A 56426-nucleotide genomic window follows, 5' to 3' on the forward strand; every position below is an offset into this window, starting at 1 on the left:
AGCCGGAGATGGGTATAAGAGGCAGGGGTCGTTCCTCAACGCGTTCGCGCTGCGCATCGGTGAGCGGCTGCGCGCGGCCACCGACGCGGCGGATCAGGCGGCGGCCGGGACGGCCGGGGCGGAGCGGCTGTTGCCGGTGCTCGCCGAGCGCGGCGAGGCGGTCCAGGAACGGCTGGAGACGCTCTTTCCCGGTGTCACGCGGCACCGGCTCAGCGTCCGCGACGCCGAGGGCTGGTCGTCCGGCACCTCGGCCGCGGACCGGGCGTCGCTGGACGTCGGCGGCGGGCGAAAGCCCCGACAGGTGCCAGGCCGGCGCTGACCTCCCGGCGTGGGACCGCCGCCCGGAAGGTTTTCTGCGATTTTCTTCGGTACGCGGTAGGGAACGGGGCGACGGCTCCGACCCTCCGGTGAGCCGCGCCCCGACCGGGGCGCGACCAGGACGCGAGGAGCATCGCCGTGAAGTACATGCTGCTGATCTGGAACCGGCCCGGCTTCACCGAGGAGCTTTCCGAGCAGGACCGCACCGCCCTGTTCGGCGAGGTCGACGAGATCATGAAGGAGCTGACCGAGACCGGCGAACTGGTCGGCGGCCAGGCGTTGGCCAACCCGTCGCAGACGCGGACGGTCCGGCTCGCCGGCGGTCACCCGGAGGTCGTCGACGGGCCGTTCATGGAGAGCAAGGAACAGTTCGCCGGCTACCTGGCCGTGGACTGCGACAGCCCGGAGCGGGCCGCCGAGATCGCCGCCCGCTGGCCGGACGTGCGCTTCGGCGGCGCGATGGAGGTCCGGCCGATCATGGACGAGTCCGGAGCGGAGATGTGACCGACGACCGGACGGTCGAGGACCTGCTGCGCACGTTCGCGCCGCAGGTCCTCGGCCTGCTGGTCCGCCGGCACGGCCAGTTCGACAGGTGTGAGGACGCGGTCCAGGAGGCGTTGCTGGCCGCCGCGACACAGTGGCCCGAGCAGGGCGTACCGGACAGCCCCCGCGCCTGGTTGCTCACCGTGGCCACCCGCCGGCTCACCGACGAGTGGCGCAGCGAGAGCGCCCGCCGGGACCGCGAGGTCGCGGTGGCGCTGCGCGAGCCGGCGTACGTCCAGGTGGCGCCGCCGGCCGACGCGGAGCCGGCAGTGGCGGACGCCGACGACACCCTGACCCTGCTGTTCCTCTGCTGCCATCCGGCGCTGGCCGGATCCGCGCAGGTGGCGCTCACGCTGCGGGCGGTCGGCGGGCTCAGCACCGCCCAGATCGCCCGGGCACACCTCGTGCCCGAGGCGACGATGAGCCAACGCATCCGCCGGGCGAAGCAGCGGATCGAGGCGGCCGGCGCCCGCTTCGACATGCCGGCGCCGGGTGAACGGGAGGAGCGGCTGCGGACGGTGCTGCGCGTCCTCTATCTGATCTTCAACGAGGGGTACACGGCCTCCAGCGGGCCGGATCTGCGCCGGGCCGACCTGACCCGCGAGGCGATCCGGCTGACCCGCGTCCTGCACGGGCTGCTGCCCGACGACGGCGAGGTGGCCGGGCTGCTGGCGTTGATGCTGCTCACCGACGCGCACCGGGCGGCCCGGGTGGGCGCGGACGGGGAACTGGTGCCGCTGGCCGAGCAGGACCGCACCCGGTGGGACACGGCCGAGATCGCCGAGGGCGTCGCGCTGATCACCGAGGCGTTGACCTGGACGCCGCCCGGCCCGTACCAGCTCCAGGCGGCCATCGCGGCCGTGCACGCCGAGGCGCCGACGGCGGCGCAGACGGACTGGCGGCAGATCGCCGCGCTCTACCGGCTGCTGGCCCGGATCGCCCCGAACCCGATGGTCACCCTCAACCAGGCGGTGGCGGTGGCCATGGTGGACGGGCCGCGAGACGGGCTCGCGCTGCTCGCGTCACTGGACGCGGACGAGCGTACGGCGGGGCACCACCGGCTCGCCGCCGTCCGGGCGCACCTGCTGGAGCTGGCCGGGGAGCCCGACGCGGCGCGGGCGGCGTACCTGGCGGCGGCACGCGGCACCACGAGCCGGCCCGAGCAGCGCTACCTGGAACGGAGAGCCGCCCGACTGGCGGGCCAACGATGAGTGACGGGAGTCGAAGGAGCATGGGGATGGCGAGCAGTCAGCTGTCGATCTCGCCGGACGGGTACGTGGCGGGTCCCGCGCTGATCGGCGCCGCGCGCACGTGTGCGCGTTCGCCCTGCTTGCCGACCAGGCTGAGGAACTCGACGGGGCCGGCGCTGGTGGCGCCGAACCAGTGCGGGGTGCGGGTGTCGAACTCGGCGGCCTCGCCGGGCCGGAGAAGGAGGTTGTGGTCGCCGAGGACCAGGCGCAGCGTGCCGTTGAGGACGAAGACCCAGTCGTAGCCCTCGTGGGTGCGCAGGTCGGGTTCGCGGTCGTCCGGCCCGGCCGGGAGCACGAACTTGTACGCCTGGATACCGCCGGGCCGGCGGGTCAGCGGCAGGATGGTCGATCCGTCGCTGGAGGCGATGGGGCGCAGGTTGATGCGGGGGTCGCCGGTGGGCGGCGCGCCGACGAGGTCGTCGAGCGTCACGCCGTGGACACGGGCGAGCGGGAGGAGCTGTTCGAGTGTGGGGCGTCGCAGGCCCGCTTCGAGGCGGGAGAGGGTGCTGGCGGAGATTCCGGTCTGCTCGGCGAGGTCGGTGAGGGTGAGGCCGTGGCGGAGCCGGAGGTGCTTCAGTCTCGGGCCGACCGCGTCGAGCGTGCGGTCCGAATGCTCGTCCATGCAGCCATTTTGCCATTCGGCAAGAAGCTTTGCGGATCGGGTCCGATGCCGGTCACAGTCGCTCGTGACACGCGAAGGAGCAGCCAGATGACCGAGCAGCACGATTTCGACAGGGACTACTGGGAGCGACACTGGCAGCAGGCGCAGCACGGCCACTCACGGGCCTCCGGGGCGGGTCGCCCGCACCGGTACCTGGCCGGTGAGACCGCCGGCCTGACGCCCGGCACGGCCCTGGACGCCGGGTGCGGCACCGGCGCGGAGGCCGTCTGGCTCGCCGGGCACGGCTGGCAGGTCACCGCTGTCGACATCGCGTCCGCCGCCCTCGCCGTCGCCGCCGAACGCGCGACGGCCGGCGGGGTGTCCGAGCGGGTGCGGTGGGTGGAGGCGGACCTGACGACCTGGGATCCGGGGACACGGTTCGACCTGGTGACGACGCACTACGCGCACCCGGCGATGCCGCAACTGGCCTTCTACGACCGCATCTCCACGTGGGTTTCGCCAGGCGGAACCCTGCTGATCGTCGGGCACCTGCACGCTCCGGGAGCCACCGGGCACGGGCACCACCCGCCCGCCGAGGCATCGGTCACCCTCGCGGCCATCACCGCCGTCCTGGACAGCGCCACCTGGGAGATCACCACCTCCGAGGAGCACCACCGCACGGTCACCGGCCCGGCGGGCCAGGAGAACACGCTGCACGACGTCGTCGTACGCGCCACGCGGCGGCGCTGAGCCCTCCGCTGCCGGCCGTCGGGCGGACCTGACCACCCGACGGCCGGCGGCGCGGTCACACGTCCGGGTCGACGGCCGGGCAGTCGGCGCCCCGGGCGGGCACCACCTGATCGATCACATAGGCATCGACGGCCCGCGCCACGCACGGGCTGGTGGAGTAGCTGCCGTGCCCCCACCCGCGGTATGTGAGCAGCACGCCGTGCCCGCCCAACTGTCGCGCCACGTTCGTGGCCCAGTTGTACCCGCTCGCCGGGTCGTGCACGGTGGCGGCGATCAGCAGCGGCACATCGGTGCGCACCCGCAGGCGGTGCTGCGGATTGGCGACCGGCGTCGGCGCGCCCAGGCAGGTCACCAGGGCGAACACCGCCGTCGGGTACCGCAGGTCGGGTGCGAGCCGGGCTATCCGGCGCAGGTGCCCGGCGTACTCCCGGTAGTCCCGGACGGGCAGGCTCCAGTCCTGGCAGAGGACCGCGAAGGGGTACGGCGCCACGGCGTCGCCCGCCGACGGGACGACGCCCCGCGCGGCGGTCGGGGCGTCCATCCTGCCCAGCCACTCGGCCAGCCCCGGCCACCGCCACGTGTCGTAGAACTCCTTGTGGGTGAGCCGGGTCAGCTCGAACGGGGTCAGCACGACTCCGGGCCGTTCCGGGTCGGTCAGGTCGCCGCGTTCGGCCCGGGCGCGCAGCCCGGCCCAGACCGCCCGGAAGTCCCGCCCGTGCAGGGCGCAGGCGGTGGACCGGTCGCACCAGGCGACGAACTCGTCGAACGCGTTCTGCGAGGTGACGGCCTGGGTGTCGAGGAAGGCGCGGGTGCCGAGGCTGTGGTCCATGGCGGCCTCCAGCACCACGGCCCGGACCCGGTCGGGGAACAGCTCCGCGTACCGCTCGCCGAGCAGGGTGCCGTACGAGCTGCCGTGGAAGGTCAGGCGCCGCTCGCCGAGCGCGGCGCGGACCGCGTCGAGGTCACGGGCGGCGCTTGTGGTGTCCACGTGGTCGTACAGCGGGCCGGTGCGGGCCCGGCAGCCGGCGCGCAGCAGTGCGTTCCCGGCCAGTGTGGCGTCGAACTGGGCCTGGTCGGTCAGCAGTTGCGGCTGCCGGGCGAGCAGGTCTCGGGAGCAGACCACCGGGTGACTGCCGCCGGTGCCGCGCGGGTCGAAGCTGACGATGTCGAACCGGCGGCGCAGGTCGGCGCTGAACCGGGAAATGCCGTTCACCACCCGGTCCACCCCGCTGTCGCCCGGCCCGCCGGGGCCGAACACCAGGGAACCCTGCCGGACAGCCGGATCGGCGACCCGGCGGGCCAACGCCAGGTCGAAGCGCTCACCCCGGGGGCGGTGCCAGTCCACCGGCAGCGACAGGGTGCCGCACTCCGCGGTGGCGTCGGTCGGGCAGGGTCGCCAGTCGATCGCGGGTCGGGCGGTGGCCGGGCTCGCCGGGGTCAGGCCGGCGGCCGTGAGTGCCAGGGTCACGGCCCAGCCCACTGCGGATTTGCGTACGCGCAGCATGAGGTGCTGTCCTCTCCTCGAAGGAGCGTTACCTGTGAAACTCGCCCACGGGCGAGGTGATGCCTTCTTCCACCCGGGTCGTCGAGTAGCCGCTCGACGACCCGGGGTCTTCGTCGGGCGGTGTCAGTCGACCTCGCGCAGGACGCGTTCGAGGCTGGTCATCCGGGTCTCCATCCCGCCCAGTCGGCCGTCCAGCGCCGCGAGCAGGCGGGCGTTCTCCGCCTGCGCCTGGGCGGCGGTCTCGGCGATCCGGCGGTACTCGTCCGAGCGGGACGACTCGAAACGGGCCCGCCGGGTCTTGGCGAGCTGGACGACGCTCACCGCGAACACGGTGATCAGCAGGGCGAAGATGCCTACCGCGCCGACCACCTCGGTCCAGTCGTGCTCGCTCATGCCGGTCATCGCGCCGCTCCCGACTGCTCGGCCGAGTCGGGCACGGTGAGCGTCTCGACCGCCGCCGCGATGACCTCGGGGGTGAGTGTGAGCACGAACGGCTGCACCTCGTAGTAGTTCATGGCCTTCCCGTCCTCCGACAACTCCAGGCGGGCGGTGACCAGCCCGGCCGCCGCCAGCTTCCGTAGGTGGACCTGCAACAGCGCGCGGCTGATGCCCAGTTGCCGGGCCAGCCCGCTGACGTAGGCACGCTCGCGGGCCAGCGCGGCGACGACCCGCATCCGGTGCGGGTTGGCCAGGGTGGCCAGCACCCGGACCAGATCGTCGCCGGTCGGCGGCGAAACGCTGCTCATAACCAGCCCTTGCACATGCCAACAGAAGTTAGCAGGTATCGACGCCCGGCGGTGAGGACCGATTGCGGAATCAGGGGAACCTCAGGGTCACGGAGAGGACCGGACACACAGCACGCCGGGCCGGTGAATGATCACCGGCCCGGCGTGCGGATTACGTCGTACGTCAGCTCTTGAAGGCGTCCTTGATCTTCTCGCCGGCCTGCTTGAGCTTGGCCGTCGACTGGTCAGCACGACCCTCGGCCTCGAGCTGCTCGTTGTCGGTGGCGCGACCGGCGCCTTCCTTCAGCTTGCCGGCCGCGTCCTCGCTGGCATTGTTGATCTTGTCGTCGATACCCATGTGCCAACCTCCATTGCGAGCGTCGCTACGACCTCAGCAGTACCCCCGCCACCGCCGGCCCAACCATTACCGCCGTCACAGATCACCGGCGGCGGAGCGGAACCGGCGCAGCCGCAGGCTGTTCGCCACCACGAAGACCGAGGACAGCGCCATCGTCGCCCCGGCGATCATCGGGTTGAGCAGCCCGGCGGCGGCCAACGGCAGGGCCGCCACGTTGTAGCCGAACGCCCAGAACAGGTTGCCCCGGATGATGCCGAGCGTGCGCCGGGACAGTCGGATCGCGTCCACCGCCGCGTCCAGGTCACCCCGGACCAGGGTGAGGTCCGACGCCTCGATCGCCACGTCGGTGCCGGTACCCATGGCCAGTCCGAGGTCGGCCCGGGCCAGCGCCGGAGCGTCGTTCACCCCGTCACCGACCATCGCCACCGACCGGCCCTCGGCCTGGAGCCGCTTGACCACGTCGACCTTGCCGGCCGGCAGCACCTCGGCGATCACCTCGTCGATGCCCACCTCGGCGGCGACCGCGCGGGCCACTGTGGTGTTGTCCCCGGTCAACAGGATCGGAGTGAGCCCCAGGGCGCGCAGCCGGGCCACGGCCGCCCGGCTGGTCGGCCGGACCACGTCGGCGACCGCGAGGACGCCCCGGGCGCTGCCGTCCCAGGCGGCGAGGATCGCCGTCCGGCCGGCAGCCTCGGCGTCGCTGACGGCCCACTCGACCTCCGGCGGTACGTCGATGCCACGCTCGCGCAGCAGCCGGGGTCGACCGACCAGCACGGCCCGCCCGTCGACCGTGCCGGTCACGCCCAGCCCTTCGAGGTTGGCGAAGTCGGTGACCGGGGGGAGGGTGCCCGCCTCGGCGGCGCCCGCCGCGACCGCGCGGGCGATCGGGTGCTCGGAGGCGGTCTCCACCGCCCCGGCGAGCCGGAGCAGCTCGGCGCGATCCTCGCCGCTGGCCGGCACCACGTCCACCAGGGTCATCCGGCCGGTGGTCACGGTGCCGGTCTTGTCCAGCACGACGGTGTCCACCCGCCGAGTCGACTCCAACACCTCCGGCCCGTTGATCAGGACGCCGAGCTGGGCGCCCCGACCGGTGCCGACGAGCAGCGCGGTCGGCGTGGCCAGGCCCAGCGCGCACGGGCAGGCGATGATCAGCACGGCCACGGCGGCGGTGAATGCGGCAGTCGGGCCGGCGCCCGTCCCGAGCCACCAGCCGAGGGTGCCCACGGCCAGGGTGATGACGATCGGCACGAACACACCGGAGATCCGGTCGGCCAGCCGCTGCACGGCCGCCTTGCCGCTCTGGGCCTGCTCCACCAGATCGGCCATCCGAGCGAGCTGGGTGTCGCCGCCGACCCGGGTGGCGGTGACCACCAGCCGTCCGCCCGCGTTGATCGTGGCGCCGACCACGCCGTCTCCCGGGCCGACCTCGACCGGCACCGACTCGCCGGTCACCATGCTGGCGTCGACGGCCGAGGTGCCCTCGTCGACCACCCCGTCGGTGGCGATCTTCTCCCCGGGCCGGACCACGAACCGGTCGCCCACGACGAGCTGGTCCACAGGTATCCGGGTCTCCACGCCGTCGCGCAGCACCGCCACGTCCTTGGCGCCGAGTTCGAGAAGGGCGCGCAGGGCGGCGCCGGCGGTCCGCTTGGAACGCGCCTCGAAGTAGCGGCCGGCCAGGATGAACACGGTCACCCCGGCGGCCGCCTCCAGGTAGATGTTGCCGGCGCCGTCGGTGCGGGTGATGTCGAAACGGAACGGGTGCGTCATGCCGGGCATCCCGGCGTCGCCGAGGAAGAGCGCCCAGATCGACCACCCGAACGCCGCCAGGGTGCCGAGTGAGACAAGCGTGTCCATGGTCGCCGCGCCGTGCCGCAGGTTGGTCCAGGCCGCGCGGTGGAACGGCAGGCCACCCCAGACCACCACCGGGGCGGCCAGGGTCAGCGACAGCCACTGCCAGTAGTCGAACTGCCAGGCGGGGACCATGGCCAGCAGGACCACCGGCACGCTGAGCGCCACCGACACCCAGAGCCGGGTACGCGGGCCCTTGAGCGGGTCCACCGGCTCCTCGTTGCTGGCGGGCGGCGCCGGCAGCGCCGCCGTGTAACCGGTCTTCTGCACGGTGTCGATGAGGTCGTCCGGGGTGACGCCGTCGACGTAGCGGACGGTGGCCTTCTCGGTGGCGTAGTTGACTGTGGCGCTCACCCCGTCCATCCGGTTCAGCTTCTTCTCGATCCGGGCGGCGCAGGCGGCGCAGGTCATCCCCCCGATCGCCAACTCGATCCGGTTCGGCGCCTCGGGCAGCGGTGTGCTGGTGGTGGTCATCGTCTGGTCCCGTCAGTTGTGCCCGTGCCCGGGGGTGCCGTGCTCGGCCTCCCCGGTCGGCGCTGGTCCGCTCGGGCTGGGAGCGCCACCGGCCGTAACGGCGCCGGCGACGACTGTGAACTCGGCGGTGTGCACCGCCCCGCCGTGCCGGAAGTCGAGGTAGAGCCGGTAGGTGCCGGCCGACGGCACCTCGGCGAGGAAGGTCACGGCCGGGCCGGGGCGGGTGCGGCCGTCGCCGGGCGTCCCGTCCGGGTGCACGTGCAGGTACGCGAGGTCTCCCCGGCGCAGCGCCACCAGGTGCCCGTACGCGCCGAGGTAGGGCTCCAGGTCGGTGACCGGCTGCCCGTTCCGGCTGACCGTCAGGGTGAGCGGCGAGGTGCGGCCGGGCTGCGGCTCGCCGGCCAGGGTGACCGTGTAGCCGTCGACGCTGGTGCTGGTCGCCGGGGCGGGCAGGGGCCGCTCGGTCAGCTCCCCGGGGACGGTCACGTCCACCCCCAGGGTCAGCGGCTCGCCCCCGGTCGGGGTGAAGTCGGCGAAGGCCCGCCACTGCCCGGGACCGGCCAGGGGGCTGGCGACCCGCCAGGTGCCGTCCGGGGTCAGGTCGGGGTGGACGTGCCGGAAGCCGGAGAGGTCCCGTCGGGCCACGATCAGGTGCATCCGCTTGTCGTGTGCGACGTCGTAGCGGGTGACCGGACGGCCGTCCGGACCATCGATCGTGAAGGCGAACTCGCCGGCCGGGGCGGCGACCGGAGCGAGGGTGTAGCCACGGTCGGAGACGAGCAGGCCGCCGGGGAGCCGGTCGGCCGCCTCGTCGTGCTCCCCGGCCGGGTGGGCGGCGTCGCCGTCGTGCAGGATCTCGGCGGCGGGGGCGCCGGGGTCGACCACGCGACCGACCCCGTACGCCGTGCCGAAGACCGCCACGAGACCGAGGGCGAACCCGCCCAGTCGGGTCACCGTGTTCACGCCGGACCTCCGGATGAGCCGTCCACCAGTTCGTAGCCGGCCTCGTCGACGGCGGCCCGGACGGACGCCACGTCCAGCGGCTGGTCGCTGCTCACGGTGACCTGGCCGCTGGCGAGGTCGACCTGGACGTCGCGCACACCGTCGAGAGCGCCGACCTCGGCGCTTACCGCGCTGACGCAGTGCCCGCAGGTCATGCCCTGCACCTGGTACGTGGTGTTGACCATCAGACCGTCTCCTCCGCCTCGCTACCGGTACCCGGTGGGGGTATCCGTCAGGTTGGACCGTACCATACCCCCCAGGGGTAGGCTATCCTGGTCGGCATGACCACACCCACCCCGATCCGCGGGTACACCGCCAGCAAGGACCAGCTGCTCGCGCGGCTCCGCCGCGTCGAGGGGCAGGTCCGGGGCATCGAGAAGATGGTCGACGACGACCGCTACTGCATCGACGTGCTCACCCAGATCTCCGCGATCCAGGCCGCCCTCGACAAGGTGGCGCTGGGGCTGCTCGACGGCCACGCCCGGCACTGCATGCACGAGGGCGCGGCCGAGGGCCGGGCCGACGAGATGGCCACCGAGATGATGGCGGCCGTCGGCCGGCTGATGAAGCGCGGCTGAGGCCCTCAATCCGACTCCGGGTCGAGCCGTACCCGGCGCAGCAACTGGGCGTTGAGCGCCACCACGTTGTAGCCCGCCGCCCAGGCCAGGTTCTGCCGCATCTTGCGGTACGACGCCCGGGACAGCCGCACCACGGCGCCCACCCCCCGCGGGTCCGACGAGGCGAACACCACCCCGGCCGACTCGATCGCCACATCGGTGCCCGCGCCGATCGCGATGCCCACGTCGGCGCGGGCAAGCGCGGGCGCGTCATTCACTCCGTCACCGACCATCGCCACGGTCAAGCCCCGCCGCTGGAGCTCCACCACCCGGCCGTCCTTGTCCGCCGGCAGCACCTCGGCGAAGACCTCGTCAACGCCGGGACGGAAACCGAGTTCGGCGGCTACCGCCTCGGCCACCGGCCGCGTCCCCGGTGATCATGGCGATGGTCCGGACGCCCTCGGCACGCAGCTCGTCGACGGCCCCACCTGGCCTCCGGACGTACCTCAGTGTGCATGACTCCACGGTCCTGGGCCGTACGCCGCCACGCGGGCGGTTCGCGGACCCCGACACTCCGCCAGGACCTGCGTCCCTCGGCCGGGGTCGTTAGCATTCCGACGATGGCCCTCCGGATCCGCTGCGCAGTCCGGCACCGGTGCCGCCGAGACACGGCGGTGCTCCCGGCCGACCCCACCAGTCGTTCACCGTACGTGATCAAGCGATCGGCATCCCGCGATCCGCCGCGCCCGTCATCGCATTTCCGCGACGACGGTGAACCAACCGGCCCGCCGGCACGTACCCCGCACCGGATTCGTTGGGAGTCTCGCATTGGGTTCCGACCACAGCCGTTCCGTTCCGTCCGCCCCTCCCCGGGTACGGCGGATCCTCGTCGCGACCGTGGTACCCCTGTTCGTCGCCACGGTGCTCGCGGCCGTGGTGCTCTGGCCCCGGGGCGACTCGCCGCAGACCGGCGGCGGCGCGGACGTCCCGCGCTACCACGGCACCGTGACCCGCGTGGTGACCGAACCGTGCCCGCCCGCGCCGCAGACCCCGGAGGGCACACCGGATGCCGGAGACGGGCCGTGCGGCACGGTGGACGTCCGGGTGCAGGACGGGCCGAGCGCCGGGCAGCAGGTCCAGACACCGGTGCCGGACGGCCCCGGGGCGCCCCGGGTCGACGTCGGCGACGAGGTGATCCTGGTCGAGCTGACCGACCCCGCCGATCCCAGCGCCAGCAACTGGAACATCGCCGAACACCAGCGCGGCACGCCGCTGGTGTGGCTGGCGGTGGTCTTCGCCGCCGCGATCGTCGCGTTCGGCCGGTGGCGTGGCCTGGCCGCGCTCGCCGGGCTGGCCGCCAGCTTCGCCATCCTGCTCGCCTTCGTGCTGCCGGGCATCGCCGCCGGCAGGTCACCGCTGGTCGTGGCGGTGGTCGGCGCAGCCCTGATCATGTTCGTGGTGCTCTACCTGACGCACGGGGTGACCGCGCAGACCTCGGTCGCGGTGCTCGGCACCCTGGGCAGCCTGGTGCTCACCGGCGTGTTGGCCACCATCGCCACCGCCGCCACCCACCTCACCGGTTTCGGCAGCGAGGACGCCACCACACTGTCGATGTTCCAGGCCGACGTGGACCTGCACGGCCTGCTGCTCGCCGGGATCATCATCGGTTCGCTCGGGGTGCTCGACGACGTGACGGTCACCCAGGCGGCCACCGTTACGGAACTGGCGAACGCCAACCCGGGGCTGACCCGGTTGCAGCTCTACCGGGCGGCCACCCGGGTCGGCCGGGCGCACATCGCCTCCACGGTCAACACCATCGTGCTGGCGTACGCGGGCGCCTCGCTGCCGTTGCTGCTCCTGCTCACCGCCGACACGCGCCCCCTCGGACAGATCCTCACCAGCGAGTTCCTGGCGCAGGAGATCGTCCGCAGCGCCGTGGCCACCCTCGGTCTCATCGCCGCCGTACCGCTGACCACCGGGCTGGCCGCCGTGGTGACGGCCGCCGGCCGGTCGACCGCCGAGCCGGCCGACGACGTCCCCGCCCCCCGACCTCAGCCGGACCGGGCGGAGGCCCTGGCCGCACTGAGCTCCCCGCGAGCGGGCCCATTGAACGGACCGGACCCGACGCGGACGACACCCCCACCCACCGCCACCGACGGGTGGCCAGAGCCGAACAGGAGCACGGATACGGCATGGTGACACTCCTCAGCGTGACCAGATCGGGCATCCGGCCTGAGAACCGCATCACTGGTCACTCAACGCCATGGCGAAATGACGCTTTTAGTCGGCATCGGGACGTAGCTCAGCGGGTCGACTCTCGGGTAACCTCGCTGCCGGTCACCGCCGAAGGCGCGAATCGGCGCCTGCGGTGCCACCGCCCAATCGCCAACCGGCGAGCCGGGAACCCAGGTACGTGGGGTGAATCCGCGTCAGCGGTAGGGGCCACTTCCGCCCCGAACCCGTCAGCTAACCCGGTCGGCGGTCGACGGAAGGGAACATCGTGACGGCACCCCTACGCCGCTGGTTGACACCCGTGGTGGCCGTGATCGCCGCAGTGACCGTGCTCGCCGGACCCCTCCCGGCGCACGCCGCCCCGACGACGCCGACGCCGTCCGGGCACGAGGAGGACGGCGAGCCGAAGCTGCTCAACGACGTCATCGAGAAGACCAACCGGGACTACGTGGCGGCCAAGTCGCAGCTGGACAAGTCCAAGAAGCGGCAGGCGGAGCTGGCGGCGGAGGTGGAGCGCGCGAAGGCCGACCTGGACGCCCTGGCCCCGCAGGTCAGTCAGATCGCCGCCCAGTCGTACCGGACCGGCCGGATCGGGGCGATCGCGATGCTGCTGGAGAGCGACGCCCCCGACTCGTTCGTCCGGCGGGCAGCCGCGCTCGACGAGATGAACATGGTCAACGAGAAGAAGCTCTCCGAGGTCAACGCGGTGAAGGCCCGCGCCGAACAGGCGAAGCTGGCCCTCGACGCGGAGGTGCGGGAGCAGCAGAAGCAGACCGCCCTGATGGCGAAGGAGAAGCGCGACGCGGACAAGGCCCTCGCCCTCGTCGGCGGGAAGGGCTTCACCGGCGGCCTGGTGGACGCCACGTCGCCGGTCGCCCGGATCGGCCCGGGGCGCACCGCCGACGGCGACTGGAAGCCGCAGTCGTGCAGCGAGGACGACCCGACCACGTCCGGCTGCGTCACGCCCCGCACGCTGCACGCGTACAAGGAGGTCAAGCGGGCCGGCTTCAACCGGTTCGTCGGCTGCTACCGCTCCGGCGGGCCGTGGGAGCACCCGAAGGGCCGCGCCTGTGACTGGTCGTTGCAGAAGAGCGGCTTCAGCCCGTGGCACAACGAGGACACCCGGACGTACGGCAACAACGTCGCCGCGTTCCTCATCCGCAACGCCGACCGCCTCGGCATCTACTACGTGATCTGGAACCGGCAGATCTGGTTCCCGGCGACCGGCTGGAAGTCGTACAGCGGGCCGTCGAACCACACCGACCACGTCCACATGTCGCTGCTCTGACCCGCCCGCTCACGTGATCGAGGGCCGTCCCGCATCGCGGGGCGGCCCTCGTCGCGTCAGGCGGCGGCGGGTGTCGACGGCCCGTCGGATACGCCGAGCGAGGCGACGTCTGCCGGAACGGCAGCGACCGGGCGCACCACACCGGCGGCGAGCCGGTACGACACACCCACCACCGCGCACCGCCCCCGCGTCACCGCGTCGGCCAGCACGGACGACTGCTCCAGCAACGCCTCGACGGTCTGTGCGATGTGGATGTCGACGATGCCGTCGATGTCCTCGACACCGTCGGCGGCGGCTCGACGGAGGCTGGGCAGCACGGCGTCCACCACGGCCCCCAGGTGCCCCTCGGGTGCCACGCCGGTGGCGGCGACCTCCCGGGCCGCCTGGACCGCGCCGCACGAGTCGTGGCCCAGCACCACCACCAGCGGGGTGCCGAGCACGGTCACCGCGTACTCCACGCTGCCCAGCACCTCCGGGCCGGTCGTGTGCCCGGCCGTGCGGACCACGAACAGGTCACCCAGCCCCCGGTCGAAGATGATCTCGGCGGCGAGCCGGGAGTCGGAGCAGCCGACGATCACCGCGAACGGGTGCTGCCCGTCGGCCACCGCGGCCCGGTGCCCGGCGTCCTGGTTGGGGTGGCGCGGGGAGCCGCTGACGAAGCGCCGGTTGCCAGCGGTCAGCTCGGCGTACGCCCGGGCCGGCTCGGTGATCGTCGACGACTGGTCGGTGCTCCGCTGCGGACCCGGCTGCCCGCCGGATGCTCCGGGAAGGCTCATCCCCGCACCTCGTTTCCACGCATCTGACCTGGTCAGCCGGCTGTTCGGCCGGCCGGTGGCGGGCGCTGGCCCGCTCCACCGTCACACGCACCACAAGATGCGTCAAGGTATGCGTGATATAGATTTCATACGTTGAGGGCCAGGGTCCCTCCCGCGACGACGCCCCGGAGAAAGGGCCGACGAGCCTCGATGGCAGGGTGACGGGCGGGACGGACAACCGGAGAGGCGGTCCCACGATGACGGGCACGGCGACGGGTGCGACCGGGGGCGGGCGGAACTGGACGTTCCTCACCAACCACGGACACGTTCTGCTGGCCATCGCCCGCGATCCCACCGCCCGGCTGCGCGACGTCGCCGCGGAGGTCGGGGTGACCGAACGGGCCGCGCAGGCGATCGTCGCCGACCTGGAGGCGGAGGGCTACCTGCACCGCACCCGGGTCGGCCGGCGAAACGAGTACACCCTCAACCCGTCCGGCCGGTTCCGGCACCCCGCCGAGGCGTACCGGCAGGTCGGCGATCTGCTCGCGCTCTTCGCCGACGCACCGCCCGCCGACGCCACCCGCCCGTCCTGACCGCCGCCGCCGGGCCGCTGCCCGGCGCACCACAGCGGTAATCTCTGCGGGTGCGCGAAAGCCTGCCGATGAGCGCGACCGAGCCGCCCCACCGTCCGGGGCGCGCCGTCCGTGGCGTCCTCTGTGGAGCGCTGGCGGCCCTGGTCGGCGCCACAGTGGTGGTGCCCACCCCGGCAGCCGCGGCACCGCCCACGTGCGGCCCCGTCGGCGAACCGGGCCTGACCGAGATGCCGTGGGGGCTGCGCCGGCTGGAGCCGTCCTCGGCCTGGCCGCTGTCCCGGGGCGGCGGAGTGACGGTGGCCGTCATCGACTCCGGGGTTTCGGCCATCCACCCGGCGCTCAAGGGCCAGGTGCTCGAAGGGCGCGACTTCAACAACCTCCCCGCCAACAAGGGGCAGTGCGACCTGGTCGGCCACGGCACGATGATCGCCGGCATCATCGCCGGCCGGGAGGGCACCGGCGTACCGTTCAGCGGCATCGCCCCCGCCGCCCGCATCCTGCCCGTCCGGGTGCTTCCGGACCTCAAGGGCACCAACGACGAGGCGCTGCCCGGCCAGGTCGCCGCCGCCATCGACTGGGCCGTCGACCAGGGTGCGGACGTCATCAACATGTCCCTGACGACACTGCCCCGCCCCGAGTTGGAACGAGCCGTCGAGCGGGCGCTGGCCAAGCGGGTGGTGCTCGTCGCCGCCGCCGGCAACCGGCAGGAGAACCAGCAGGACCGGCCCGGCTACCCGGCCGCCTACCCCGGCGTCATCGCCGTCGGCGGCGTGGACGAGCAGGGCGGGCACGTGGGCACGTCGGTCAGCGGCTCCTACGTGGACATCGCCGCGCCGGGGCTGAACATCGTCGGCCCGGCACCCGGCGGGTCCGGCTACCGCGCCGAGCCCAACGGCGGCACCAGCTACGCCGCCGCGTACGTCTCGGGGACGGCCGCGCTGGTCCGGGCCGCGTACCCGGACCTCGACCCGCAGGAGATCGCCGATCGGCTGGAACGGACGGCCGACAACCCGCCGGACGGGCACGACGCCGACGTCGGCTACGGGGTGGTCAGCCCGTACCGCGCGGTGTCGAGCCTGCTCGGCACCCGCACCGACCCGCCTGCCGGGGCGCTGCCGGCGCCCACCCCGCAGGACGACCCGCTGAGCGCGCAACGCACGGCCGCGCTGTGGGCCGCCGCCATCGGCGCCCTGCTCGTCGTGCTGCTGCTGATCGCACGACCGGTGCTGGCCCGAGGCCGTCGCCGCGGCTGGCGACCCGGCCGGCGTACGGATTCACCAGTCACCGGCTGAGTCGACCCCGGTGTGTGGGGCCGCCCAACGCACTGCGGCTCCGACCCGGGTCGAACCCGAATCGGAGCCGCGGCGGAGACTGCGTCAGCTCCACACCTTGGAGTTGCTCATCTCGGTGGAGACGTAGTTCTCGCGGGCGATCCCCACCGCGCCACCGATCTCGTTGAGGATCCGGTTGATGTCCCGGACCGCCGTGTCCCACTTGGCCTGGTGCTGCTCGTAGGCCACCCGGTCCTCGCCGTCCCAGTGCAGCTTGGACAGCATCGACCGCAGCGTGTCGAGCTTCTCGTCGATGGTCTTCGAGATCGCCTGCATCTGCTGGTTGCTGCTCTCGAGGACCGCGTAGTCAACCTTGATCGTCACGATTTCCTCCTCTGCTGGCTACGGATCACGGGTTGAGAGCAGAGTGGAACTTGTCCAGCATCTGCTGCTGCTCTTCGTCGTTGACCTGGTGCGTCGTACCCGACTTGTCGAGCAGGTCGGCGATGCTGTCCATCGCCGTCAGCAGCTTGACGGTGTCCTCGTTCCAGCGCGTCATCAGCGACTGGAAGCCCGTGGACGCCTGACCCTTCCACGCCATGGCCAGGTCGTCGACCACGTTCCACAGCTTCTTCAGCTCGCCGTCGACCTCGCTGCGCGTGGACCGCACGTCACTCGCGGCGGTATGCAGAGTCGCAGCTTCGACCTCGAACGCCATGCTTCACACCCTTCCGTCTGTTGTGGTGGCGGCTTCGCCGCACCCCTCCCCCGCGGCAAGGCAGCAACACCCCACCGACGGACACTCCAGTGAAGACCGTAGCCGAACCGGTCCAGCCCCCGCAGCCCTGAGGCGGGCGTTCGATGGATGGTGGTGAATCAGGAATGCGACCGAATGCCCACCGTACGGAAGCCCCCGTTCACCACCGCCCGATCAGGACGGCTCGGACCAGGCGGTCTGGATCAGCTGCTGACCGTCGCGCCGGCGCACGAGGGTGCCCCGACCCGGCGGCTGCGGGCTCGGCCGCAACGCGCCGAAGACCGCGCCCTCCTCCCGGTTTCCGGACATCAGCAGGCCGGGCGAGTCCAGTTCGCGGAGCCGTTGCAGCACCGGCTCGTAGAGCGCGCGGGACACACCGCCGACCCGCCGCGTCACCACCAGGTGCAGGCCGATGTCCCGAGCCTGCGGCAACAGCTCCAGCAGGGCGCTGAGCGGATTGCTGCCACCGGAGGCGACCAGGTCGTAGTCGTCCACCAGGATGTACAGGTCCGGACCCTTCCACCAACTGCGGTCCCGCAGCTGGGCGGTGGTCACGTCCGGGCCGGGCAGCCGGTTGGACAACGCGCTGCGGATCGAGCCGAGCCCCTGGGCGAACGCCTGGTTGGACGGCGCGTAGTCGAGCAGGTGGTCACCCTCCACCGCACCCAGCAGACCGCGCCGGTAGTCGGCGATCACCAGCCGGGCCTGCGCCGGCGTGTACCGCTCGGCGATGCCCCGGGCGATCAACCGCAGCAGGTTGGTCTTGCCGCACTCCGCGTCGCCGAAGACCGTCAGGTGCGGCTCGTTCGCCAGGTCCAGGTAGACCGGCGCCAGCGCCGACTCGTTGACGCCGATCGGCAGGCCCGGCACCGACCGGTCGATGATCCGGGCCAGCTCACCCACCGGCAGCTTGCGCGGCAGCAGCCGCACCTTCGGCGCCGGTCGACCCGGCCAGTTCGCCGCCACGTGCCCGGCCAGGGCGATCGACGCCTCGGTCAGGTCGTCGATGTCCCGGCGGCCGTCGATCCGCGAGATGGCGGTGAGGAAATGCAGCTTGTCCCGGGTCAGGCCCCGCCCGGGCGCCTTCTCCGGCACGTTGGTCGCCGAGCGGCGGTCGATCTCCGACTCGGAGGCGTCACCCAGACGCAACTCCAGCTTGGTGCCGAGCAGATCCCGCATGTTGATCCGGATCTCCGCCCACCGCACCGCCGTGAGCACCACGTGCACACCGAAACCGAGACCCCGGTTGGCGAGCGTGGTGATGGTCTGCTCGAGCTCCTCGTACTCCTGGCGCAGCGTGTTCCAGCCATCCACGACCAGGAACACGTCACCGAACGGATCGTCGGCGAACTCGCCGGCCGCCCGGCGACGGCGGTAGCTCGCCACCGAGTCGATGCCGTGCTGGGCGAAGCGCGCCTCCCGGTCGTCCAGCACCGCGACCACCTCGGCCACCGTCCGGCGTACCGCCTCCACGTCCCGCCGGCCGGCCACCCCGGCCATGTGCGGCAGCCGCTCCATGCTGCGCAACGCGCCGCCGCCGAAGTCCAGGCAGAAGAACTGCACCTCACGGGGAGTGTGGGTGAGCGCCAGCGAGGCCAGCAGCGTACGCAGCATGGTGCTCTTGCCGCTCATCGAACGGCCCACGATGACCACGTTGCCGCCCGCTCCGGCCAGCTCGACCATCATCGGGTCACGGCGCTGCTCGTACGGGCGGTCGACCACGCCGACCGGCACGGTGAGCCGGCCCCGGCCCGGCCAGGACGCGGTGCACAGCCCGTACGTCGGGTCCACGGCCAGCTGACCGAGCAGCTCACCCAGCCCCGGCGGATCGGCCAGCGGAGGCAGCCACACCTGGTGCGCCGGACGACCACGGCCCTTGAGCTGGTCGATCAGCACGTCGAGCATCGCCACGGCCTTGCCGTCGGCCGGCTGTTCCGGCTCCGGCGTGGTGTCCACCGGCAGTTGCGGGGCCTGCGCCGGAATGAAGTCGAGCCCGTACGGCACGATCCGGCGCTGCACCAGCGCCTGCGACGCGGACGCCTGCTGCCCCGGCGCCCGGTACGCCCCCGACACGTACGCGGCCCGGAACCGCAGCATCGTGCTGGTGTCCGTCTTCAGGTAGCCGTGCCCCGGCGCGTTCGGCAGCTCGTACGCGTCCGGCACACCGAGGACGATCCGGCTCTCCACCGCCGAGAAGGTCCGCAGACCGATCCGGTACGACAGGTGGGTGTCCAGGCCGCGCAGCTTGCCCTCTTCGAGGCGCTGGCTGGCCAGCAGCAGGTGCACGCCGAGCGAGCGGCCCAACCGGCCGATCATGACGAACAGGTCGATGAAGTCGGGCTTCGCGGCGAGCAGTTCGCTGAACTCGTCGCAGATGATCAGGAGGCTGGGCATCGGCGCCAACGGCTCGCCGGCCGAGCGGGCCTTCTCGTACTCGAAGCGGGAGACGTAGTTGCCGGCCGCCCGCAGCAGCTCCTGACGACGCACCATCTCGCCCGCGAGCGCGTCGCGCATGCGGTCGACAAGCGGCAGCTCGTCGGCCAGGTTGGTGATCACCGCGCTGGTGTGCGGCAGCGCCTCCAACGAGGCGAAGGTCGCACCACCCTTGAAGTCCACCAGGACGAAGTTCAGTTCCTCCGACGAGTGGGTGACCGCCAGCGCTGCCACCACCGTCCGCAGCAGCTCGCTCTTTCCGGAGCCGGTGGCGCCGATCACCAGGCCGTGCGGACCCATGCCCTCGTGCGCGGACTCCTTGAAGTCCAGCTCGACCACGTTGCCGTCCGGGCCGACGCCGAGCGGGATGCGCAGCCGGTCCCGGTGGCCGCGTGGCCGCCAGGTCTGGCGGACGTCGACAGTCGCGGCGTCACCCACGCCGAGCAGGTCCGGAAGCTCCATGCTGCGGGCCAGCGGTTCCTCGTTGCTGGTCTGCTGCTGGGAGAGCCGGTAGGGGGCGATCTGCCGGGCCAGCCCCTCGGCGGCCTCGGCGGTGAGCCGGTCCGGTCGGCCCAGCGGCGACGAGGTGGTGCCCCGGACCAGCTCCAGCGTGCTGCCGTCACCGACGTCGAGGCAGAGCAGCCAGCGACCGGCGTCGCGCGGCACCGTCCCGGACAGGTCGATCATCGTGGCGCCCAGCAGACCCGGGCCCAGCAGTTGGCCGGTCGGCGAGACCTCGCCACCGTCGATCACCACCACCAGGTGCGGCGCGGTGGTCAGCGGCTTGGCCTCCGGCGCGAACCGGGGCCGCCCGGCCAGCTCACCCGCGAGGGACTCCTCCGCCTCGGCGAGGCTCGCGAACACCAGCCGGCGCGCGCCGGCCGCGTCCGTACGTCCACTGTGGTGCGCGTGCGGCAGCCACTTCACCCAGTCCCAGACCGACTGCCGGTCCGGTGCGGCGACCACCGCGATCACCAGGTCGTCCGGGGCGTGGAAGGTGGCCAGCTGACCCAGTGCCGCCCGGGTCAGGTCGAGCACCGGCTCCCGGTCACCACGCAGCACGACCCGGCTGAACGCGCGCACCGACAGCGCGGTCGGCAGGTCGGGCACCGTGGAATGGGCGCGGACGAACCGGCGCAGCGCGATGGCGCTCATCGGCTCCAGGTCCTCCACCGGCTTGGTCTCCGGCGGAACGATCTCCACGGCCAGCCGCTGCGGGCCGAGCGCGATCCGGGTCTCGCCGAAGTCGTCCTCGGTGATCCGCCGCTCCCACAGCCGGCGGGACGCGGCGATCGACCAGAGCGCGTCCGGTTCCGGGTGCCGCCACGCCATCGCCGCCCGCTGCTGCTCCGCCGCGCGCCGGGTGCGCTTGCGCATCTGGGCCAGGTAACGCATGTAGTCGCGTCGGTCGGCGTTCAGCTCGGCCTTGTCCTTGCCGCCGCTGTTGGCCAGCGAACCGATCGCCATGCCGAGCATGGAGACACCGAACAGGCCACCGGCGACGTACGTCATCATGCCGCCGCCCTTGCCGGCGTAGAGGAACGCCATCGCGCCGACCCCGCAGAACATCGGCAGGATCATGAGCAGCTGCCCCATCCCGCGTGGTGTCGGCTCCGGCAGCTCGGGAGGGGACTCCAGCAGCACCTCACCACGCGGCAAGGCCGGTCCCGGCTGACGCGGGAGCCGGCGGAACACCACCGTGCTCACGGCTGTCTCCTCCCCAGAAGCGGCCCTGACGATGAGCCGCCGCGGACCGGAGTCTGCGGGTGGGCATCGTACGTGCACGCCATCGTAGGTAATCTCCCGTGGGCGCGGTGGACCCGCACCGCGGCACCGCGGCCCGCTGATCGTAGACGGACACCTGGAGGCCACTGTGGCGACGAAGACGGCGACCGGTGGTCTGAGCCGGATCACCATCGTGGCTCCCCGTACCCGGATGGATCTGGCTCTGCCGTCGGACGTGCCGCTGGCCGACCTGCTCCCCACCCTGCTGCGGTACGCCGGTGAGGATCTGGCCGACGAGGGGGTACGGCACGGCGGCTGGGCACTGTCCAGATTGGGCGGTGCATCGCTGGACGGTGGCCGTACGGCGGTGCAGCTCGGCGTCCGCGACGGCGAGGTCCTCTACTTCAACCCCCGCTCGGCCGCGGCCCCGGAGATCGTCTTCGACGACGTGGTGGACGCGGTGGCCACCGCCACCAACCAGCGACCCGGCGCCTGGCAGGCCGACGCGAGCCGGAGCTTCGCGGTGCTGTTCGCGGCGGCGGCGCTGGGTGCCGGCGCGCTGGCGGCGCTCTTCGCCGGCCCACCGCACCTGCCCGGCGCGGTGGCCGCCCTCCTGGTGGCGGTGGCGCTGCTGGTCGGTGCGGCGGTGCTGTCCCGGGCCGCCGGTGACAGCCGGACGGGTGCGGTGCTGGCCATGGTCGGCCTGGTGCACGCCGGCACCGGCGGTCTGCTGCTGCTCGCCGGTGACCGGCCGCTGACCGACCTGGCGAGCCCGCACGTCCTGCTCGCGGCGACCGCCGCGGTGGTCGCCGGGGCGGTGGCCGTGCTGGCGGTGGGTGACCGGTACCCACTCTTCTTCGCCTCGATCGGCGTGGGTGCGGCGACCGGCGTGGGCGCCCTGCTCTGCCTGGCCTTCGGCATCGACGCGCCGGCCGCGGCGGCGGTGGTGGCGGCTGTCGCGTTCGGTGTGGTGCCGGCGCTGCCGATGGCGGCGTACCGGCTGGCCCGGCTGCCGGTGCCGTCGATCCCGACCGGCCCGGAGGACCTGAAGACCGACAGCGAGTCGGTCGACGGCCGGCAGGTGCTCCAGCAGAGCGAACGCGCCGACGAGTTCCTGACCGGTCTGCTGTGGACCGTATCGGTCCTGGTCCTCGGCGCGGAACTGGTGCTCGCCCTGGACGGGCGCCTGCCGGCGGTGCTGCTCTGCCTGGTGCTGGGGCTCCTCTCGCTGCTGCGGGCCCGGCCACTGCTGGGCCGGGCGCAGCGCGTCCCGGTGCTGCTCGCCGGCACGGCGGGGCTGGGTCTGGCCGCCGCGGCCACCTTCGCCGACGGGTCCCTGCCGGTCCGCCTCGGCCTGGTCCTCGGTGGGCTGCTGCTGGCCGCCGTGATCAGCCTGGTCTACGGGCTGAGCGTCGCCGGCAAGCGCATCTCGCCGGTCTGGGGCCGGCTGCTCGACATCGTCGAGATCCTGCTGATCATCTCGCTGGTGCCGCTCGCCGTCTGGGTCTGCGGGCTGTACGGCTGGATCGTCAACCTGCGGCCCTGACCCGGCCGACCGGGCGACGCCGGGACGGTCAGCGCAGCTGCGGGCGGGTGGACCCGCCAAGCGTCCACCCGACCGGAGCGCTGGCGTAGACGCCGGGGCCGTGCTGACCGTCCACCGGTCGGGCCGACGCTCCGGCGCGATCGGTCACCTCCCGCACCGCCCTGACCAGCGCCTCCACGTGGTTGTCCATGGCCGCGACCCGCAGCAGCGGCGCCGCCACCCGGCCGTCCGCCGACACCGACACGGCCACCGTGTGCGACGGCGCCGAGGTGGCGGTGATCGCGTCCACCAGTGGGCCGAGCGGCGCGTCCGGGCGACCCCGCAGGGCCATGCAGCGGTGCGTCCAGCCGCCGCCGCGCAGCCCCTGCCAGGTCTCCGTCGGTGGCTCCGGCACCAGGTCCAGCCCGGCGGCCGAGACCACCGCCGAGCGCAGCTCGTCGCGGCCCAGCGGACGGTGGGACAGGCCGGCGGCGGTCAGCGCCTTGCCGAGCCGGCCGATCCCGGCGGCCAACGTCCGGTGCACACCGGGCAGACCGCCGCCCCGGCTCACCGCCTCCACCCGGGCGTCCCGCACGGTGAGTCGCAGCGCCACCCAGACGGTCCGGTGCGCCGCCGGAGGCGCGCCGGGCGCCGGATACCAGACCAGGGTGTGCGCGACGACCTGGGTACGGGACACCGGCGCGGCGAAGTCCCTGAGCACCCGCAGCGCGCGGTCCACCATGGACGCCTCGACCGAGCCGACCGCCCCGCCGCTGCCCGACTGCAGCGCGATCACCGCGAACCAACCGTGGTCGTCCTGCCCGATGCCGAGGCGGGTGCCCCGGTCGGTCAACTCGATGACGCTCAGCTCGGGGGCCAGCGCGGCCAGCCGTGGATCGGCCGCGGAGCCGCCCTTCAGCGCCGCCGCGGCCCGTTCGCGGCGTCGCCGCAGCCGCCGACGCAGCAGCAGGTCCTCGAACCACCAGCGCCCGCCACGGCGGGCGAAGACGGCCAGGACGACGAGCGCCGCCACGGTGCCCACCGCCGCGAGCAGCCAGACCGGCCCGGCGGTCGAGGCCCAGACGGCGATGGCGCACAACTCCAGCAGGACGAGCTGCCCGACGAGCACCGGGCCGACCCGGCCCCGACCGGGCCGGTCGGCCGACGGCGTCGCCCGTGGCGGGACGTCGGACGGGCTCGTGTCCGCTCGGACGGGTCGCGCCTGAACCTGCGTCATCGCTGACTGTCCCTCCTGCACGGTACGGCTCTGCGCCGGGCCGGTCCGGTGCCGGCCACGGGCGGTGGCCCCGAAGACCCGCCGTCGGCCCCTTATCGTAGGGAAGCCCGCGACGGCACCCCGAGGACATCGTCGCGGATCCACCCCGCCGGAGGTAAGTCATGCGGACCCGCCGCGATCAGGTGCAGGCGTACCGCTTCGTCACCCGCCGGATCGTCTCCGCACTGCTGTCGGGCGATCCGGAGACCACAAACCTGCCGATGCGACGGCTCGGCATGGCGGTCTTCGGCAGCGTGATCGCCGCCGCGGTGGTGCTCGGGGGTGTGGGCGCCTACGGTCAGTTGACCGGCAACACCGCGCCGCTTGAGGACAAGACGCTTGTCATCGAACGGGAGACCGGCGCGACGTACGTGTTCGTGGGCGGGCAGTTGTACCCGGCCCTCAACTACACCTCCGCGCGGCTGATCCTGAACGTGGCGGACCCGACGGTGCGGACGATGTCCCAGGCGTCGCTGCGGGACCGCCCGCGTGGTCGTACGCTCGGCATCGTCGGCGCCCCGGACGCGTTGCCGGACCGCAAGTCGTTGACCGGGCTGCCCTGGTCGGTCTGCGACGTGCCGGACCCGACCGACCCACAGCGGTCCAGGACCCGGGTCGTCATCGACCGGGCGCTGCCCGGTGGCGTGCCGCTCGGCGACCGGGCCGTACTGGTCACTATGGACGGTCAGCGGTACCTACTGACCGGCGACGCCCGGCTCCAGGTGCTCGGCGGCGACCAGACGATCGCGGCGCTGCGGATGCCGAACGCCACGCAGCTGCGCGTCGGGCAACAGCTGCTCAACGCCGTACCGGCCGGGCCTGCCCTGCGCAAGCCGACGTTGCCCGGCGAGGGCGACCGGAGCGGGCTGAGCGTCGGCGACCGGCCGTCCACCATCGGCCAGGTCTTCCAGGCCGCCGGCCGCTACTACGTGCTGACCCGCGAGGGGCTCGTCTCGATCACCGAGATCACCGCCCTGTTGATGATCAGCGGTGGTGGTCAGATCACCGAGATCACGCCGGACCAGGCCGGCCGGCTGCTGACCGAGCAGCGGGTGGAGGAGGACGGCCTGCCGGAGACGCTGCCGACCCTGTACCCGGCCCGCGTGGGGCAGACCACGCTGTGCGCGACGTACCGGGCGGGCACCGGCGGCGGCCCGCCGGTCACCACGCTGGAGGTCTTCGACCGGGCGCCGGCGGAGCTGACCGCGACCGATCCCGGTCCGGTGCCGGTGCGCCAGACCGCCCGGGACGCGGTACGCACCGCCGAGGCGGTCCTGCTGCCCGGCGGTAAGGGCGTCCTCGCGCAGGCCGCGCCCGGCGCCGGGACCAGCGGTTCCGGCGCGGCCGGATCGACGGTCTACCTGATCAGCCCGCAGGGCGTCCGGTACCCGCTCGCGTCGACCGAGACGCTGGCCGTGCTCGGCTACGCGGGGGTCACCCCGCTCGCCGTGCCCGGCGCGCTGCTCGCCCTGATCCCCACCGGGCCCACTCTGGACCCGGAGGACGCGGCGGCCTTCTTCGCCCCCGAGGGCGAAGGGCCCACCACGACCGCCCCGAGCCCATCCGCCAGCGGCACGTCCTCGAACGGTGGTGCCGGCGGGGGCCCGCCGGCCGCATCGACCGACGCCGACGGTTGAGCCGCATCCACGGGTCGCCCGGGATCGCGGCGGTGGACTAACCTGGGATCCGCTGACGGTTGTCAACCAGAACGACGGGGATGTTGCCATGACCGGGCGCACGGAAGTCGACCTGCTGTCCTTTGAGGACTTCCACAAGAACCTGGCCGCCCGGCTGAGCCAAGCCGAGTCGGTGCTGCGCAAGCTCAACACCGAGATGCAGTGCCGGCCACCGGCGTTGGGCTCGTTCACCGACGCCACCGACAACGCGCGTCGCTACAGCGCCGTCCACCAGTCCTACGTCGAGCAGGCCGAACGCCTGCGGCAGGCCGTGCTGGCGGCACAGCAGGCCACCGGCACGATCCTGGCCAACTACCGCACCGCCGAGGCGCGGAACGCGGCAAACGCCACCGACATCACCGCCGCGTTGACCGGCGTCCAGCAGGCGTTGGAGCCGAAGGGGGACGGGCGTGTCTGAGTACACCCAGCGCTACGAGGGCCGCAGCCACCAGGAGCTGTACGACGCCGTCATGGCGGGCAAGCCGGAGCAGATCGAGGGCGTGGCCGCCCAGTGGGCCTCGCTCAAGGGCATCCTGGACGGCCTCGGCCGGGAGCTGAGCGGCGACCTCGAAAAGCTCGGCAACACCTGGACGGGTGCGGCGGGCCAGGAGTTCCAGCGCCGGGTGGGGCTGATCGCCGTGCACTCCGACGCGCTCGGCGAGGGGATGGCCGGCGTCAAGCAGGCGCTCACGATGATGGCCGGCCAGCTGCGCACCGCACACAAGCAGGTGGAGAGCCCGGAAGAGACCGACGACAACGACCAGCTGGTCAACGGCGCCCTGCGCGGCAGCGCCTTCGGCCTGCCCGGCGCCGTGATCGGCGGCATCCTCGGCCACCAGCAGGACAAGGAGGAGCAGGAGAAGGCCCACCAGCGGATGGTGAACGTGGTGGCCGAGCTGGCCGCCGGTTACGACCTGTCCGCGTACGACCGGGTGGTCGACCCGCCTCCGCCTCCGCCGGACACGCCGAAGACCGCCGACGACGACAGGACGGCGCCCCGCAGCACGCCGCACACGGCACCGGCCACCGCCGCGCCCACCATCAGCGGCCACACCGCCCGCACCGGCGACGCGACCATCGCGACGCCCGGCGGGGCCGACCCGGCGCCGGTCGTCGGCGACGGCGCCCCGCCCGTGCAGGGGGGCACCGGCGACACCCCGGGCGTGGTCACCGTCGGGGACGACACCGCAGGCGGCGGCACCGTTCTCGCCGGCGCGGACCCGCTGGTCGGCGGCGCTCTGCTGGCGGGCGGCGCCGCGGGTCTGGCCGGCCTGTCCGGGCCCGCCGCCGTGCCCGCCGGCACCACCGGTCCAGGTCTGCTCTTCGGCGCCCAGGGCGGCGCCCCGGCCGGTGGGGTGCTCCGCACCTCCGCACTGGCCAGCTCGGGCAGCACGCCCACCACGTCGGCCCGGCCGGCCTCGGCGCCGGCCCCGACCGACAACCGCTCCGCCAGTGGCATCGGGCGCAGCATCGACGGCCGGCGTACGGACGGCACCGGCCGCGCGGCGGGCGGGGCGAACCGTCCAGGGCTGCTCGGCGGGCGCGGGCGCCCCGGCGAAGACGAGTCCGACGAGCGGCTCACCTGGCTCACCGAGGACGAGATGGTGTGGCGGGAGGGTGGGGCCGCCGCGCCCCCGGTGCTCGGCACCAACGACTGACATCCGGGCGTCCCCGTCCCGGTGACACCGTCCACAGTGCCCAGGTGGTGGCTGTCACTGCGGAGAGCGTCCTGGTCGAGCTGCGCCGGGCCGGGACGGACGATAGGTTGGTGGGGTGTCCTCCGCAGCCTCCGTCCGCCCAGCCCGGTTGGCAGTGCTGCGGTCGCTGCGGGAGCTGACCCGGCTGGCGGTCACCGCGTTGGTGCTCGCGGTCGGCCTCGGCGGCGCCCTCGCCGCCACGTCACCCCCCGCCCCGACGCAGCCACGGCCCAGCGCCGTGAGCAGCCGGGTGGACACTCTCCGACCGGCAGCCGGCAGCGCGGAGCAGGCGAGCCGACCGGTCGCCTCCCCGCCGTCGGGCGCGGTCGACAACCCCACGGCGGTGACCCCGGTCGCCGTGCGCCCGGAGTACGCGCCGGCCGTCGATCCCGGCCGTGGCGTCCACTCCCGACGCGGTCCGCCGACCCGCTGACCTCGGCCGACCATCGGCCCGCGGCTGCTCCTGCGGCCCGGCCCGGGTCACCCGTCGGGGCCTGACAGCCCCCGCACCCGCCGGACGGCACCGATCGGTGACCGGCCCGCCGGGCACCGGACAGCGGTGACCCAGCCCAACGCGCGGCCCAGCCATCCGCTCGACCGTCCGGCTTCGATCCGGCCGCGGCCGTGGAGATCCCGTCCACCGCCCGCCGCTACCCGCCATTCGACCGCGAGGTGCTGATCATGCAGACCGTCCTCTCCGCCGTCCTGCCCGACGTACCCCGGGCCGCCGCCATCTGGCTGAGCCTGCTCGGGCTCGTCGCGGTCACCGTCGCCACCCTGCTGCTGCGGCCCGGCCGTCTCCGCCTCGACCCGGCGGCCCGGATCCGCCGCGCGGCCATGCCGAGCCACCTCGAACAGGTTCAGCAGGAGCGCGAGCAGAGCCGCTACGCACAGGAGATCGGGGTTGCCGCCGAGCGGGCCACCACCACCGCCCAGCGCCGCCGGACGGAGTGGGTGGCCGCGCAGGACGAAGTCGAGGCCGCCTGGCAGGCGTACGAGGCGGCCGAGGCGGCCGTCCGGCGTCTCGACGCGGCGGCGGCCATGCCGCTGCCCCACACGGCCCGCACCCCGGCCGAGTACGCGGACCGCGAGCGCTACCTGCACCGGGCGGCGCTTGACGCGTACTGGCGGCGGGAGTTGTCGGTGGAGCAGCTCAGTGACGTGTTCGCGCACCGTGCCGGCTGGGATCCGCGGCGGCACCCGGTCGAGCAGGAGCTGGTGTTGCAGCGGGCGATCCGGGACAACCTGGCGGCTCGGCACGCCGCTGCCCGTGAGCGGGAGCAGGCCGCCTGGCGGGCGGCGGAACTCGCGGTCGCGGCGGCTCGCAACCTGCGAGAGGAGGCCCACGCGGCGAGCGGTCGACGGGTGGCGGAGTCGGCCTCGGTGCTGCCGCTGAGCGAGGTCGGCCGGCCGGTCGAGCAGACCCGCGAGAACCAGGTGGTCGCCCGGGGCCGCGCGGCGGTGCCGGCGTACTGATCGACATCGCCGCTGGGCGGCTCCGACGCCGTGGCCCGGTGGTGGGTTAGCGTGGCGGCATGTCCCGTGAGGCGTGGGTGCTCGTGGTGATCGCTGGCCTCCTGGCGATCGCCACACTGGTCGGCGCGGTGCTGCTGGCGGTCCGGGTGGTGCGGACCCGGCGTTTGCTGGCCGGGCTCGGCGCGGGTGGCAAGGTCGCCTTCTACGGGGCCCTGATCTACACGATCTTCCCGATCGACCTGCTCCCCGATCCGATCTACCTGGACGACATGGGTGTCCTGGCCGGCGCGCTGATCTATCTGACCCGGCTGGTGCACCAGCGCCGGGCGGCAGGTCGCCAACTGCCGGGGCAGCCGGACTCTCCGTCGGACCCGGACCACGCGCGCCGCCGCGTGCCATGATCGGGGTCGGTTCGGTGGACGGGGGACGGGCATGGCGGGCGATCATCGGCTGGACGTACACGACGCTCGTGTCACAGCCTTCTGCGCCGAACGGCACCTCGCGACGCTTACCACCCTGCGCGCCGACGGCACTCCGCACGTGGTGCCGGTAGGCGTCACCCTCGACCCGGAGGCCGGCCTGGCCCGGGTGATCACCTCGGGCACCTCGCGCAAGGCCCGGCAGGTGGCCGCCGCCGGCGCGGCCGGCACTCCGGTGGCCCTCTGTCACGTCGACGGGCGCCGCTGGCTGACCATCGAGGGTCGGGCGGTGCTCCGCTCGGACCGGGCCGCCGTGGCGGAGGCGGAGCGCCGCTACGCCGAGCGGTACCGGGTGCCTCGTCCCAACCCGGAGCGGGTGGTCATCGAGATCACCGTGACGGGGTTGCTGGGCAGTCTCTGACCGTCCGTACGGTCTTCGCCCGTCTGACCGGTTTCGCCGGCCGGCCGTGACCGGTCGCACCCAGAGCGAGGAATCCGGGTCACCGAGCAGCCGTTGCATCCGGTACGCCCACGGCCGAGAGCCGCCGCGGGTCATCGCCTCATGGTGAGCCGAGCGCCATTCCCGGTGCTGCTGCCTCCGCCGACCGGAGGCACCAACCCCCGAACGGAGACTCGACAATGAATCCGATCCTCCAGAAGAGCGGTGTGTCCGTTGCCGGCCTGCTTGTCGCCGGCGGGTGCGCGCTCGGTCCCGCGATGGCCGCACAGGCCGCACCGGTGCAGGTCAACCCGACCTCGACGGTCGAGCGGGGCGGCCAGCACGACCGGTCCGCCGAGCGGATCCTCGGCATCGACTACCAGGCCCAGCCGAACTTCTACTACTGCGGTCCGGCCGCGACCCGGATCGCGTTGTCCGCGCAGGGCAAGGCGGTCTCCCAGGACGACGTGGCCAAGCTGCTGGGCACCACCGAGGCGGGCACCCCCTCGGCCCTGGACACCACGCGGGTGCTCAACGAGCTGACCGGCGGCGGGTACCGGACCACCGAGATCCGTGACGCGGTGGCCCGCCCCGACCAGGTCGAGCAGCTGCGCCGGGATGTGCTGGCAGCGGTGGACGCCGGTCGACCGGTGGTGGCCAACATCAAGGGCACGACCGTGGACACCGACGGCAACCCGCACTCGTACGAGGGGGGTCACTATCTGACCCTCGTCGGCTACCGCGACGGCGGGGACACCATCCGGGTCGCCGACCCGGCCGACCCGGCGCTCGGCGAGTACTGGATGAGCCTGCCGAAGGTCGCCAACTGGATCGCCGAGCGCGGCTACTCCTCCTGACCCTGACGGTTCACCGGGCCGGTCTCTTCCGCGCGGAGAGGCCGGCCCTGTCGTCGTCGCGCCGACGGGTCGCGAGGTGCGCTCGCCGACGCGCCCGGGCGGCCCGAGTCGGCCGGGCGTGGTGCAGATGGCGTCGGGTCGGCGGGGCGATGGCCGCCTCGCCGACGCCGGCCGCCCTGCGCACGATCCGGTTGGCGTCGTCGGGCTCGCACCCTGCCGCCCGGAGCAGGTCGCTGGACGCGGTGCGCAGGCCGGTGACGAGGGCGTCGCCGAACGACTTGACCCCGATTGCGGCTGCCCGTCCGGCCAGCTCGGCACACTCCTCGACCGCCTTCCGGGTGCACCGCGGGGTCTCGCCGACCCGGCACTCAGTCCGCATCTCCGCCACCGCCTGTCCCAGCCGGGCGATCGCGTCCGGCAGCTCCGCCGGAATCGGCTCGTCGTACTGCAGGGCGGTCGTCGACCAGCGGGCCAGCGCGCGGCTGTCCAGCAGCAGCCGCTCCAGGTGCGACGCGCTGCGGGCGTACCGGTGGAACTGTTGACGGCGGTGCCAGCGTGCCGGCGCGATGGTGACCACCTCCTCCGCCCCACTCAGCGAGTCGTTCAGGCGCCCCACGTCGCCCTCGGTGCCGCGAAGCCGCTCCAGAACACCCTGCGTCCGGTCGACGTCGCGCCGCCGTACCGCCTCCGCCAGCTCGGCGAGTTGCTCGCGCAGGACCGCGAAGATCGGCGCGGCGGCGCGGTCGAGCACCCGTATCGGGTTGATGGGCAGGAGCAGCGCGACCACCAGGAGGCCGACCGCGCCGCCGACGAGCGCGTCGAAGATCCGGGGCAGCTCCAGGCCACGTTGCATCGGGGCCAGCGTGGCGATCAGTACGGCGGTACCGCCAGCCTGGCCGACCAACGGTCCGCCCTTACCGGCCACCAGGAGGGCGCTGGCGATGGCCAGGGCGACGACCACGCCGGTCTGCCACGGCCCGGAGCCGATAAGGAAGCGCAGCGCGTCGCCGATGACGATGCCCAGGCCGACGCCGAACAGCAGCTCGAAGGTTCGTCGGGCCCGCTGGCCGATGGCGGTGGCGATCGTACCGACAGCGGCGGCGGGAGCGAAGACGTGCGCCCCGGGGCCGAGGAAGTGCTGGGCGATCAGGGCGGCGAGCGCCGCGGCCAGCCCGGCCTGGACGGCGATTACCAGGGTGACCTCCCACTGCCGGGCCCGGATCCGGCTGGCCTGCCCGCTGCGGTGCCACACCCGATCAACTGTCTGGCCGCTGCGATCGGCGGCCTCGCCGAGCCGTGACCGGTCACGGTCGGCTGGTGGGCGGTCGTCGGCCATGGCGGCGGTTACCCCGGGGCCGTCCGTCCAATCGTGCCCCTCCGCCCCACCGGCACCGGCCGCACCAGCCGTAGGTCAGCCACCGCCGTCCCGGCTGACCTGGTCGATCAGGCCGGCCAGCAGGGCGGTGCGGGGCACTACGGAATCCAGGTCCAGCCACTCCGACGGGCTGTGGTCCGCGCCGCCCACCGGGCCGAGACCGTCCAGCACCGCCGCGCCCGCCTCGGCCAGCAGGTTCGCGTCGGCACACCCGCCGGTGGCGGTGTGTGACACCGGTACGCCGAGCCCCGCCCCCACCTTCGCCGCCAGTTCGGTGAGGCGACGGTCTGCCGGGCGTGGTTCCCAGGGCGGGGTGGGTGCGTGCACGGACACCTCGGCCCGGACCCCGGAGACGGTCGGCACGGCCACCAGCCGACGGATCTCGGCCAGCGCCGCCTCGTACTCGCCGGTGCGCCAGGCGCGCAGGTCGACGAGCATCCGGGCTCGGTCGGCGACCACGTTCGGCCGGTCCCCTGCGTCCAGGTGGCCGACGTTCACCGTCACACCGGCCCAGCGGTCGTTGAGCCCGTCCAGCGCGACGGTCAGCCGGGCCGCGGCGAGCAGCGCGTTGGCGCCGCGCTCCGGCTCGATGCCGGCGTGCGCCGCCCGGCCGCGCAGGGTCACCTCAAGATCCGCGACACCCTTGCGGGCGGAGACCAGGTCGCCGTTGTCCCTGGCGCACTCCAGGCAGAGCGCGACGTCGACCTGCGCTCCGAGGTCACGCAGCAGGGTCCGGCTGCCGGGCGAGCCGATCTCCTCGTCGGGGGTGCAGACCAGGATCAGCTCGCCGTACTCGGCCAGCTCCAGCCTGGTCAGCACCTCGATCGCGGCCAGCCCGGCGAGTACGCCGCCCTTGTCGTCGCTCACCCCCGGGCCGTACGCCCGCCCGTCCTGCACCCGGAACGGGCGGGCGGCTGCCGTGCCCGGCGGGAACACCGTGTCCAGGTGGCCGGCGAGCAGGATCCGGCGGGTGCCGTGTCCGCGTCGGCGGGCGATCAGCACGTCGCCCAGCGGTGTGCCGGTGGGGTCGGCGACGGGTTCCCGTTCGACCGCCAGGCCGGCGGTCAGGCACCAGGTCTGCACGAGATCGGCGGCGGCACGCAGCCCGTCGACCTGCCCGGACCCGGAGTCGATGCCGACCAGTTGGGCCAACCGCTCGTGGTACGCGGTGAGCCTGTCGCCGGCGGCGGTGAGCAGCGGGTCCATCAGAGCACCTTGTCCAGGAAGGCGCGGGTGCGGTCGTGCCGTGGGTTGCCCAGCACCTCCGCCGGCGGGCCGGCCTCGACGACCACTCCGCCGTCGAGGAAGGCCACCGAGTCGGCCACCTCGCGGGCGAAGCCCATCTCGTGGGTCACCACGATCATCGTCATCCCGTCGGCGGCGAGGCCCTTCATCACGTCCAACACGTCACCCACCAGCTCGGGGTCGAGCGCCGAGGTGGGCTCGTCGAAGAGCATCAGCTTCGGGTGCATGGCCAGCGCGCGGGCGATCGCCACCCGCTGCTGCTGCCCGCCGGACAGCTGCCCGGGGTAGGCGTTCGCCTTCTCCGCCAGCCCTACCCGCTCGAGCAGCCGCTGCGCCTCGGCGCGGGCCGCCTCCCGGGCGGTGCCGAGCACCCGGACCGGGGCCTCGATCACGTTGCCGAGGGCGGTCAGGTGTGGGAAGAGGTTGAACCGCTGGAACACCATGCCGATGTCCCGGCGGCGCCGGGCCACCTCGCGGGCCTTCAACTCGTAGAGCTTGTCGCCGCTGCGCCGGTAGCCGACCAGCTCGCCGTCGACCCAGAGCTGGCCGCCGTCGATCCGTTCGAGGTGGTTGATGCAGCGCAGGAACGTGGACTTGCCCGAGCCGGAGGGGCCGAGCAGGCAGGCCACCTCGCCGGGTGCCACAGCGAGGTCGATGCCCCTGAGCACCTCGATGGGGCCGTACCGTTTGGTGACCGACTCGGCCCGGACCATGGGTGGGACCCGTTCGGCGACCGTCATCGCACTCCTCCTCGGCTGAACCCGCGCCCGAATCGCCGTTCGATCGCCCATTGCCCGGCGGAGAGCAGACTCACCAGCGCCAGGTACCAGATCGCGGCGACGACCAGCAGCGGGATCACCTTGTAGTTGCCCTGGTAGACGGTCTGCACGGCGGTCATCAGGTCCCGCCCGGCGATGATCGAGACCAGGGCTGTGGACTTGAGCATGGTGATGGTCTCGTTGCCCATCGGCGGAATGATGACCCGCATCGCCTGGGGCAGCACCACCCGGCGCAGGGTGAGCGCCGGGCTCATGCCGAGCGCCGCGGCTGCCTCGGTCTGGCCGCCGTCGACGGCGAGGATGCCACCCCGGATGACCTCGGCGGCGTACGCCATCTCGTTGAGCGACAGGGCCAGGACGGCGGCGACGGTGCCGGTGACCACCACGCTGGTGGGCTGGTCGAACAGGACGGTGCCGGTGAACGGCAGGCTGAGCGTCAGCCGGGGAAAGAGCGCGCCGAGGAAGCCGAAGAAGATGATCTGCACGAGCAGCGGCGTGCCCCGGAAGACCCAGATGAAGGCCCAGGAGACCGCCCTCAGCACGGGGTTGGGCGACAGCCGCATGACGGCGAGCAGGACGCCGCCGACGGTGCCGAGCACCATCGCCAGCAGGGTCAGCCAGAGCGTGGTGACCACGCCGTCGAGGATGTAGTCCTTGAACAGGTAGTCGCCGATGGTGGCGGGTTCGAGGTTCGGGCTGTCCAGCAGTGCCCGGAGGAACAGGGCCGCCAGTCCGACCACGAGCAGCGCGGTCAGCCAGCGACCGTAGTGCCGCACGGGGACCACCCGTACGGTCTGGGTCTCGCTCAATGCAGTGCCTCCTGCGGGAACGGTGCGGCGGTCGCCGGGCGTCCTGCCGGCCCGCCCTCACGGTGGGAAGGGCACCCGGCGACCGCAGTTCAGGGGGTCGTGTCCGCTGGGATCAGTCGATGGCCTGGTCGATCGTGGCCTGCTTGACGGCGATCGGGGTCTGCTTCCACTGGCCGAGGATCTTGGCGTAGCTGCCGTCGTCGATCAGCGACTGCACGGCGGCCCGGTACGCCTCGGCGACGTCCTTCTTGCTCTTGAGGAAGCCGAAGCCGTTGGGGCTGGCGAGCCAGCCGTTGGGGGCGGACGGGTCGTCCACCAGGTCGGCCTTGCCCGCGAGCGTGCCGGCGGTGTCGACCAGGTTGACCCGGGTGGCGGCGACCACCTCGACGTTGCCGGCGATCAGGGCCTGCACCGCCTGCGGGTTCTCCGGGTACTCCTTGACCTCGATGGCCCTGCCGGCGCAGCTCTCCGTGGAGTACGCGGCGAGGTTCTTGGCCTGGTTGCTGGCCTTCTGCACGGCGACCTTGCGCCCGCAGAGGTCCACGACGGTCTTGACGCCGAGCGGGTTGCCGGTCTTGACGAGGAAGCCGGTGCCGGAGGCGGAGTAGTCGACGAAGGTCGCGACCTGCTGGCGCTCCTTCTTGTCGGTGATGCCACCGGCGATGGCGTCGTACTTGCCGGCCTGCAGGCCGGGCACCAACCCGTCGAAGGGCTGTTGGGTGAAGGTGGCCTTGATGCCGAGTCGGGCGGAGGCGGCGAGGAAGAGGTCGTAGTCGAGACCCTTGAACTCGTCGGTCCGGCCCTCCTGCTTGAAGTCGATGAACGGCTCGTAGGGGGCGTTCGTGGCGACTGTGACCGTGCCGCGGCCGCGCAGGTCGGCGGGGACCTTCTTGGCGAGGTTGGCGTCGGTGCTGATGGGGCCGACGCCCTCGATCGTGACGGTGATGGTCGGGACCTTGCCGCCGGAGCCGGCGGCCGTGGAGGAACTGCCACCGCAGCCTGCGGTGACGGCGAGGAGAGCCGTGGCCGTGGTGGCCATGGCGAGCTGACGGATGCGCATGGGGTGTCCTTCCGGGTGCCAGACGAACCAGCACCCGGACTGTAACGCACATTACTATTTCTGTGGGGTTACAGTTTTCTGTAACGACCGTCAGCCGATACCGAACTCCTGCTGCGCCTGCTCCATCGCCTTCAGACGGGTGCCCGCGACCGGTCCGAGCCGATCGATGACCGCCGCCACCACCGTCTCCACCAAGGCCAGCGCCGGCACGAAGCTGTCGTACAGCGATGGCGACTCAACCCGGCCGGGCAGCACCACCTCGGCCAGACCGGCCACCGGGGACAGCCACCGGTCGGTGAACAGCACCACCCGGGCGCCGCGCGCGGTCACCTCCCGGGCCAACGCCAGCGTCGGTTCCTCGTAACGCCGGAAGTCGAAGAGCACGACCAGGTCGCGCCGGCCCATGTCGACAAGCATGTCGGTGCGCTCCACCGGGCTGGCCGGCAACAGCCGGCTGCCCCCGCGCACCTGCATCAGGTGCAGCACCAGGTAGTGGGCGAGCAGTCGGGAGAACCGGCCGCCAGCCACGGTGACGCGCGACTGCTGGTCGGCGAGGAGCCGGGCCGCCGCGTCCAACTCGCCCTGCGGAAGCTCGACGAGCGTGCGGCTGACCGCCTCGGGCAGCCGCGCCGCGGCCCGGGCCAGCGCGCCCGCCGGCGGCTCCCCGGTGCGTTCCGCCGCCCGGTACGCGGTAAGGGGCGAGGTTTCGCGTTCGGTCAGCTCGTCGCGCAGCGCGCGCTGGAACTCCGGGTAACCACCGAAGCCGAGACGGCTCAGGAAACGCAACACGGTCGGGGCACTCACCTCGGCGCGCTCGGCCAGGGCGGCCACCGTGCCCAGCCCGGCCGCCGGATAGGCGGCGAGCAGCGCCCGCGCCACCCGTCGCTCGGCGGGGCTGCACTCACCGAGGCGCTGGCGGATCAGGGCGGCCACCCCGACGGCCGTCGGCTCGGCGCCGTCGGTATCAGAACCGCTGGGGTACGACGCCGCCGGCTGGGCGGCGTGATCGGAGGTCGACACGCGCTGAGCCTAACCGTGGCCCGAGACGGCGCGGACGCACCGAACACGCCCGCGCCGCCCCTCGATCCACGCTCGGTCAGGACTTCGTGACGGTGCAGCTGTAGTCGGCGCTGCCCGAACCCGAGTACGCCTCCACCTCGACGTAGTAGGTCGCCGAGCCGGACGCGGTGCGGGTGGTGGACGCCGCCTCGTCGGTGCCGGCGCCGTCGTTGACCGACCGGGCGAGCGTGCTCCCGGTGGAGCTGAGCAGGTAGAGATCGGCGTCGTACGCGGTGGGCACCGCGCAGGTCACCGACAGCGTCTGGCCGCTGGCGAGGCTGACCGCGAAGTAGTCCCGGTCACTGCCGCTCTTCATGTCTCCCGTGACGGTCAGCGGGTAGCTGCGGCCGGTCACGTCGTTGGCCGTGGTGCGGGAGTCGTTGGCCTCCACCTCGGCGTAGCTTGCTCCACCGCCCGGCGGCGGGGTGGAGCAGTCGGTGACCGGCGTGCCGCTGTACAGGCTGCCGCTGGCCACCCCGTTGGTGACGCTCTTGAGGTAGTAGCCGCAGGTCGGCCGGTTGGCGAAGTTGTAGGTCTGGCCGCTGGTGAGCTTCCAGATCTTGAAGTTGGAGTAGGTCAGGGGCTGGCCGGAGCTGGCCACCTCCGGCTGATGGTCGCCGAGCACGACGTACGCGCTGGGGCCGCTGAGGGTGGCCAGTCCGTTGCGGTCGATGAAGAGCGAGGCACCCTCCTCGACGCCCACTCCCCAAGCCTTGCCGCCGCTGGTACGACCGTCCTTGATGGAACGCGCCACGAAGGCCATGAGCCGGCCCATCCGGTCCCGGGTGACGAAGTGCGAGTCGTTGACGGTGTCGGCGTAGTTCGGCCAGCGGAACATGCCGGTGGTGAAGGTCATCGACGAGTCGTACGGATCGTCGAGGGCGATGGCCGAGGTGGCGCTGCCGCCGCAGGCGTCGTACACGATGTCGCTGTTGACGTGGTGCCCGGCGCTGCCGCCGCCGACGCCGCCGCCCTTGGCCACCACCGTCTCGACGGACGCCTCCAGCGCGGTGCCCTTCCACGCCACGTACCGGCACTGGTCGCCACCCGCGAAGTAGACGAACTCGGCGTTACGGATGTCGGTGTTGACCTGGCTGTTGTTGCCGTCGCTGGCGGCGGTGAGGGTGAGCGTGGTGCAGGAGTTGACGCCACTCAGCCCGGTGATCACGTCACATTCCGGGGTGCCGGAGCCCGAGCCGGCGACGACCACCACGTCGATCGAGCCGGAGCCGCCGCGGATGGCGCTGATCGCCTGGTTCATCGTCGCGGTGATGACGCCGCCCGAGCCGTTCATGGTGTACGCCGGGCCGGACCAGCTGGCTCGACTGACGTCCGCCGAACTCCCCTGGCGAACCCGGGTGACCTGGGCCTGCGCGGCGGTCACCCCGATCGGTGCGACGGTCAGCAGGGTGGCTGCGGTGACGAGCACCGCGACGCGCCTGCGGATGGGGTTGCGGGAAAGGGACATGGGCACCTCCGAGGGGCCGCTGTTCGATGAAACAGAAGTTACATCCACCGCCTTCGCTGCTCAATACGTAATCTCTGTTACAACTACGTGACGAATGCCGGACCGGCCGGCATCGGCGGACGCGCGGTATGACTCCACGTCATATCTATGACGCAGAGTCATACCGCTTGTGGTGGCGCCCGCTCGGTGGGCCGAACCCCCGATCAGACCGGGCTGATGCCGATCACCGCGTCGACGAACGAGGTCGTCGAGCCCAGCCGGTAACCGGCGAACCCACGACCCCGGGTCACCTCGGCGGCGAACTGCGGGTCCTTCTCGTACGACGTGCCCGACGTTGACGCGCAACCGGCCTGGTCGACAAGCCCCTCGGCGAGCCCGACCAGTGCGTAGTCGTAAAAGACGTCGTCCGAGGTCGGCACGGTGCACGCGCCGGCGGCCGGCGCCACCCGTCGCTTGCCCGGCGCGATCACCGGCTGCCAGCGGTCCGACCGGTACCGGTCACCCGTGGTGAGCCGGGTCCACCGCACCCCCTCGATGCCCCAGACGGCCGACCCCGCGACCCGCGCCCGGCGCAGGTCGAGCACGCTCACCCCCCGCGTGCCGAGAACACGCAGCGACTGCCGGCGCGTGCCGACCCCGGTCACCTCCAACGCGGTGTCCTCGTCCAGGCCGAACACCCGGTGGTGCCCAGTGTCCGAAGCCAGCCGGATCGACCGACCCTCCCGACCCCGCCGGGAGAAGTGCGTGTCGAGCAACCCGTCGGTGAAGAAACCGAAACCGCCCCGGGGCAGGTAGGCCAGGACGCCGGCGTCCTCGAAGTAGCCCGGCCGGGCACCGTCGCGCAGGCCCGGCTCGGTGGAACCTCCGGTGATCATGTCGCGGCCGGCCATGATCTGCGCGCCCGCGCTGGTGCCGGCGACCACCGCGCCGCCGCGAAGCTTGCGCCGAACCGCCGCCAGCGCGGCGGTATCCCGCTGCGACTCTCCCCGGGTCATCGTGGTGACGTACCGGTACTGGTCGCCGCCGCCGAAGAAGAAGCCGGTCATCGAGTCGATCTGCCGGACCACGGCCGAGTCCTCGGCCGCACCCGGCCGGTCCAGGTCGATCGGGATCCACTGCGCGTCGGCCACCCCGTAGCTCCGGAACAGCCTGGCGTAGTAGTCGCCGTTGCAGACGCTGTTGTTGCAGTCCGGCGTGTCCGCGTCCGGGTCTTCGGATGGCACCGGGGCGGCCGCGGTGACGATGCCGATCCGGGCCTTGCCGGCACCACCGGCCAGCCGGACGATGTCGCCGTAGACAGCGGCGTTGTCGTCGGCGAGACCGCCACCGACAAGGACCAGGCTGCCGCCGCGCGACTGGGACGGATGGGCCGAGGCTGGCGCCGCAGCCAGCGGGACGCTCAGCGCGACCGCCGTACACGCGGCGACCCCGAGGGTCAGCAGACGGTTCACGGGCATGACTGCTCCTCACTGGAAACCGTGAGGGCGGGCCGGGATGAAGCGTACGGCAGCGTAACGACGCGGACAACGTCCCGGACGCCATCCATCGGTGGTCGTAGGTTTGCCCAGCCGGTGCGGGGTACCAGGGGCCACACACCCACCGATCCGCAACCGGTAAGGGGACACGAGATGAGCAACCCACAGAGCACCGACGACCAGGATGTCGTCGACATCCTCGTCGCCGACCATCGTGAGGTCGAGAGCCTCTTCGTCGAGTTGGAGTCGCGGCAGGGCACCCCCGATTACCGCCGCCAGATAGCCGACGTGGTGATCGCCGAACTCGTCCGCCACGCCGTCGCCGAGGAGGCGTACGTCTACCCGACGGCCCGCAAGGTGCTGCCCGACGGCGACCAGATCGCCGAGCACGAGATCGCCGAACACTCCGACGCGGAACGGACCATGAAGGACCTGGAGTCGGTCGACCCGTCCGACAGCCGCTTCGACGAGTTGCTCGCCCACCTGACCGGCACCATCCGGCACCACGTGCGGGACGAGGAGAACGACCTCTTCCCCCGGCTCCGCGCCGCGGCGGCCCGGGAGGAGCTGGTCGAGCTGGCGGCGAAGGTGACGGCGTTCAAGAAGGTCGCGCCGACCCGACCACACCCGGGCGCGCCGGACCACCCGCCGGCGAACAAGCTGCTCGCCCCCGGCACGGGCATGATCGACCGGATGCGTGACGCGCTGAGCGGCCGGCCGACCTCGATGAGCGAGCTACGCGAGAACCAGCAGCGCTGAGCGACGCACGGTCCGCACAGGACGCTCCCGGGCCGCCGATGGGTCGGCGGCCCGGGAGACGTCCGGCACGTCAACGGACCTGATCGCCCTCGCCGGTACGCGCCTGCGCCTGGTCCACGCCCTTGTCGATCTGGTCGTCGTACCTGCCGCCGGTGCGCTTGTCGGCCATGTCGCCGGCCTTCTCCACACCCTGGTCGACTCGGGGAGCACAAACGCCGGGACCGGCGAACCACCCGCCGGACCGTCCGAGCCGGCGTACGATCCGCGCGGACGACCGGCCCGGCGTCGGGCGATTCGGGTGTCGGCGCACGGCTGGGCGGGTACCGACCTCGCGAGATCGAGGAGGGCCGACATGGCGGCAGACGAAGCCGGGACGGACACCGCGCCGACACAGGGCACCGCGCCGAGGACGGGCACCGGCGCGACGCCCACGAACGGCGACACGGGACCGCGCCAGGCGTGGGCGGCGCTGCCGTGGCTGGTCCGGACCGCGGTGCTGTGGAGCGCCTGCCTGGTGGTGGTCGTCGCCGGGCTCTACCTGGTGGGCCGGATCGCCGTACTGCTGGCGCCGCTGGCCATCGCGTTGGCCGCCACCGTCTTCCTCACCGCGCTGCTCGACCCGGTGCTGCTCCTGCTGCGTCGGCTGCGGCTGCCGGCGGCGCTGGCCGCGCTGCTCACGGTGCTGCTGCTGCTCGGCGTCCTGGTCGGGCTGGGCGCGCTGGTGTGGAACCTGACCGCCAGCCAGTTCGACCAGCTCAGTCAGGAGCTGACCCAGGGGCTCGAACGCAGCCGGGACTTCGTCACCTCGACCCTGCCGGTCACCGACGCCCAACTGGACCGGCTGGTCGAGCAGGCCCGGCAGGGCTTCAGCGGCAGTTCCCCGGACCCGGTGGCGGGTGCCCGGACCGCCAGCGAGGTGGTCGGCTCCGCGCTGCTCGCCCTGGTGCTGCTCTTCTTCCTGCTCAAGGACGGCCGGTCGATGTGGCACTGGGTGCTGTCGCGGGTGTCCGGTCCGAACCGGTCGGTGGCGACCGAGGCCGGTCGGGCGGGCTGGCAGACGCTCGGCGCGTACAGCCGGGGAACGATGCTGATCGCCGCCATCGACGCGATCGGCATCGGCCTGGCCCTGGTGCTGCTGCGGGTGCCGCTCGCCCTGCCACTGGCGTTGATCACCTTCCTCGGCGGTTTCGTACCCATCATCGGGGCGACCGTCGCGGGTGCGGTGGCGGTGCTGGTGGCGTTGGCGGCGAACGGGCCGACCACCGCGCTGCTCACCCTCGCCGCCGTGATCGCCGTGCAGCAGATCGAGGGCAACCTGTTGGAGCCGCTGGTGATGAAGCGGCAGGTCCGGCTGCATCCGGCGGTGATCCTGGTGGCGGTCACGGCCGGCACGTTGATCGCGGGTATCGCCGGCGCCTTCGTCAGCGTCCCGATCACCGCCGTGCTCTGGCGCGTCATCGACACAGTTCAACGACGCAGGTCCGCCGCGAACGGTCTGCTCACCGGCTGAGGTGGCTGGTGAACCAGGCGCCGGCCTGCTCGGCGACCTGGTCGAGGGTCCCGGGCTCCTCGAAGAGGTGGGTGGCGCCCGGGACCACCCGCAGCTCGCCGACGTCCCCCAGCTCGGCCAACGCCTGCTCGTTCAGCGCGATCACCTCCTCGTCCAAGCCGCCGACCAGCAGCAGCGTGGGCGTACGCACCTGGGGCAGCGCGGCGCCGGCCAGGTCGGGCCGGCCGCCGCGGCTGACGACGGCGCCCACCCGGTCGGCGCGCGTCGACGCCGCGACCAGGGCGGCGGCGGCGCCCGTGCTGGCGCCGAACAGGCCGATCGGTACGTCACCGGCGGGCCGCTCCACCGCGAGCCAGTCGACGATCCCGGCGAGGCGGCTCGCCAACAGCCCGATGTCGAACCGCAGTTCGGCGGTGCGCGCGTCCACCTCGTCCTCGGTCGGGGTGAGCAGGTCCGCCAGCACGGTGCCGAGCCCACGGTCGTTCAGCGTCCGGGCCACCGCCACGTTGCGCGGGCTGTGCCGGGAGCTGCCGCTGCCGTGCGCGAACAGCACCACGCCGACCGGCCGCGCGGGCACCGTCAGGTCGGCGGGGAGCGCGACGTCCCCCACCGGCACCATCACCGTGCTGCGCTGCTCGTCCATACCCCACCTCCGGATGCTCGCCTGCGGCCCGGGTACCCCGCCCGCCGCAACGCACGCACGTCGGTGGTGGCCGCGTTTGCCCGGTGGGGCCTCGGGTACGCGACGAGCGACCGCAGACCGTGTCGGCGCAACCGCGCCCCGACGGATCGCGAGGATCGCCATGGCCCAGCAGCAGCCGTCCCGACAGCAGCAGATGGACGAGCGGAAGAGGCGGGAACAGGACGCCGAACGCAACCAGGACTTCGGGGACCGGGCCGCTTCGGCCCGCCTTCCCGACGACCCCAAGGCGATGGCGCCCCGGGACGCGATCGGGCGCCCGTCCACCGGCGAGCCCATCTGACCCAGGCGCACGGCGGCCGGGGCGGGAGACGATCCCGCCCCGGCCGTTCAGTCCTTGTGCTCGGGCAGCCGGAGCAGCGGCGACCGGCCCGGTGGGTGCTCCGGTGGCGGCCCGGACGGTTCGGCCGGCGGCACCGGCACGGTCACCGGCTCGTCGCAGGTCACCCGCAGCACCTGGTCGTGGTGCCGCAGCTCGACCACGTCGTCCGGACCGCCGTGGCGCAGCGAGTACGTCGTCTGGTGCGGCCGGACGTCCACCCGCAGCGCCAGTCCACGCCACTGGAGGGAGAACTCCAGCCGGCTCAGGCGACTGGAGAGCCGGGGCGCGAACGACAGCCGACCGTCGTGGTCCCGCAGACCGCCGAGTCCGCCGACCAGGGCGAGCCACGCGCCCGCCAGCGAGGCCATGTGCACGCCGTCGCGGGTGTTCTCGTTGAGGTCGTGCAGGTCCATCAGCGCGGCCTCGCGCAGGTAGATGTGCGCCAGCTCGGGATGGCCGACCTCGGCGGCGAGCACCGCCTGGGTGCAGGCCGAGAGCGACGAGTCCCGCACGGTCCGCCGCTCGTAGTAGAGGAAGTTGCGCATCTTCTCCTCGGGGGTGAACGCGTCCCCCCGCCAGTGCATGGCCAGCACCAGGTCGGCCTGCTTGACCACCTGCTTGCGGTACAGGTCGAAGTACGGGTAGTGCAGCAGCAGCGGGTACTTCTCCGCGGGTGTGTGGGCGAAGTCCCACTCCTCGAGCCGGGTGAACCCCTCGACCTGCTGGTGGACGCCGATCTCGTCGTCGTACGGGACGTGCATGGAGGCGGCGGCGTCCCGCCAGCTCGCCGCCTCCTCGTCGTTGACCCCGAGGTGGGCGGCGTCGTCCCGGTAGCGCATCACCACGTCGGCGGCGGCGAGCAGGTTCCGCTGCGCCATCAGGTTGGTGTAGACGTTGTCGTTCTTGACGGCGGTGTACTCGTCCGGGCCGGTCACCCCGTCGATGTGGAACTGCCCGTGCCGGTCGTGGTGGCCGAGCGAACGCCACAACCGGGCGGTCTCCACCAGCAGCTCCAGCCCGATCTCCCGTTCCAGCGCGGTGTCCCCGGTGACCAGCACGTAGCGGCGCAATGCGTCGGCGATGTCGGCGGCGATGTGGAAGGCGGCCGTTCCCGCCGGCCAGTACCCGGAGGACTCCGGACCCTCGATGGTCCGCCACGGGAACGCGGCGCCCTTGAGGTTGAGGGTCGCGGCCCGTTCCCGCGCGCTGTCGAGCGTGCTGTGCCGCCAGTGCAATGCGTTACGGACCGCGCTCGGCTGGGTGTACGTGAGCACCGGCAGGACGAACATCTCGGTGTCCCAGAAGGCGTGCCCGTCGTACCCGGGGCCGGTCAGTCCCTTCGCCGAGATGGGCCGCCGTTCGGCCCGGGCGCCGGCCTGGAGAACGTGGAAGAGGCCGAACCGGACGGCCTGCTGCACCTCCGGGTCCCCGTCGACCCGCACGTCCGCGGCATCCCAGAAGTCGTCGAGGTAGCCGCGCTGCTCCCGGCAGAGCCCCTCCCAGCCGTCCAGCTTGGCCGCGGCCAGCGCCGCGCCGACCTGGTCGCGTAGCGCGGGCAGCGAGCGTCGGCTCGACCAGCCGTACGTCAGGTACTTGACCACCCGCAGCTTTTCACCGGGTTTGAGCACGCAGCCGAGTGTGGTACGGACCCAGTTCTCGTACCCCTCGGATTCGATCGTGGTGTGCTCGGGGCCGTGCACCTCGTGTTCCATCGCCGCGGCGACCCGCAGCCCGGAGACCTTGGTGCGGTGGATCAGCTGACCGCCGTCGGGGGTGGTCAGCTCCTCCTCGGCCTGCAACGGCGACTCCAGGACCGCCGCGACCCGGGGGTCCTTGCTCTGCGCGGGCAGCGACTCGTTGGCGACCAGCTCGGACTGCACGATCAGCCGCAGTGGGCCGTCGACGGCCTCCACCTCGTAGCTGATGGCGGCGACCGACCGCTGGGTGAACGACACCAGCCGGGTGCTGCGGACCTTGACCTCCCGGCCGGCGGGCGAGCGCCAGTGCAGTTCCCGGTGCAGGGTGCCGGCCCGCATGTCCAGGACCCGTTCGTGGGAGATCAGCTCGCCGTAGCGCACGTCGAGCGGTTCGTCGTTGACGAGCAGCCGGATCAGCTTGCCGTTTGTGACGTTGACGATGGTCTGCCCGGACTCGGGGAAGCCGTAGCCGGCCTCCGCGTACGGCAGGGGGCGAAGCTCGTAGAACGAGTTGAGGTACGTGCCGGGCAGGCCGTGCGGCTCGCCCTCGTCGAGGTTGCCGCGCAGCCCCACGTGACCGTTGGAGAGCGCGAAGACCGACTCGGACTGGGCCAGCACGTCCATGTCGAGTCGGGTTTCCCGGACGTGCCACTGTTCGACGGGATAGGCCCGTTCCCGGATCACGCGGGGCCCCGCTCTCCGGTCGCGTGCCGGGCTGCCCCGTCGGTGGCCCGGCGCGGCGCCGGCGGGTCGTCCGCGTCGAGCAGGTCGGCAAGGTCCTTGACCACGATGTCGGCGCCGTGGGCGAGCAGTTCGTCGGCCTGGCCGACCCGGTCGACACCCACCACGTAGCCGAAGCCGCCGGCCCGACCGGCCGCGACCCCGGACAGCGCGTCCTCGAAGACGGCGGCCCGCGTCGGGTCGACACCGAGCAGCCGGGCACCGGCGAGGAAGCTGTCCGGCTGCGGTTTGCCGCGCAGCCCCTGCGCCCGGGCCACCAGCCCATCGACCCGTGCCTCCAGCAGTGGCTCCAGCCCGGCGGCGGCGACCACCTCCCGCCCGTTGGCACTGGCGGTCACCACTGCTCGCCGCAGGCCGGCGTCGGCCGCCGCCTTCAGGTAGCGCACCGAACCCGGGTACACCTCGACTCCGGCGCTGCGCAGGCGCTCCAGCAGCAGGACGTTCTTGCGGTTGCCCACGCCGTTGACCGTGTCGGCGCTCGGCGGGTCGTCGGGGCTGCCCTCGGGCAGCACGATCCCGCGGGAGGCGAGGAACGCCCGGACGCCGTCCGCCCTGGGCCGGCCGTCGACGTAGCGGTTGTAGTCCGGGCCGGGGTCGAACGGTTGGAAGGGTTCACCGGTGGCGGTGGCGCGCTGCTGGAGGAACTCGTCGAACGTCTGCGTCCAGGCGGCGTTGTGCACCAGGGCGGTCTGCGTCAGCACACCGTCCAGATCGAAGAGACAGGCGGTCACATGAGCAGGTAGGCCCAGCACGGTACGAATCTAACCAGCCGGGCGGGCCCGCAAACCCGTTTCCGCTGGCCGGTCGCGGCTCAGTTCGGACGCAGCGTCCAGATCACGGTCATCGTCGCGGTGGTCCTGCCGTCCTCGGTGGCGATCTCCACCTCGACGCCGAACTCGGGTCGCCGACCGGCCTCCAGTTCGTCGATCACCTCGAGCGCCGGGCGGGCGAGGCGCGCGGTGGCCAGCACCGGGCCCATGGCGAGCTTGCGGTAGTCGATGTCGGCGTGGACGGCGAGCGGCACGGCACGGTCCAGCAAGTGCCCGAAGGCGGCCAGCACGACCGTGCCGGAGGCCGTCTCACCGAGCGTGAACATGGCGCCGGCGTGCGGGCCGCCGACGTGGTTGTGGGTGGCCGGCGAGTCGGGGAGGCGGACGACGGCCCGCACCCCGCCCTCCGCCTCGGGTGCCACCTCGACGAATTCGATGCCGAGGGTCCGGGCGAAGGGCACCGCCTCGAGCATTCCGGCCGCCACCTGGCGGGAGTCGATGGTCATGACCTGACGTTACTCGCCGGTAACCAGGCAGGGCAACCAGGACCTCCCCCGCTCCGTCCGGGGTCAGAGGTTCGCGATCGTCCGCAGGATCTCGGCGTAGAAGTTGCCGTCGATGCTGCGGAAGAAGGCGAAATCCTGACCCGGGTCGCCGAAGAACGGGCGCAGGGTCCACGCCAGTTGGGTGCCGACGAAGCCGAAGAGCAGGATCCAGATGTAGAGCAGCGTCATGCTGGCCGGTCGCTGCGTCGGCTCGGCGCGCCGCACCTGCGGGCTGCCCCACGGGCGCTGGGCGGGCGCGTAGCCGGGCGGCATCATGCCGGGCGGGAAGGCCGCGGTCGCCGGCTGCCCGGTCCACTGCGCCGGAACCGGCGCCGGTGCGACGGCGGTGGCGCCGTTCGCGGCGGCCACTGCCGCGCCAGCCGGCACGGCGACGGGTTCGGCGACCGGCTCGGCACTCTGCCCGGCGGCCGGCGCGTCAGCCGGCGTCGAGCCCGCGGCCGGCGCGACCTGGGCCGGGGCCTGCGCCGTAGCCTGCGCCGGGGCCTTCGCGGTGGCGGCCTCCGGCGCGAGCAGGCCGTGGTCGTTGAGCACCTGCATCCCACCGGTGAGGAAGCGCAGCCCGACCAGCGCCGACAGGGTCAGGATCGCCACGTTGAGCAGCTTGAAGAACCCGTAGTCGGGCGCGGTGATCAGGAAGAAGAGACTGATCGGCGCGAACGCCACCGCGAGCATCGAGGTGACCGTGATGGCCACCATCACCAGGGCCAGTGACTGACGGACCGAGAGCCGAGCGCCGAAGACCAGGTTGAACAGGTAGAGCGTGGGCAGGCAGATGGCCAGCGTGACCAGGAACAGCAGTGGCAGCTTGAGAGCGGAGGTCAGCGCCATGAGCGGGCTGTGGAACGCGCCCAGCACCGCCCCGTAGCAGGCGAGCGCGATGGCGGAGCTGGCCAGCATCCGGCCGGTCAGTGCGTTCAGGTCGCCCTCGGCGACGATCTGCTGCCAGATGCCCTGCCGGTCGCGCAGGATGCGCTCGATGACGAGCGGACTGGGACGGTCACCCGACACGGGTGCACCCCTCTCGGTGGTCTCACTGTGGACTGGGTGCGCAGACGGTAGGACACCGGCGGGTGCCGCCGCCACCCCGACACGGCGCGTCGTCAGCGCCAACCAACGTCGATCCGTGCTCCACGCTCGTCGAAGAAGTGCAGCGCGTCCATTCGAACCGAGACCGCGAGCTGGTGGCCGGCGGTGACCGCCGGGTACGGCGCCAACCGCACCGCCAGCTCCGCCGGACGCCTGTGGTGCCGACCCGGGTCGGGCAGGACGCTCGTCCGGTTGCCGCCGGTCGGCGCCTCGACCGGTTCCACCGGCTTGCCGGTGAGCCGCTGCATCACGGAGCCGAACCTGCGCAGGCCCCGCTGGCCCACGGGCGGCGGGTCCAGCGGAGCGCCCATCTCGTCGACCATGATCGCGGTCGCGCCGATGTCGAGGAACGCGAGCGACTCGTGGCCGTGGTGCTCCAGATAGCGGATGCGGCCGTGCAGCACGTCACCGGGGCTGTCCGGGCTGACCGGGGTGAGCGCCTCGGCTCGCATGCCGACGACGATCCGCTCGCCGTGGTAGTGCGCCACCGCCCGGCTGCGGATGTCGTTCCAGGGCAGGTAGAGCGACTGTTCGCCGAGGTTGAGCGTGACGTACCGGTCGAGGTGGACGTAGACCGACGCCTCCAGCAGGTTCATCCGGGGGCTGCCCAGGAAGGCGGCCACGTAGAGCGTCGCGGGGCGCCCGTACACCTGTGTCGGTGTGCCCACGTCCTGGAGCACGCCGCGGCGCATGATGGCCACCCGGTCGGCCATGGTGAGCGCCTCGGCCTGGTCGTGGGTGACGTAGACGGTGGTGACGCCCAGCTCCCGGGTGAGGCCGGAGATCTCGGCGCGTAACTCGGCGCGCAGGCCGCTGTCCAGGTTGGACAGGGGCTCGTCCATCAGGAACAACCCGGGTCGGCGGACGATCGCCCGGCCCATGGCGACCCGCTGCCGCTGCCCGCCGGAGAGCTGCCCGGGCTTGCGGGCCAGCACGTCGCCGATGCCCAGCGCGCTGGCCACGTCGCTGACCCGCTCCCCGCGGGGCTCCGGCTCGACGCCGGACAGCCGCAGCGGGAAGGCGATGTTGTCGCCGACGGTCATGTGCGGGTAGAGCGCGAAGTCCTGGAACACCATGGCGATCTTCCGGTCCCGCGGCGGCAGGTCGTTGGCGAGTTCTCCGTCGAGCAGGACCGCCCCCTGGGTCGGATCCTCCAGGCCGGCGATCATCCGCAGCACCGTGGACTTCCCACATCCCGACGGGCCGAGCAGCACCATGAACTCGCCGTCGTTCACGTCCAGGTTGATGCTGTCGACGGCCACCGTGCCGTCCTTGAATATCTTGGTGACATCCTTGAGCGCGACGGTGCTCACCGTCTCCTCCCCCAGCTCGTCGGCCGAACCCCACAAGACTGTGACCAGGATCATCCGATCAGCACATCGGGTAAACGTCTCATGTTCGACCTATGACGCTGCCATTACACGACAGTACGCAGCGCGACGCGTGATCAGCAGTGCGACGAACGCCCGGCCGGCTCCCCCAGGAACACGCGGCGCACCACCCGCTCCGCCGCGTGCCCGTCGTCCAGGGTGCAGAATCGGCCCCGGAACTGGGCGCGGGCCTTGCTCGCCGCGTCCGAGCGCACCGCGTCGGTACGGAACAGGTCCAGCAGGCCGGTGAACGTGGTGGCCACCGCGCCCGGAGGCTCCGCCGTCACGTCTAAGTAGACGCCCCGGGCCAGCCGGTACGCGTCCCAGTCCGGTGTGTACAGCACGATCGGCCGATCCAGCACCGCATAGTCGAACATCGCCGAGGAGTAGTCGGTGACCAGCACGTCGGCCACCAGGTAGAGATCCTCCACCCGCTGGTGACCGCTGACGTCGCGGACCCGGTCACGGTCCACCGACCGCCCGGGGCGGCGGTCCCGGTCGTCGAAGTAGTGGCTGCGCATCAGCAGCCGGCCCGACCCTCCCAGCGCGTCGACGAACCGGTCCGGATCGAACGGCGGCCGGTAGCCGGGCAGGTGCTCGCGGTGTGTCGGGGCGTACAGCACCACCTGCTCGTCGGGGGCGAGACCGAAGTCGGCGCGCAGCCGGCGCACCTCGTCCGGGTCGGCGGTGACCAGCCGGTCGTTGCGCGGGTAGCCCACCTCCAGTGTGGTGTAGGTGGCCGGGTACGCCCGGTCCCACATCTGCGTGGAGAAGCTGTTCGAGCTGACGCTGTAGTCCCACCGGTCCACCCGGCGCAGCAGCCCGGCGAAGTCCATCCGGCCCGCGCCGATCGGGTAGCGCTGCTGGTCGAGCCCCATCACCTTCACCGGCGTGCCGTGGTGGGTCTGTACGTGCACCTGCTCCGGCCGCTTACGGACGAAGTCCGGGTAGTTCACGTTGTTGATCAGCCACCGGGCTCGGGCCAGCACCCGGTAGTAGGCCGGGGTGCCCGCGACCACGTACTCCACCCCCGCCGGCACGGCGTCCACCCGGTCGCGGCGCACGATCCACACACCCCGAACCTCGGGGGCCAGCCGCCGGGCCACCTCGTAGATCGCCGCCGGGTTGCAGGAGTATCCCCGGAACCAGTAGGCCGCGTACACGGCGAGCGTCGGGTCGACCGGCCGGCGCAGTTCCGCCCGGTAGTACTCGCGCAGCAGGCCGTCGCGGGTCAGCCGGGCGCCACGCCGGGCCGCCGGGCCGACCCGCCGTCGCACGGTACGGGTCTGCCGGCGGGCGGTGTCCCGGGCCCGGCTGGCGGCCCGCAGCGCGCTGAACGTCCGCCACCGGCCGGCGGCGACCAGCCGGTGCTTGATCCCCTCCACCCCGTCCGGCACCGGGTAGCCGCCGTCCGGCAGCCAGCGCGCGTAGTCGGCGGTGATCTGCGCGAAGAACGCCGGCCGCAGTTCCGGCGCGATGCGCTGGCCGTTGCCGAGCACCGTCAGGTAGTGCCAGATCATCCGCTCGAAGACCGCCGGCCGCAGGGCGTCCGTCGCCGGCCCCCACTCATCCATCAGGTGGAACACCCGGTGCCACTGCGGAAACACCTCGAAGTGCCGGTCGCCTCGGGTCCGGGTGATCGCGCCGGCGCGGCGCTGCCGGTAGTTGACACACACCTGGTCGAGTACGCCGATCCGCCGTGCCGCCATCAGCACCGGATAGCTGAACGACACGTCCTCGTACCAGCCCGGCGCGAAGCGCAGACCCAGGTCGACCAGGAACTCCCGACGGACCAGCCGGTTCCACGCGGTGTGCAGCAGGCGCATCGCCTCCGGCCGGTCCCGCAGCCGGAAGGTGTGCGCGCCGGGCGACTGCGGGAACACCTCGGCCATCGCGCTGCGGGTGACTGTGTCGTTCCAGTGGGCGCGGACGTGGTCGACAAGCAGCACGTCGGGGCTGGTGGCCCGCAACCGCTCGGCGACCGCCGGCAGGCACTCCGGCGCCAGCCAGTCGTCGCCGTCGAGAAACCAGACGTACTCGCCGACGGCCCGGTCCAGCCCGACGTTGCGGGCCGGACCGAGACCGATGTTCTCCGACAGCCGGACCGAGCGGACCCGCTGGTCACGGGCCGCGTACTCGTCGATGATCTCGCCGCTGGCGTCCGGCGAGCAGTCGTCGACGGCGATCACCTCGACGTCCGTCTCCGGCTGGCCGAGGATCGAATCCAGGCACTCACGCAGATAGCCCTGCACCCGGAAGGCCGGTACGACGAAACTGATCAGGGTCATCCGGCCGTCCCTCCGTCAGCGCGGCACGGCACCTCCCGCGCCCACCGGCGCGGCCGACGCCCGCGCGCCACGGGACGGCCGGACGAACCAGGCCAGGACGACGCTCGCCACGAAAACCACGAGAAGGTACGCACCGAGTGTAGCCATGCCGATACTCACGATGCCGGCAATCGCCACGAGGGTCAGCAGCACCGAACGACCGTCCCAGCCCAGGGTGGCCGCGTGCAGGGGCGGCGCCGCCTGCCGCTTCTCCAGCCGGGCGGTCAGGTCGTAGTGGTGCACGGTGAGCACGAAGACGTACCCGAAGATCAGCCAACCCGGCGCGTCCCCGACCACCCCGACCGCGATCGCGAACAGGTACTCGGCGGCCCGCAACGCCGCCGGCACCAGCCAGTCCAGCGGGCCGTTGTGCGCGGCCCCGGCACCGAGGCCGCCGGCCAGGAGCACCAGCAGCGCCACCGGCACCGCCCAGCGCAGCCCGTCGGGTGTGTCGCTCCACAGCGCCGCGACCAGCAGCGCCGCCGGGCCGAGCGCGGCGATCACCGACAGGGTGAGCGGCCCCATCGGGCGGACCACCGGCAGCCGGCGGACCAGCGGACCGTCGTCGCGGTGCAGGGTGGCGTCGACCGTGTCCAGCACCGGCACCCACATCCAGCGGGCCCGCAGCGTGCGCAGCGCACCGGTGTACGCGAACGCCAACGCCCCCCAGACCAGCACCGCGATGAGGCTGACCAGCGGGTTGAACAGCGCCACGGTCAGCGCGATCAACGCCCACCGCTCACCGATCGGAAAGACCACTGTCCGCTTCAGCCAGTACGACAGCGAGCCGGTGTCGGCCTGCACCCGGGTCGACGCGGCGTTCAACCGGTCACCGATCCCGCCGCTGACACCCGCCGTCGGCCGGGGCCGGCGGGCCGCCTCGTCGTGCAGCACCCCGTACCAGGTGTCGGTCATGTGCCGGACGGTCTGCAACGTCATCGCGGCGATCGCCAGCGCCCAGCCGTTGCCCAACCCGGCGTGACTCACCCCGAAGCCGAGACCGGCGTAGACCAGGTACTCCTTCGCCCGGTCGGCCATGGTGTCCAGCCAGCCGCCCCAGGCGCTGAAGTTCCGGGTGTAGCGGGCCAACTGGCCGTCCACGCAGTCCAGCACGAAGCCGAGGTAGAGCAGCACCGCACCGCTGACCAGCGCCAGCCGCCCGCCGACGCCGAACAGCACGGCGGCGGCCAGCGCGAACAGCACCGAGATCACTGTCACGCCGGTCGGGGTGAGCCGCAGCCGGGCCGCCACCCGGACCAGGTACGGCGACCAGGTGCTGACGAAGTACGTGGAGAAGAAGTCGTCCTTCTCCTTCACCGACAGCCGCAACTCGGCCCGGTCCTCGTCGACAGCGGTCACCGCGGCCTCGGCGGCGACCAGACCGGCGTCGTCGTCGACGCGGTGCGCGACGAGCAGACGTACCCGCTGGGCGAAGATCAGGGTGCCGAGCGCCGCGAGCCCCGCGAAGAGCCGGTCCACGGCGGACCCGGGGCCGGCCACGGCGGCGGCCCGGGCGGCTGCGGCCAGTGTCGGTCGGTCGTCGACGCCGACGCGCAGCGCGCCGCCGAACACACCTGTGGCGTCGCCGTCGAGGGCGTCCAGCGGGCCGGCGTCGACGACCTGACCGCGCTCCTCGCGCACCGCGGTACGCCCGGGCACCGGCGGGTCGGTCAGCACCAACGCCACGGTCGGCCCGACCGGGCTGGTGGCGAGGTGCCGCAGGACGGCGGTGTGCGCCACCAGGTCGGTGCCGGTGATCAGCAGCGGACCGGTGGCGGCGTCGGCCAGCGCGGCCAGCTCGTCGAGGGTCGCCGCGAAGCGCACCTCGTCCGCCCCGGCCCGGCGCAACTGGTCGGCGAGCCGGTCGGCCAGCGGCTCACCGGTCGCGGTGGTCAGGCCCGCCGCGGGCGTCCCGGCGGCGAGCACGATCGCGAGCGTCACCGCGGGACCGCGGCGTGGTACGCGTCGAGCGCCTCGGCGATGGTGCCGTCGAGCGTCAGCCGGCCCGCGTCGAGGTACAACCCCCGACGGCAGAACCGGGTCAGGTCCTTTTCGTTGTGTGACACCAGCACGAGCGTGCGCCCCTCCCCGAGCAGACGATCAATCGTCGCGTAACACTTCTTGCGGAACTCCGCGTCCCCGACCGCCGTCACCTCGTCCATCAGCAGGATCGGATGCGGCAGGTGCGAGATGATCGCGAAGCCGAGCCGTACCTTCATCCCGGACGAGTAGTGCCGCACCGACGTGTCGATGGCCCGTTCCACCTGCTCACCGGCGAACTCGACGATCTCGTCGAAGTGCCGCTTCAGGTAGCCCGCCGACAGGCCGTGCAACCCACCGACCAGGTGCAGGTTCTCCCGGCCGGTCAGGTCGTTGGAGAAGCCGGCGGACAGCTCCAGCAGTGGCGCCACCGCGCCGTGCACCCGGATGCCGCCCTCGTCCGGGATGAGCACCCCGGCGATCAGCCGCAGCAGGGTGCTCTTGCCGGTCCCGTTGCGGCCGATCACCCCGACGGTCTCGCCCGGCTCGACGGTGAACGACACGTCGCGCAGCGGCCAGAACTGGCCCGGCAGGGCACCGCGCCCACCGCGGTGGATGAACAGCTCCCGCAGCCGCAGCTGCCGGCGACGGTTACGGACGAACCGGATGCCGAGCCCGTCGGCCTCGATGATCGGCGCGGCCATCAGAGTTCCTTGAGCACGGCTGGCTCCAACCGGCGGAACGACCACCAGCCGGCGGCCAGCACCAGCAGGCTGCCGACGATCGTGGTGGCTAGCAGCCGGGCGTCCGGGAACTCGTCCGGATACCAGATCGCGTGGTGCAGCTGGAAGATCCCGACCAGCGGGTTCAGCTCGTACACGAGCTTCAGCCAGCCCGGCAGACCGGACTCGCGGACCAGGCTGAGCGGATAGATGATCGGCGTGGCGTAGAAGAGCACCCGGATGATCAGCCGCATGAGCCGTTCCACGTCGCGCATCAGCACGTTCCACGCGGACAGCAGCAGGGCGAGCCCGACCAGCAGCACACCCTGCACTGCCACCGCCAACGGCAGCGCCAGCAACGACCAGCCGGGGTGGATCCGGCCGTGCACCGCGTAGATCACCGCGACGGCGACCAGGATCGGCAGGCCGGCCGCGTACTCGGCGAACCGGCCGGTGACCCGGCCGATCGGGAAGACCTGACGCGGCACGTTCATCGTGGTGATCAGCCGGGACTGGCCGGTCAGCGCGTTGGTGGCCTCACTCAACGCCGAACTGGTCCACATCCAGGCGAAGATCCCGGTGATCAGGAACAGCGGATACGACCCGGCCGCCTCACCGAGGTGCCGACCGGTGTCCCGGGAGTAGAGCACCCCGAACACGAACCAGTAGATGGCGCCCATGCCGAGCGGCTCGATCAGCGACCAGAAGTAGCCAAGCACCGACTGCTGGTACTTGACCGCCAGGTCCCGCCTGACCAGGATGCGCAGCGAGTTGCGGTGCGACCACAACGCCGCGACGCCAGAGGTCACCGCGAGCCTCCCGCCTCCCGAAACGGACGACAGGTTAGCAGTCGGTGAACGAATGCCCCGAATCGGCCGTACTCAGCACTCGATCACGTTGACGGCCAGACCGCCGCGCGCCGTCTCCTTGTACTTGACCTTCATGTCGGCGCCCGTCTCCCGCATGGTCTTGATGACCTTGTCCAGTGACACCGCGTGCACACCGTCGCCGCGCAGCGCCAGCCGGGCGGCCGTGATCGCCTTGATGCTAGCCACGGCGTTCCGCTCGATGCAGGGGATCTGCACCAGGCCACCCACCGGATCACACGTCAACCCGAGGTTGTGCTCCATCCCGATCTCGGCCGCGTTCTCCACCTGCTCCGGGGTGCCACCGAGCGCCTCGGCCAGCCCCGCCGCCGCCATCGAACACGCCGAGCCGACCTCACCCTGGCAGCCCACCTCCGCGCCGGAGATCGACGCGTTCTCCTTGAACAGCACACCGATCGCCCCGGCGGCCAGCAGGAACCGCACCACGCCGTCCTCGTCGGCGCCCGGCACGAACCGCGTGTAGTAGTGCAGCACCGCCGGAATGATCCCGGCCGCGCCGTTCGTCGGCGCGGTCACCACCCGCCCGCCCGCCGCGTTCTCCTCGTTCACCGCGAGGGCGAACAGCGTCACCCAGTCCATGGCGTGCAGCGGGTCGGGCGTCCCCGCGTCCGCCTCCAGGCCGCGCCGCAGCTCCGCCGCGCGCCGCCGGACCTTCAAACCACCAGGGAGTACGCCGTCCCGCTCGCAGCCGCGCTGCACGCACTCCCGCATCACCCGCCAGATCTCCAGCAGACCCGCCCGGATCTCCGCCTCGCCGCGCCAGGACCGCTCGTTGGCCAGCATCACCTCGCTGATCGACAGCCCGGTGCCGGTGGTGACGTCGAGGAGCTGCGCGCCGGTCAGGAACGGGTACCGCACCCGGGTGCTGTCCGGCTTGATCCGGTCCGCACCGGCCGCCTCCTCGTCCACCACGAAACCGCCACCCACCGAGTAGTAGGTGCGGCTGCGCAGCTCGGCGCCCTCGGCGTCGTACGCCGCGAAGGTCATCCCGTTCGGGTGGTACGGCAGCGACCGGCGGCGGTGCAGCGTCAGATCCCGGTCCGGGTCGAAGTCGATCTCGTGCGCGTCCAGCAGGCTGATCCGCCGCTCGGCGCGAATGCGCTCGACCCGAGGGCCGACCGTGTCCGTGTCAACGGTCTCCGGCGACTCGCCCGCCAGCCCCAGCAGCACCGCCGGCCCGCTGCCGTGGCCGTGCCCCGTGGCGCCCAACGAACCGAACAGCTCGGCCTGCACCCGCGCGGTGCCGGTGAGCAGCCCATCGGCCTTGAGCCCTGCCACGAACGTACGGGCGGCCCGCATCGGCCCCACCGTGTGCGAGCTGGACGGCCCGATGCCGACGCTGAAGAGGTCGAAAACACTGATCATGG

52 protein-coding genes, 3 pseudogenes and 1 riboswitch are annotated in these 56426 nt (G+C 72.6%); of the genes and pseudogenes, 21 read left to right on the forward strand and 34 right to left on the reverse strand.

Features of this window, described 5'->3' with window-relative positions:
• The 3 genes and pseudogenes from FHG89_RS09380 to FHG89_RS09390 form a co-directional block, all read left to right on the forward strand.
• Positions 1-319, forward strand: a pseudogene (locus tag FHG89_RS09380) (DUF2786 domain-containing protein); the annotation flags it as partial.
• 146 nt (positions 320-465) lie between these two features.
• Positions 466-822, forward strand: a complete 357-nt coding sequence (locus tag FHG89_RS09385; RefSeq protein WP_244295308.1) for a YciI family protein — start codon at positions 466-468, stop codon at positions 820-822.
• Positions 819-2072, forward strand: coding sequence for an RNA polymerase sigma factor (locus tag FHG89_RS09390; RefSeq protein WP_139583982.1), 1254 nt, complete (start codon positions 819-821; stop codon positions 2070-2072). The genes FHG89_RS09385 and FHG89_RS09390 overlap by 4 nt, the downstream gene beginning before the upstream one ends.
• Positions 2073-2109: 37 nt before the next feature.
• Here the strand turns inward: FHG89_RS09390 and FHG89_RS09395 are convergent, their stop codons facing one another.
• Positions 2110-2733, reverse strand: a complete 624-nt coding sequence (locus FHG89_RS09395; RefSeq protein ID WP_139583983.1) for a helix-turn-helix domain-containing protein — start codon at positions 2731-2733, stop codon at positions 2110-2112.
• 87 nt (positions 2734-2820) lie between these two features.
• Here FHG89_RS09395 and FHG89_RS09400 point away from each other — a divergent pair, with 87 nt between their 5' ends.
• Positions 2821-3462, forward strand: coding sequence for a class I SAM-dependent methyltransferase (locus tag FHG89_RS09400; RefSeq protein ID WP_139583984.1), 642 nt, complete (start codon positions 2821-2823; stop codon positions 3460-3462).
• 55 nt (positions 3463-3517) lie between these two features.
• Here FHG89_RS09400 and FHG89_RS09405 read toward each other — a convergent pair whose 3' ends face one another.
• The 7 genes from FHG89_RS09405 to FHG89_RS09435 form a co-directional block, all read right to left on the reverse strand.
• Positions 3518-4966, reverse strand: a complete 1449-nt coding sequence (locus FHG89_RS09405) for an alpha/beta hydrolase (protein ID WP_139583985.1) — start codon at positions 4964-4966, stop codon at positions 3518-3520.
• A gap of 123 nt (positions 4967-5089) precedes the next feature.
• Positions 5090-5368: a hypothetical protein gene (locus tag FHG89_RS09410; RefSeq protein WP_139583986.1), complete on the reverse strand. Its 279-nt coding sequence runs from the start codon at positions 5366-5368 to the stop codon at positions 5090-5092.
• Positions 5365-5712 (reverse strand): ArsR/SmtB family transcription factor, encoded by a 348-nt coding sequence (locus tag FHG89_RS09415; protein ID WP_139583987.1) that lies wholly within the window; start codon positions 5710-5712, stop codon positions 5365-5367. Before FHG89_RS09415 ends, FHG89_RS09410 begins: the two co-directional genes overlap by 4 nt.
• A 163-nt stretch (positions 5713-5875) precedes the next feature.
• Entirely contained in the window at positions 5876-6049 is a 174-nt protein-coding gene (locus FHG89_RS09420; protein WP_139583988.1) for a CsbD family protein, read from the reverse strand.
• Between the two features lie 75 nt (positions 6050-6124).
• The gene (locus FHG89_RS09425; protein ID WP_139583989.1) at positions 6125-8374 is read right to left on the reverse strand and encodes a heavy metal translocating P-type ATPase; all 2250 of its coding nucleotides are present in this window, start codon (positions 8372-8374) and stop codon (positions 6125-6127) included.
• Positions 8375-8386: 12 nt separating this feature from the next.
• Positions 8387-9337, reverse strand: a complete 951-nt coding sequence (locus FHG89_RS09430) for a hypothetical protein (RefSeq protein WP_139583990.1) — start codon at positions 9335-9337, stop codon at positions 8387-8389.
• Entirely contained in the window at positions 9334-9561 is a 228-nt protein-coding gene (locus FHG89_RS09435; protein ID WP_139583991.1) for a heavy-metal-associated domain-containing protein, read from the reverse strand. Before FHG89_RS09435 ends, FHG89_RS09430 begins: the two co-directional genes overlap by 4 nt.
• Before the next feature lie 96 nt (positions 9562-9657).
• On the opposite strand from FHG89_RS09435, the gene FHG89_RS09440 reads away from it, so the two are divergent.
• Positions 9658-9954, forward strand: a complete 297-nt coding sequence (locus FHG89_RS09440; RefSeq protein ID WP_139583992.1) for a metal-sensitive transcriptional regulator — start codon at positions 9658-9660, stop codon at positions 9952-9954.
• A gap of 5 nt (positions 9955-9959) precedes the next feature.
• Here FHG89_RS09440 and FHG89_RS34100 read toward each other — a convergent pair.
• Positions 9960-10450, reverse strand: a pseudogene (locus FHG89_RS34100) (HAD-IC family P-type ATPase); the annotation flags it as partial.
• A 311-nt stretch (positions 10451-10761) separates the two neighbouring features.
• On the opposite strand from FHG89_RS34100, the gene FHG89_RS09450 reads away from it, so the two are divergent.
• Both FHG89_RS09450 and FHG89_RS09455 read left to right on the forward strand, forming a co-directional pair.
• Positions 10762-12132, forward strand: a complete 1371-nt coding sequence (locus FHG89_RS09450; protein WP_139583993.1) for a YibE/F family protein — start codon at positions 10762-10764, stop codon at positions 12130-12132.
• A 166-nt stretch (positions 12133-12298) separates the two neighbouring features.
• Positions 12299-12429: riboswitch (cyclic di-AMP (ydaO/yuaA leader) on the forward strand.
• Between the two features lie 4 nt (positions 12430-12433).
• Complete coding sequence (locus FHG89_RS09455) at positions 12434-13453, forward strand: coiled-coil domain-containing protein (RefSeq protein WP_139583994.1); 1020 nt, start codon at positions 12434-12436, stop codon at positions 13451-13453.
• 56 nt (positions 13454-13509) lie between these two features.
• Here FHG89_RS09455 and FHG89_RS09460 read toward each other — a convergent pair whose 3' ends face one another.
• Positions 13510-14229 (reverse strand): carbonic anhydrase, encoded by a 720-nt coding sequence (locus FHG89_RS09460; protein WP_139583995.1) that lies wholly within the window; start codon positions 14227-14229, stop codon positions 13510-13512.
• A 236-nt stretch (positions 14230-14465) separates the two neighbouring features.
• On the opposite strand from FHG89_RS09460, the gene FHG89_RS09465 reads away from it, so the two are divergent.
• Both FHG89_RS09465 and mycP read left to right on the forward strand, forming a co-directional pair.
• Positions 14466-14801, forward strand: coding sequence for a helix-turn-helix transcriptional regulator (locus FHG89_RS09465; protein WP_139583996.1), 336 nt, complete (start codon positions 14466-14468; stop codon positions 14799-14801).
• Positions 14802-14851: 50 nt separating this feature from the next.
• Positions 14852-16093 carry a type VII secretion-associated serine protease mycosin gene (gene mycP, locus FHG89_RS09470; RefSeq protein ID WP_244295299.1) on the forward strand — a complete coding sequence of 414 codons (1242 nt, stop codon included), beginning with the start codon at positions 14852-14854 and terminating at the stop codon, positions 16091-16093.
• An 84-nt stretch (positions 16094-16177) separates the two neighbouring features.
• On the opposite strand, the gene FHG89_RS09475 is transcribed toward mycP, so the two are convergent.
• From FHG89_RS09475 to eccCa, 3 genes are all read right to left on the reverse strand, one after another.
• The gene (locus FHG89_RS09475; protein WP_139583997.1) at positions 16178-16456 is read right to left on the reverse strand and encodes a WXG100 family type VII secretion target; all 279 of its coding nucleotides are present in this window, start codon (positions 16454-16456) and stop codon (positions 16178-16180) included.
• 25 nt (positions 16457-16481) lie between these two features.
• Positions 16482-16790 (reverse strand): WXG100 family type VII secretion target, encoded by a 309-nt coding sequence (locus FHG89_RS09480; protein ID WP_139583998.1) that lies wholly within the window; start codon positions 16788-16790, stop codon positions 16482-16484.
• 213 nt (positions 16791-17003) lie between these two features.
• A complete protein-coding gene (gene eccCa / locus FHG89_RS09485; RefSeq protein ID WP_139583999.1) occupies positions 17004-20969 on the reverse strand; it encodes a type VII secretion protein EccCa in 3966 nt (1321 codons plus the stop codon).
• Between the two features lie 166 nt (positions 20970-21135).
• On the opposite strand from eccCa, the gene eccD reads away from it, so the two are divergent.
• The gene (gene eccD / locus FHG89_RS09490; RefSeq protein ID WP_139584000.1) at positions 21136-22533 is read left to right on the forward strand and encodes a type VII secretion integral membrane protein EccD; all 1398 of its coding nucleotides are present in this window, start codon (positions 21136-21138) and stop codon (positions 22531-22533) included.
• Positions 22534-22561: 28 nt separating this feature from the next.
• Here eccD and FHG89_RS09495 read toward each other — a convergent pair whose 3' ends face one another.
• A complete protein-coding gene (locus FHG89_RS09495) occupies positions 22562-23749 on the reverse strand; it encodes a type VII secretion protein EccE (RefSeq protein ID WP_139584001.1) in 1188 nt (395 codons plus the stop codon).
• A gap of 161 nt (positions 23750-23910) precedes the next feature.
• Between FHG89_RS09495 and eccB the strand changes: the two genes are divergently transcribed.
• From eccB to FHG89_RS09535, 8 genes are all read left to right on the forward strand, one after another.
• Positions 23911-25425 (forward strand): type VII secretion protein EccB, encoded by a 1515-nt coding sequence (gene eccB / locus FHG89_RS09500; RefSeq protein ID WP_139584002.1) that lies wholly within the window; start codon positions 23911-23913, stop codon positions 25423-25425.
• Between the two features lie 88 nt (positions 25426-25513).
• Entirely contained in the window at positions 25514-25882 is a 369-nt protein-coding gene (locus FHG89_RS09505) for a hypothetical protein (RefSeq protein WP_139584003.1), read from the forward strand.
• The gene (locus FHG89_RS09510; RefSeq protein WP_139584004.1) at positions 25875-27122 is read left to right on the forward strand and encodes a WXG100 family type VII secretion target; all 1248 of its coding nucleotides are present in this window, start codon (positions 25875-25877) and stop codon (positions 27120-27122) included. The genes FHG89_RS09505 and FHG89_RS09510 overlap by 8 nt, the downstream gene beginning before the upstream one ends.
• A gap of 115 nt (positions 27123-27237) precedes the next feature.
• On the forward strand, positions 27238-27594 hold the full coding sequence (locus FHG89_RS09515) for a hypothetical protein (RefSeq protein ID WP_139584005.1): 357 nt from the start codon (positions 27238-27240) through the stop codon (positions 27592-27594).
• A 191-nt stretch (positions 27595-27785) separates the two neighbouring features.
• Entirely contained in the window at positions 27786-28637 is an 852-nt protein-coding gene (locus FHG89_RS09520) for a hypothetical protein (protein WP_244295301.1), read from the forward strand.
• A 59-nt stretch (positions 28638-28696) separates the two neighbouring features.
• Positions 28697-29038, forward strand: a complete 342-nt coding sequence (locus FHG89_RS09525; RefSeq protein WP_139584006.1) for a YkvA family protein — start codon at positions 28697-28699, stop codon at positions 29036-29038.
• 31 nt (positions 29039-29069) lie between these two features.
• Positions 29070-29477 carry a pyridoxamine 5'-phosphate oxidase family protein gene (locus FHG89_RS09530; protein ID WP_139584007.1) on the forward strand — a complete coding sequence of 136 codons (408 nt, stop codon included), beginning with the start codon at positions 29070-29072 and terminating at the stop codon, positions 29475-29477.
• A gap of 218 nt (positions 29478-29695) precedes the next feature.
• Entirely contained in the window at positions 29696-30352 is a 657-nt protein-coding gene (locus FHG89_RS09535; RefSeq protein ID WP_139584008.1) for a C39 family peptidase, read from the forward strand.
• A 10-nt stretch (positions 30353-30362) separates the two neighbouring features.
• Here FHG89_RS09535 and FHG89_RS09540 read toward each other — a convergent pair whose 3' ends face one another.
• The 8 genes from FHG89_RS09540 to FHG89_RS09575 form a co-directional block, all read right to left on the reverse strand.
• Positions 30363-31604, reverse strand: coding sequence for an FUSC family protein (locus FHG89_RS09540; protein ID WP_244295303.1), 1242 nt, complete (start codon positions 31602-31604; stop codon positions 30363-30365).
• A 159-nt stretch (positions 31605-31763) separates the two neighbouring features.
• Entirely contained in the window at positions 31764-32933 is a 1170-nt protein-coding gene (locus FHG89_RS09545) for a M20 family metallopeptidase (protein WP_139584010.1), read from the reverse strand.
• On the reverse strand, positions 32933-33712 hold the full coding sequence (locus FHG89_RS09550) for an amino acid ABC transporter ATP-binding protein (protein ID WP_280116058.1): 780 nt from the start codon (positions 33710-33712) through the stop codon (positions 32933-32935). The genes FHG89_RS09545 and FHG89_RS09550 overlap by 1 nt, the downstream gene beginning before the upstream one ends.
• Positions 33709-34560 (reverse strand): amino acid ABC transporter permease, encoded by an 852-nt coding sequence (locus tag FHG89_RS09555; protein ID WP_139584011.1) that lies wholly within the window; start codon positions 34558-34560, stop codon positions 33709-33711. The genes FHG89_RS09550 and FHG89_RS09555 overlap by 4 nt, the downstream gene beginning before the upstream one ends.
• 112 nt (positions 34561-34672) lie before the next feature.
• A complete protein-coding gene (locus FHG89_RS09560; protein WP_139584012.1) occupies positions 34673-35620 on the reverse strand; it encodes a transporter substrate-binding domain-containing protein in 948 nt (315 codons plus the stop codon).
• Between the two features lie 90 nt (positions 35621-35710).
• A complete protein-coding gene (locus tag FHG89_RS09565) occupies positions 35711-36640 on the reverse strand; it encodes a MurR/RpiR family transcriptional regulator (protein WP_208760914.1) in 930 nt (309 codons plus the stop codon).
• A 76-nt stretch (positions 36641-36716) separates the two neighbouring features.
• The gene (locus FHG89_RS09570; protein WP_139584013.1) at positions 36717-38147 is read right to left on the reverse strand and encodes a pre-peptidase C-terminal domain-containing protein; all 1431 of its coding nucleotides are present in this window, start codon (positions 38145-38147) and stop codon (positions 36717-36719) included.
• Between the two features lie 203 nt (positions 38148-38350).
• Positions 38351-39604 (reverse strand): cyanophycinase, encoded by a 1254-nt coding sequence (locus FHG89_RS09575; protein ID WP_139584014.1) that lies wholly within the window; start codon positions 39602-39604, stop codon positions 38351-38353.
• A gap of 171 nt (positions 39605-39775) precedes the next feature.
• Between FHG89_RS09575 and FHG89_RS09580 the strand changes: the two genes are divergently transcribed.
• Positions 39776-40381, forward strand: a complete 606-nt coding sequence (locus FHG89_RS09580; protein ID WP_139584015.1) for a hemerythrin domain-containing protein — start codon at positions 39776-39778, stop codon at positions 40379-40381.
• Positions 40382-40451: 70 nt separating this feature from the next.
• Here FHG89_RS09580 and FHG89_RS09585 read toward each other — a convergent pair.
• Positions 40452-40583, reverse strand: a pseudogene (locus tag FHG89_RS09585) (antitoxin); the annotation flags it as partial.
• 150 nt (positions 40584-40733) lie between these two features.
• Between FHG89_RS09585 and FHG89_RS09590 the strand changes: the two are divergent.
• Positions 40734-41891, forward strand: coding sequence for an AI-2E family transporter (locus FHG89_RS09590; RefSeq protein WP_139584016.1), 1158 nt, complete (start codon positions 40734-40736; stop codon positions 41889-41891).
• On the opposite strand, the gene FHG89_RS09595 is transcribed toward FHG89_RS09590, so the two are convergent.
• The gene (locus tag FHG89_RS09595) at positions 41881-42534 is read right to left on the reverse strand and encodes a dienelactone hydrolase family protein (protein ID WP_139584017.1); all 654 of its coding nucleotides are present in this window, start codon (positions 42532-42534) and stop codon (positions 41881-41883) included. The two genes, FHG89_RS09590 and FHG89_RS09595, sit on opposite strands and share 11 nt — an antisense overlap.
• A gap of 160 nt (positions 42535-42694) precedes the next feature.
• On the opposite strand from FHG89_RS09595, the gene FHG89_RS09600 reads away from it, so the two are divergent.
• Positions 42695-42874 (forward strand): hypothetical protein, encoded by a 180-nt coding sequence (locus tag FHG89_RS09600; RefSeq protein ID WP_139584018.1) that lies wholly within the window; start codon positions 42695-42697, stop codon positions 42872-42874.
• A 47-nt stretch (positions 42875-42921) separates the two neighbouring features.
• Here FHG89_RS09600 and FHG89_RS09605 read toward each other — a convergent pair whose 3' ends face one another.
• The 10 genes from FHG89_RS09605 to FHG89_RS09650 all read right to left on the reverse strand — a co-directional run bounded on the left by FHG89_RS09605 (position 42922) and on the right by FHG89_RS09650 (position 56424).
• A complete protein-coding gene (locus tag FHG89_RS09605) occupies positions 42922-45294 on the reverse strand; it encodes a glycoside hydrolase family 65 protein (protein WP_139584019.1) in 2373 nt (790 codons plus the stop codon).
• Positions 45291-46103, reverse strand: coding sequence for an HAD family hydrolase (locus FHG89_RS09610; protein ID WP_139584020.1), 813 nt, complete (start codon positions 46101-46103; stop codon positions 45291-45293). Before FHG89_RS09610 ends, FHG89_RS09605 begins: the two co-directional genes overlap by 4 nt.
• 59 nt (positions 46104-46162) lie before the next feature.
• Positions 46163-46627, reverse strand: a complete 465-nt coding sequence (locus FHG89_RS09615) for a DUF4442 domain-containing protein (RefSeq protein WP_139584021.1) — start codon at positions 46625-46627, stop codon at positions 46163-46165.
• Between the two features lie 63 nt (positions 46628-46690).
• The gene (locus FHG89_RS09620) at positions 46691-47695 is read right to left on the reverse strand and encodes a hypothetical protein (protein ID WP_139584022.1); all 1005 of its coding nucleotides are present in this window, start codon (positions 47693-47695) and stop codon (positions 46691-46693) included.
• 92 nt (positions 47696-47787) lie between these two features.
• Entirely contained in the window at positions 47788-49140 is a 1353-nt protein-coding gene (locus FHG89_RS09625) for an ABC transporter ATP-binding protein (protein WP_377599993.1), read from the reverse strand.
• 80 nt (positions 49141-49220) lie between these two features.
• Positions 49221-51431, reverse strand: a complete 2211-nt coding sequence (locus tag FHG89_RS09630) for a bifunctional glycosyltransferase/CDP-glycerol:glycerophosphate glycerophosphotransferase (protein ID WP_139584023.1) — start codon at positions 51429-51431, stop codon at positions 49221-49223.
• 15 nt (positions 51432-51446) lie between these two features.
• Positions 51447-53411 carry a DUF5941 domain-containing protein gene (locus tag FHG89_RS09635; RefSeq protein WP_139584024.1) on the reverse strand — a complete coding sequence of 655 codons (1965 nt, stop codon included), beginning with the start codon at positions 53409-53411 and terminating at the stop codon, positions 51447-51449.
• A complete protein-coding gene (locus FHG89_RS09640) occupies positions 53408-54154 on the reverse strand; it encodes an ABC transporter ATP-binding protein (RefSeq protein ID WP_139584025.1) in 747 nt (248 codons plus the stop codon). The genes FHG89_RS09635 and FHG89_RS09640 overlap by 4 nt, the downstream gene beginning before the upstream one ends.
• Positions 54154-54981, reverse strand: coding sequence for an ABC transporter permease (locus FHG89_RS09645; RefSeq protein WP_139584026.1), 828 nt, complete (start codon positions 54979-54981; stop codon positions 54154-54156). The genes FHG89_RS09640 and FHG89_RS09645 overlap by 1 nt, the downstream gene beginning before the upstream one ends.
• A gap of 72 nt (positions 54982-55053) precedes the next feature.
• Complete coding sequence (locus tag FHG89_RS09650; protein WP_139584027.1) at positions 55054-56424, reverse strand: L-serine ammonia-lyase; 1371 nt, start codon at positions 56422-56424, stop codon at positions 55054-55056.
• Positions 56425-56426: the final 2 nt, after the last annotated feature.

The organism is Micromonospora orduensis, assembly GCF_006228125.1.
GTDB lineage: Bacteria > Actinomycetota > Actinomycetes > Mycobacteriales > Micromonosporaceae > Micromonospora > Micromonospora orduensis.

What these genes read in the sequence shown, in the direction of transcription:
- FHG89_RS09420 (WP_139583988.1), bottom strand. Translation starts at nt 6,049, where the DNA reads ATGGGTATCGACGACAAGATCAACAATGCCAGCGAGGACGCGGCCGGC.
- FHG89_RS09615 (WP_139584021.1), bottom strand. Translation starts at nt 46,627, where the DNA reads ATGACCATCGACTCCCGCCAGGTGGCGGCCGGAATGCTCGAGGCGGTG.
- FHG89_RS09440 (WP_139583992.1), top strand. Translation starts at nt 9,658, where the DNA reads ATGACCACACCCACCCCGATCCGCGGGTACACCGCCAGCAAGGACCAG.
- FHG89_RS09575 (WP_139584014.1), bottom strand. Translation starts at nt 39,604, where the DNA reads ATGCCCGTGAACCGTCTGCTGACCCTCGGGGTCGCCGCGTGTACGGCG.
- FHG89_RS09650 (WP_139584027.1), bottom strand. Translation starts at nt 56,424, where the DNA reads ATGATCAGTGTTTTCGACCTCTTCAGCGTCGGCATCGGGCCGTCCAGC.
- FHG89_RS09640 (WP_139584025.1), bottom strand. Translation starts at nt 54,154, where the DNA reads ATGGCCGCGCCGATCATCGAGGCCGACGGGCTCGGCATCCGGTTCGTC.
- FHG89_RS09545 (WP_139584010.1), bottom strand. Translation starts at nt 32,933, where the DNA reads ATGGACCCGCTGCTCACCGCCGCCGGCGACAGGCTCACCGCGTACCAC.
- FHG89_RS09570 (WP_139584013.1), bottom strand. Translation starts at nt 38,147, where the DNA reads ATGTCCCTTTCCCGCAACCCCATCCGCAGGCGCGTCGCGGTGCTCGTC.
- FHG89_RS09425 (WP_139583989.1), bottom strand. Translation starts at nt 8,374, where the DNA reads ATGACCACCACCAGCACACCGCTGCCCGAGGCGCCGAACCGGATCGAG.
- FHG89_RS09460 (WP_139583995.1), bottom strand. Translation starts at nt 14,229, where the DNA reads ATGAGCCTTCCCGGAGCATCCGGCGGGCAGCCGGGTCCGCAGCGGAGC.
- FHG89_RS09505 (WP_139584003.1), top strand. Translation starts at nt 25,514, where the DNA reads ATGACCGGGCGCACGGAAGTCGACCTGCTGTCCTTTGAGGACTTCCAC.
- FHG89_RS09385 (WP_244295308.1), top strand. Translation starts at nt 466, where the DNA reads ATGCTGCTGATCTGGAACCGGCCCGGCTTCACCGAGGAGCTTTCCGAG.
- FHG89_RS09410 (WP_139583986.1), bottom strand. Translation starts at nt 5,368, where the DNA reads ATGACCGGCATGAGCGAGCACGACTGGACCGAGGTGGTCGGCGCGGTA.
- FHG89_RS09405 (WP_139583985.1), bottom strand. Translation starts at nt 4,966, where the DNA reads ATGCTGCGCGTACGCAAATCCGCAGTGGGCTGGGCCGTGACCCTGGCA.
- FHG89_RS09530 (WP_139584007.1), top strand. Translation starts at nt 29,070, where the DNA reads ATGGCGGGCGATCATCGGCTGGACGTACACGACGCTCGTGTCACAGCC.
- FHG89_RS09630 (WP_139584023.1), bottom strand. Translation starts at nt 51,431, where the DNA reads ATGACCCTGATCAGTTTCGTCGTACCGGCCTTCCGGGTGCAGGGCTAT.
- FHG89_RS09395 (WP_139583983.1), bottom strand. Translation starts at nt 2,733, where the DNA reads ATGGACGAGCATTCGGACCGCACGCTCGACGCGGTCGGCCCGAGACTG.
- FHG89_RS09415 (WP_139583987.1), bottom strand. Translation starts at nt 5,712, where the DNA reads ATGAGCAGCGTTTCGCCGCCGACCGGCGACGATCTGGTCCGGGTGCTG.
- FHG89_RS09590 (WP_139584016.1), top strand. Translation starts at nt 40,734, where the DNA reads ATGGCGGCAGACGAAGCCGGGACGGACACCGCGCCGACACAGGGCACC.
- FHG89_RS09535 (WP_139584008.1), top strand. Translation starts at nt 29,696, where the DNA reads ATGAATCCGATCCTCCAGAAGAGCGGTGTGTCCGTTGCCGGCCTGCTT.
- FHG89_RS09560 (WP_139584012.1), bottom strand. Translation starts at nt 35,620, where the DNA reads ATGCGCATCCGTCAGCTCGCCATGGCCACCACGGCCACGGCTCTCCTC.
- FHG89_RS09465 (WP_139583996.1), top strand. Translation starts at nt 14,466, where the DNA reads ATGACGGGCACGGCGACGGGTGCGACCGGGGGCGGGCGGAACTGGACG.
- FHG89_RS09600 (WP_139584018.1), top strand. Translation starts at nt 42,695, where the DNA reads ATGGCCCAGCAGCAGCCGTCCCGACAGCAGCAGATGGACGAGCGGAAG.
- FHG89_RS09525 (WP_139584006.1), top strand. Translation starts at nt 28,697, where the DNA reads ATGTCCCGTGAGGCGTGGGTGCTCGTGGTGATCGCTGGCCTCCTGGCG.
- eccB (WP_139584002.1), top strand. Translation starts at nt 23,911, where the DNA reads ATGCGGACCCGCCGCGATCAGGTGCAGGCGTACCGCTTCGTCACCCGC.
- FHG89_RS09550 (WP_280116058.1), bottom strand. Translation starts at nt 33,712, where the DNA reads ATGACGGTCGCCGAACGGGTCCCACCCATGGTCCGGGCCGAGTCGGTC.
- FHG89_RS09435 (WP_139583991.1), bottom strand. Translation starts at nt 9,561, where the DNA reads ATGGTCAACACCACGTACCAGGTGCAGGGCATGACCTGCGGGCACTGC.
- FHG89_RS09580 (WP_139584015.1), top strand. Translation starts at nt 39,776, where the DNA reads ATGAGCAACCCACAGAGCACCGACGACCAGGATGTCGTCGACATCCTC.
- FHG89_RS09400 (WP_139583984.1), top strand. Translation starts at nt 2,821, where the DNA reads ATGACCGAGCAGCACGATTTCGACAGGGACTACTGGGAGCGACACTGG.
- FHG89_RS09480 (WP_139583998.1), bottom strand. Translation starts at nt 16,790, where the DNA reads ATGGCGTTCGAGGTCGAAGCTGCGACTCTGCATACCGCCGCGAGTGAC.
- FHG89_RS09495 (WP_139584001.1), bottom strand. Translation starts at nt 23,749, where the DNA reads ATGACGCAGGTTCAGGCGCGACCCGTCCGAGCGGACACGAGCCCGTCC.
- FHG89_RS09595 (WP_139584017.1), bottom strand. Translation starts at nt 42,534, where the DNA reads ATGGACGAGCAGCGCAGCACGGTGATGGTGCCGGTGGGGGACGTCGCG.
- FHG89_RS09625 (WP_377599993.1), bottom strand. Translation starts at nt 49,140, where the DNA reads ATGATCCTGGTCACAGTCTTGTGGGGTTCGGCCGACGAGCTGGGGGAG.